Genomic DNA, 54,974 nt, shown 5'->3' on the forward strand with positions numbered 1-54,974 from the left:
GGGCACTGGCACCAGCACGGCTGGCGCAGGCGGCGCGAGCGGCGCGACCGGTGCAGGCGGTGCGGGTGGTGCAGGCGGTGGTGGCGGTGCGGCTACCAGCACCTCCGGCGGAACCCGCACGGCCGGCGCAGGCACCGGCGGTGCAGGCGGCTCGAGCACGAACGGCAGCGCCACCAATGGCAGTGCTTCCAACGGCAGCAATACCGCCGGCAATGGCGGCAACGGCGGCAACGGCGGCAATGGCACCGGCGGTACCGGCGGCGCGGGCAGCGGCGGCACCAACACGGCCTCCGGCGGCACCGGTGGCGTGGGACAGGGCGGCTCGGGCGGCGCAGGCGGGACGATCGGCGTCAATGCCGGCACGTTCAACATGTCCAACGCCATGGCGAGCGTCGGCCAGTCGGCCGCGGGCGTGATGCTGGCGAACCAGAACAGCGGCTTTGCCTCGCTGGTTCAGCAGAGCGTGAACGTCCAGGCCAACCTGACGGTCGGCGGGCCATGAGGGCGTAGCGGTGCATGCCGCACTCCGCTCCATCGGGCGGGTGCGGCTTGCATCCGCCACGACATCGGACAGCGCCAACGTGGAGGAACAACGGTGATGACAGTCCGCAAATCCCTGGCGTGCGCTTGCCTCGCTGCCGGCACGGCGGCTTTTTCGCCCGTGCTGGCCGAGACGGCAAGTCCCGGCGCCGACCTGCCCACGGCGGACGCCGCGGGCAGCGCCCTCTTCGCCCATCCGGTCGGTGCGGATAGGCTCTCCACCGTGCGGGGCGGCGCACAGGTGCACAACAGCATGACGCTGGACGGCACCACCGCCGACAACTCGGCCCGCAACGTCACCACGGGTGAAAACACCATCGGCACCGGCTCGTTCGCCAACATGAGCGGCCTGCCGATCGTGATCCAGAACTCGGGGGCCAACGTGCTGATCCAGAACGCGGTGATCCTCAACGTGCAGATGGATTGAGCATGCGCGGCTCGTTCTGTCTCGCACTGCTTGCGGCGGCGGCCACTTCGGTGGCTGCCCAGCAGGCCTACATGCCCAGCATGGGCGGTGGCGACTACACCCTGCCGCTGACCAGCCTGAAGCAGTCGCGCACGCGCACCACGCTGATCCAGAAGTACGACTTCAGCTGCGGCTCCGCGGCCATCGCCACGCTGCTGACGCACCACTACAACTACCCTGTGACCGAAGAGACGGTGTTCCAGGGCATGTACGAACACGGCGACCAGGCCAAGATCCACCGGGAGGGCTTTTCGCTGCTGGACATGAAGCGCTTCCTGGCAGCGCACGGCTTCGAGGCCGACGGCTTCCAGCTGCCGCTGGACAAGCTCAACGAAGCGCGGGTGCCGGCCATCGTGCTCATCAACGAAAGCGGCTACCACCACTTCGTCGTCGTCAAAGGCGTGCAGGACGAACGCGTGCTGCTGGGCGACCCGGCGCGCGGCACGCGCACCATGTCGAGAAAGGACTTCGAGGCGAAATGGCAGGACAGCCTGCTGTTCGTCATCCACAACCAGATGGACCGCGCCAAATTCAATGTCGCGGCCGAATGGCGCGTGACGCCGCGCGCCCCCTTGGGCAGCGGCATCGGGCGCGCGAGCATGATGGACTACACCTTGCCCAAGATGGGGCCGGGAGACTTCTGATGGCACGGCGCGCAGCGGCTGCTTCGAGGACGGCTGGCTGGCTGGCCGCCTGCCTGCTGACTTTTGGGGCAACGGCGCACGCTGACCCGTTGAAGCGCACCGAGGAAACCTGGATGGCCGTGAGCGACCAGACGCTCGATTCGCAGCGCGGCGGCTTCGACCTCGGCGCAGGCCTGCTGGTGAGTTTCGGCATCACGCGCGCGGTCTTCATCAACGGCGAGCTGGCCACGCAGACCACGCTCAATTTCGGCCAGCTCGACAAGATCACGGCCGGCCAGGCGGCGGAACTCGGCCGCCAGCTCAGCGCGCTGAACCTGGTGCAGAACGGCCCCGGCAACACCGTGGAAGCGCCCATCGGCGGCATGGGCGGCACCGTCATCCAGAACACGCTGAACGATCAGCGAATTGCCAACCACACCGTGATCAATGTGCAGACCAATGGCATGAGCCTGCTCAAGGAGCTCAATACCGCCGCCACGCTGAACGAAGGCATTGCGCGCGCCGTCGGCGGGCGCTGAACACAGGCCGGTTGCTAGGCCGGTTGCAGCGCCGCGCACAGCGCCCGCAGATCACGCACCGTCAGGTGCGGCTGCATCTCGTGCTCCCACGGCCGCTGGTCGCGCACCAGCCAGGCGGCCTGCATGCCGGCGTTGATGGCCCCCAGCACATCGAGCGATGCATCGTCGCCCACGTGCAGCACCTGCTGCGGTGCCAGCCCGATGTGGGCCGCTGCCGCGTGGAAGATCGGCGCCTGCGGCTTGCCGCTGCCGAAGGCACGGGCGCTGAAGGCGCCGCGAAACCACTGCCCTACGCCGGTGAGGTGCACGTCGGCATTGCCGTTGGAGATGGCCACCAGCGGATAGCGCTCGCTGAGCCATTGCAGCGCCGGCAGCGCATCCTCATACAGCGTCACGCGCTGGCGCTCCGCAAAGAAGGCATCGAAGGCCGGATCGGCCAGCGCCGGGTCTTCGCCGGCCCGGCGCAGCGCAGCGCGGATGGACTCGCGGCGCAGCGCGCTCAGGTCGTGGGCCAGGTCGGAGCGCTCGCGCTCGGTGGCTTCGCGCAGCTCGCGCAGCACGCCGGGCGTGACGAGCAGATCGGCGGTGCGCGGCGCCTCGCGCAGCAGCCAGCTGTGCAGCACTTCCTCGGCGCGTTCGATGGTGGGCCAGATGGGCCACAGGGTGTCGTCCAGGTCCAGCGAGATCCCGCGGATGCGCGAGACGTCCAGCTGCCCCGGCAAGGTCGGTGCTTGCTGCAAGGTCATGCGGGAGAATATCGCATGCGTTTTCGCCCCGAACCACTGGCTCCGCCCGCACCCAACACCCGCACCGCCCCCTCCACCGCCATCCTCTGGTGCAACCTGGGCTCGCCCGACGCACCGACCGCCGGCGCCGTTCGCCGCTACCTCGCCGAGTTCCTGGCCGACCCGCGCGTGGTCGAGATTCCCAGGCTGCTGTGGTGGCCCATCCTGCACGGCTTCATCCTGCGCACCCGGCCTGCCAAGTCGGCCGCGAAGTACGCCAGCATCTGGACCGAGGAAGGCTCGCCGCTGAAGGTGTGGACAGCGCGCCAGGCGGCGCTGCTGCGCAACCGCCTGGCCGAGCACGGCCACACGGTGCGCGTGCTGGACGCCATGCGCTACGGCCAGCCGTCCATCGGCGCACAGCTGGACGCGCTCAAGGCCGAAGGCATCGAACGGGTGCTGGTGCTGCCCGCCTACCCGCAATACTCGGGCACCACCACGGCCAGCGTCATCGATGCGGTCAACGCCTGGAGCCGCGACGTGCGGCGCCTGCCCGAACTGCGCTTCGTCAACGGCTACCACGCCGAGCCCGCCTACATCGAAGCCCTGGCGCGCAGCGTGCAGCGCCACTGGCAGCAGCACGGCAAGGGCGAGATGCTGCTGATGAGCTTTCATGGCGTGCCCGAACGCACCTCCTTGCTGGGCGACCCCTATGCCGCCCAGTGCCAGGAGACCGCGCGCCTGCTGGCCGAGAGCCTTCGCCTGCCGGCATCTGAGTACCGCGTGAGCTTCCAGTCGCGCTTCGGCAAGGCCAAGTGGCTGGAGCCTTCCACCGACGCCACCCTGCGCGGCTTCGGCGCCCAGGGCCTGGCGCGGGTGGATGTGATGTGCCCCGGCTTCACCAGCGACTGCCTCGAGACGCTGGAGGAAATCGCCATGGAAGGCCGCGATGCCTTCCTGCAGTCGGGCGGCCAGGCGTTCCATTACATCCCGTGCCTGAACGCGGACGCCGAGTGGATCGACGCCCTGGCGCACATCGCGCATGCCAACCTCGCGGGCTGGCCGACCATCGCTTCGAGCTAGACCGCAAGAGCGGCCCTAGAATCCGGGCCAGCCAATGCTGCCGCCCTGGCGCCGCAGCACCAGCCAACTCCCTTCAACAATGTCTTCACGACCAAGGTTGGCTGTGCGCTCGTCCTTTGCCTTCACGTTTCCCTCTCCCCGAACCGCCGGTTTCGCGCTGGCCCCGATTTCCATCGCCCTTTCGCTCGCCCTCGTCCCCGAGGCTCGCGCGCAGGAGGCCTCCAGCGGATCGCTGGACACCATCGAAGTGAATGCCGACCGGCTGGGCAGCTTCGGCTCCACCACCGTGCAGGTCGGCACCTTCAGGGACCAGAACCCGCTGGACGTGCCCCTGACCAACAACGTGATCACGCGCGAAGTGCTCGATGCGCAAGGCCAGCGCACGATCTACGGCGCGCTTCGCAACACCGCCGGCGTGACCCGCTCGCAGCTCAGCGGCTCGACCTACGACAACATCGCGATCCGCGGCATCCTGGTGGAAAACCGCGGCAACTACCGCCTCAACGGTTCGCTGCCGATCATCAACCTGGTCGACATCCCGCTGGAGAACAAGGAACGGGTCGAAGTGCTCAAGGGTGCCTCGTCGCTCTACTACGGCTTCGTGCCGCCGTCGGGCATCGTCAACCTGGTCACCGAGCGGGCCGGCGCGCAGCCGGTGACCAGCATCGCCACCTCGGTCAACCAGCACGGCGCGGTGGACATCGGCGCCGACATCGGCCGGCGCTTCGGCCCCGACGGTGCCGGCGGCATCCGCATCAACGCGGTGGCCGGCAAGGAGGACATCGGCATCGACAACTATGCCGGCAACCGCAACCTGCTTTCGGCGGCGCTGGACTACAAGGTCTCGCAGCGGGTCAACCTGCGGCTGGACGCGGAGTACTACAAGAAGAACGTGTCGGAGCAGGCCGCCATTGCGGTGCCTGCGGCCGTCAACGGCGTCATCACCCTGCCGGGCGTGCCCGACAACAGGCAGAACCTGGCCGGCGAGTGGCAGCGCTACGACGCCGACGCCACCAACCTGCTGGCCCGCGCGGACGTCGCCATCAGCGACAACTGGCTGGCCCTGTTCGAAGTGGGCAAGGCCAGCAACGACCGCGACCGCCGCTTCTCCCAGTTCGAGAACTACAACCTGCTGACCGGCGCGGGGCGCCTGCGCATCAGCCAGCAGGACGGACAGACCTTCGAGAACACCAACGTGCGCACCGAGCTGAGCGGGCGCGCCATGACCGGCTCCGTCGCGCACGAGCTGACCTTTGGCTACACGCGCAACGAACGCGAGCAGAACGCACGCAACGGCACGGCCCTGTTCTTCGCGCAGAACTTCTACACCCCGGTGCAGATTCCCTTCACGCCGGCCACCGGCCCGATGAGCGACAACAAGTCGCAGATCGTCGACAAGGGCCTGTATGCCTTCGACCGCATCCTGCTGTCCGAGCAGTGGCAGGTGATGGGCGGCGTTCGCCGCAGCGACTACCAGAGCACATCTGCCACGACCAACTACACGGCCGACGAGACCAGCCCCAGCGTCTCGCTGCTGTTCAAGCCCACGCCCGCCACCTCCGTGTACGCCAGCTACATCGAAGGCGTCGAGGAAACCGGCCAGGCCCCGGCCAACCGGGCCAACGCCGGCGAAATGCTCGCGCCGGCGGTCAACAAGCAGATCGAGCTGGGCGTGAAGGCCGAGGTGGCGCAGGGCCTGCTCGTGCAGGCGGCGTACTTCGACGTGAAGCGCCCGTCCACCACAGTGGATTCGCTCAACCGCTTCGTGCTGGCCGGCGAGTCGCGCTACAAGGGCTTCGAATTCGCAGGCAGCGGCGAGATCAACAAGCAGTGGTCGGTGGTCGGCTCGATGCTGGTGATGGACCCGCGCATCACCAGCACCACGGTGGCCGCGGAACTCGACAAGGTGCCGGAGAACGCTGCGAAGTTCACGGCCAGCATCTTCGCCGAGTACCGCCTGGCCTCGGTGCCGGGGCTGGCCTTCAACGCCGGCTACTACTACATCGGCAAGCGCGCGGTGAACAACGCCAACCAGGCCTGGATTCCGGGCGTTGGCCTGTTCTCGCTCGGCACGCGCTACCGCACCCGCATGTTCGGCACGACGGCGACGATCCAGGCCAACCTCGACAACGCCGCCGACAAGGACTACTGGAGCACGGCCGGCAACGGCCTGCTGGGCGTCGGTGCGCCGCGCACGCTGCGCGTGGCAGCCAAGTTCGACCTCTGACGCGGAGCCAGGGCCTACGCCATCCGGCCCAGGTAATCGCGCTTGCCGATGGGCACGCCCTGGTTGCGCAGCACGTCGTAGGCGGTGGTGACGTGGAAGAAGAAGTTCGGCAGGCCGAACTGCAGCAGGTATTGCTGCCCCGCGAACTTCACCACGTTGCCGCCCAGCTTCATTTCCACCTCCCGCCCGGCGGCGGTGTCGAACAGCGTGCGGTCCACGCCGTCGACAAAGGCACGCGTCTTGCCGCTGCGGGAAATCAACTGCTCCATGGTGCTTTCCTCGTCGGGAAAGCTGGGCGCCTCCACCCCGGTGATCCGGGCGATGGTGGCCTTGGCCGTGTCGCTGGCGCGCTGCACCTGGCCGGCCAGTGTCAGCATGTCGGGCGCCAGGCGGGCCTGCACATACCGGTCGGGATCGGCGTTGTTTTCCCGGGCATGGGCGATGCCCTTGGCCAGGATGTGCTCCAGCTGGCCCAGGCCGCGCAGGATCACCGGAACCGAAATCTCATACATCGAAAGCGCCATCACGTCTCCTAGTGAAAGGCGCGCATTGTCACGCCGCCGCGGATTTCTCGCTGGCTTCCATGAAGGCGGTGACGGCGTCCAGCTGGTCGGGCACGTTCAGCGCCGGGGCATGGCCGCATCCGGGCACCTCGATCACCTGCAGCAGGCCGCTGCTGCCCGGCCCGCGGCGGCGCATTTCATCCAGCGTCTCGGGCAGCACCAGGTCGGACTCGGCGCCGCGCAGGCACAGCACTGGCACGTCGATCGCGTCGTAGTGCGGCCAGATCAGGTAGTCGTCCGGATGGCTGGTGAACTGCCGCGCCATGGCCGGGTCGTAGTGCGGCGTCACGCGCCCGTCGGGCAGGCGCCGGGTCGAGGTCTCGGCCAGGCGGCGCCACTGCGCGTCGCTGAGCCAGCCGTAGGGTGCATACACCTGGCGAAAGAAGGCTTCCAGTTCGGTCACCGTGTCGAAGGCCGGCGGCTGGCCCGCGTAGTTGCGGATGCGCTCGATGGCGGCAGCCGCCAGCTGCGGCGCGTTGTCGTTGAGCGTGAGGCTGGCGATGCGGCCCTTCATGCCCGGCTCGAACAGGCCCGACGCGCAGACGGTGCCGATGGCGCCGCCCATCGAGGTGCCGACCCAGTGCACGCGCGCCAGCCCCAGCTGGTCGCACAGGTCGGCGGCCACGCGCGCATAGAAGGACAGGCGGTAGTGCGCGTCGGGCTCGCGGCTCCACTGGCTCAGGCCGCGGCCGATGGTGTCGGGGCAGATCACGCGCCAGCCGCGCCCGGCCAGGTGCGCCGCCAGCTCGTCCATGTCCCGCCCGGTGCGGGCCAGGCCGTGCCAGGCGATGGCCGTGCGGCCGTGCTGCGCGCCCCACTCCACATAGTGGATCTCATGCCCGGCGCAGCGGATGTAGTGCGATACAGGTGACATGGGCGGCTTTCGATCAATCAATCAGTTATCCACGGCGCTGCGCGCCACCCGCATCGCATGAAACCGACGCACCCCGATGCCAGGGCACCCGCGGAACCGGCTTTGCCGGCCCGCCGGGTGCGCCCCTTGAGGGGGAGTCGAGCGACACGAAGTGGGCGAGGGACGGAGTGGTTTCATTTCAGGCGTGCGCGCAGCTTGCCCACCACGCCGGTGGGGAAGAAGTAGACGGACAGCACGAACAGCACGCCCAGCCACAGCAGCCAGCGGTCGGGCGACAGCAGGGCCGCCAGCCAAGGCAAGGCGCTGGCCTGCTCGCCGGCCAGGCGCAGCAGGTCCTGCAGGTAGCTCTGCGCGATGACGAAGATGGCGGCGCCGATCACCGCGCCGTAGATGGTGCCCATGCCGCCGATGACCACGATCAGCAGCACGTCCACCATGATCTCGAACGAGAGCGAGGTGTCCGGCCCGTTGTAGCGCAGCCAGATGGCCAGCATGGCGCCCGCGGCGCAGGCGAACATGGCCGACAGCATGGACGACACGGTGCGGTACACCACCACCCGGTAGCCGATGGCCTCGGCGCGGAACTCGTTCTCGCGGATGGCCTGCAGCACGCGGCCGAAGGGCGAGTTGACGATGCGCAGCATGGCCAGCACCAGCACCACCGCGGCCACGAACAGCAGGTAGTAGCACAGCAGCCGCCCGTCGAGCGAGGCGCCGAGGAAGGGCTCCTCGGAGAACTCGAAGCTCGGAGAGATCAGCTCCGGAAGCTTGAAGGTCAGCCCGTCCTCCCCGCCGGTGAAGCCGGACAGCTGCGAGGCCAGCGTCTGGAAGGCCGACGCCACCGCCAGCGTGATCATCGCGAAGAAGATCGCCCGCACCCGCAGCGAGAAAAGGCCGATGGCCAGCGACAACAGCAGCGACAGCAGCAGCGAGGCGCCCAGGCCCACCGCGATGGCGCCCCAGGTCGGGCCGATGTTCGAGGCCGAGATGGCGATGCCGTAGGCGCCGATGCCGAAGAACATGGTGTGCGCGAAGCTCACGATGCCGGTGTAGCCCAGCAGCAGGTCGAAGCTGGCCACCAGCACGATGAACACCAGGATCTTGGCCGCCACGCTCAGCGCCTTCACGCCCGGAAAGAGGAAGGGCGCAAAAGCCAGCGCCAGCACGATGACGGCCAGGATCAGCGCCAGGAAGCGGCTGCCCGGCAGGTCGTTGGAGAGGATTCGTTTCATGAACATGTGCGCGCTCCTCTCGCTCAGCGGTTGGCCACCGGGTACACGCCCTGCGGGCGCCACAGCAGCACCGCCACCATCAGCGCGATGGTCGCGAAGGGCGCGGCCGTCGGCACCAGGAAGCCGACGTAGTTGTTCATCAGCCCCACCAGCAGCGCGCCGATGAGCGCGCCGGTGGTCGAGCCCAGGCCGCCGATGATGATCACGATGAAGATCAGCACGTTGACCTGCGCACCCATCTGCGGAATGAGGTTCTGCTGGAACAGGCCCCACATGGTGCCGCCCAGGCCCGCCAGCGCGCTGCCGGCCACGAAGATGCCGATGAACAGCAGGCCGATGCGGTAGCCCAGCGCCTCCACCATCTCGCGGTCCTGCACGCCGGCGCGGATCAGGAGGCCGATCTTGGTGCGGCCCAGCGTCCAGGCCAGCAGGCCGAACACCGCCAGGCCCACCACCACCGCCAGCAGGCGGTACTTGCTGATGGCCGCATCGGCAATGATGAGCGAACCGCGCAGCGCCTCGGGCAGCGGCAGCGGCAGCTGGCCGGGCCCCCAGATCACCTTGATGAGCTCCTCGCCGATGATCATGCCGCCCATGGTGATCAGGATCTGCTTGAGGTGCTGGCCGTACACCGGCCGCACGATGAAGCGCTCGAAGGCCAGGCCCACCGCGCCCGCCACCAGCATGGCGACCAGCATGGCCGGGAACACCGCCACCAGGTTGCGCCACAGCTGCTGCGAGCCCGTCCAGTCGCCCATCAGGCCCAGAACGGTGCTGGCGACGAAGGCGCCCAGCGCGATGAACACGCCGTGGCCGAAGTTCAGCACGTCCATGAGGCCGAACACCAGCGTCAGGCCCGAGGCGATGACGAAGATGATCATCCCCATGGCCAGACCCGCCACCGTGAGCGTGAGCCAGGTCGAGAACGAGCCGGTGAGCGGCAGCGCCGCCAGCGCCAGCACCGGTGCGAGAAGCAGGGGCTTCCAGTCCATTTCAATTTTCATAGTGCAAGCCCCAACAGGCGCTGCTGCAATTGCTCGTCCTGCGAGAACGCGGCCATGCTTCCGGCGTGCGCCACCTGGCCGTTGTCCATCACCGCCACGGTGTCGCCCAGGCGCTGCGCGAAGCTGAGGTTCTGCTCGACCAGCAGGATGGTCACGCCGCTGGCCTTGAGTTCGGCGAAGGCGTCGATCATGTTGTTGATGATGGCGGGCGCCAGGCCCTTGCTGGGCTCGTCGATGATGAGCAGCTCGCGCGGCTCCACGATGGCGCGCGACACGGCCAGCATCTGCTTCTGCCCGCCCGAGAGCTTGCCGGCCGGGTGGTTCCAGAACTTCTCCACCGCCGGAAAGAGCTTGAAGATCCAGGCCAGGCGCATGTCATCCATGTCGCCGGCGCGGCGCGCACCGCGCGCGGCCAGCAGCATGTTCTCCTTGACCGTGAGGTCGGAGAAGATGCCCATGTTCTCCGGCACATAGGCAATGCCGAGGTCGGCGATCTGCGGCGTGGAAAGCGCCGTGATGTCGGCGCCGCCGAAGCTCACCTTGCCTTGCGACGCATGCCACAGCCCCATGATCGTGCGCAGCGTCGTGGTCTTGCCGGCGCCGTTGCGGCCCAGCAGCATGGTCAGCTGCCCCTTGGGCACGGCAAGGTCGACGCCGTGCAGGATGTGATAGGCGCCGATGTGGGTGTGCACGCCGCGCAGTTCCAGCAAGTTCATGGCTGCTCCTCCTTCCCCCGCTGGGGGAAGGTTGGGATGGGGGCTTGCGCCGCTTGCAGCGATGCGGTGATGCATGAAGTGGCGCGTGCCCCCACCCCCGCCCTCCCCCAAAGGGGGAGGGAGTGAATACCGAAGCGCCTCATGCGGCCTCCTTCGCAACGCCCAGGTAGGCCTCTTGCACCACCGGCGAGGCAATCACTTCCGCAGGCTCGCCATCGGCCACCAGCGTGCCGTTGTGCAGCACGATGATGCGGTCGGCCAGCTCGCGCACCACGTCCATCTTGTGTTCCACCAGCAGGATGGTCTTGGTCCTGTCCTTCTTCAGTTCGCGGATCAGGTCGAGGATGACCGGCGCCTCGGCCGCGTTCATGCCGGCGGTGGGCTCGTCGAACATGAAGACCTTGGGTTCCAGCGCGATCAGCAGCGCCACTTCCAGCTTGCGCTGGTCGCCGTGCGGCAGGCTGGCCACCGTGTCGTGCTCGCGCGCCTTCAGCTTGACCTGGGCGAGGATCTCGTCGGCCCGCGCGCTCAGCGCCTTGTGGTCGCTCCAGATGCTCCACAGGTTCAGGCCGCGCCGGTGCGCGCCTTCGCGCGTGGCCTGCACGGCCAGCCGCACGTTCTCCAGCACCGTGAGGTTGGGAAACAGGTTGGTGAGTTGGAAGGCCCGCCCCAGCCCGGCGTGAGTTCGCGCCGAAGGCGGCAGCCCCGTCAGCAGGCGGCCGTCGAGCGACACCGTGCCGTTCGTGGCCTTGAGCTGCCCGGAGATCAGGTTGAAGTAGGTGGTCTTCCCTGCCCCGTTGGGGCCCACGATGGCCGTGAGCGTTCCTGGCGCGAAGGCGCAGGAAACGGCATTCACCGCCACATGGCCGCCGAAGCGGATGGTCAGGTCTTTGGTTTCTAGCATGGGGGGTTCACTCCCTCTCCCCGCTGGGGAGAGGGTTGGGGTGAGGGGCAAGCAGCGATGGCGAAGGCGCGCGGAACAATCGTCACGCTGGCCCTCACCCTGCCCTCTCCCAGAGGGAGAGGGGAAGAAAGATCAGCGCTTATTTTTGATCGGGATGTTCATCTCTTCGGGCTTGATCTCGTGCACCAGCTCCGGCACGCCCCACGCGAAGGCCGGGTCGGCCTTGATCTTGAAGTGGTACATGCTCTGCATGGCCTGGTGGTCTTCCTTGCGGAAGGTCATCTTGCCCTTGGGGGTGTCGAAGCTCATGCCTTCCATGGCGTTGATGAGCTTGTTGGTGTTGGTGTCGCCGCCCGTTTTCTTCAGCGCGGTCACCAGCGCCATCGCGGCGCTGAAGCCGCCGGCGGTGAAGAAGTCCGGCGGGCTCTTGAACTGCTTGTAGTGCATCGACACCAAAGCCTCGTTCACCGGATTCTTCGGAATGCCGAAGTAGTAGTACGTGGCGCCCTCCATGCCCGGGAACTGCTTGTAGCTGGCCATGGCCGGCAGGATGTTGCCGCCGGTGGCGATCTCGATGTTGTAGCGCTTGAGGTCCAGGTCGGCGATCTTGAACGGGTTGCCCGCGCCGGCCCACACGATCCAGATGATCTTGCGCCCAGGCTGGTCCTTGAGCTTGTCGATCAGGCGTTGCGCGCCGGCGGTGAAATCGGTGGTGGTGGGCGGCAGGTACTCCTCATGCACCAGCTTCGCATTCTTGAGCGCGCTCTTGAAGGCGGCCACGCCGTCCTTGCCGAAGGCCCAGTCCTGCGCCAGCGTGGCGATGGAGACGCCCGGCTTGTCGATGGCCACGGCATTGCTGATCGCGTCCTGGCTCGAATTGCGGCCGGTGCGGAAGATGTACCTGTTCCACTTGTCGCCGGTGATCGAGTCGGCCACTGCGGGCTCGACGATCAGGATCTTCTTGTATTCCTCGGCCACCGGCAGCATGGCCAGCGCCACGCCCGAGCCGGTGGTGCCGATGGCGAGGTCGGCCTTGTCGTCCGAATACGCCGCAGCCAGCAGCGACTTGCCCAGGTCGGGCTTGCCCTGGTCGTCCTTCTCGATGATCTCGATCTTCTTGCCGTTGACCATCATCGTGCCGCCGGTGGCGTAGTCCAGGCCCATCATCAGGCCGACCTGCGTCTGCTTGGCATAGGCCTCCAGCGCCCCGGTCTTGCCGTAGATGTGCGCGACCTTGATCACGTTGGACTGGGCCCAGGCGGGCATGCTGAAGGCAGCGGCCAGCGCGACAGCGGATGTGGCGGCGGCCACCAGGTTGCGACGGTTCATCTTGGAATGTCTCCTTGTTCGGTGATGGCTGAATATTGCACAGTTCGTGCCAGGCGTAACACCACGTATTTGCGGGGCTCTTTCGAGCGATTTCACTCGAAAGATGCAAACTTCAAACAGTTTGAATGACTGACTTTTAGTCATTCGTCTGCTTTTCACACAGGGTTTTCCAGACGTGCGTAGAGCGTGGCCCGCGAAATGCCCAGCAGGCGCGACGTGGCCAGCTTGTTGCCGCCGGTGGCGGCCATCGCCGCGGCAATGGCGCGCTGCTCCAGCTCCGCCACCTGCTGGTCCAGCGGACGCAGCAAGGCGGCGTTGCGTGCGGCATCGTCCATGTCGCCCGCAGTGTCGGGAGTCGGCGCGGCGGCCTGCACATGCTCCACGCCGGACTCGCGCATGATGCGCTCCAGCTGTACGGCGTCGATGCGCTGCGACTCGCTGCGCATGGTCACCTGCTCGAGCACGTTGCGCAGCTCGCGGATGTTGCCGCGCCAATGCTGCCCGGCCAGCAGCGCCAGCGCGTCGGCGGTGAGTTCGGGCGGCGCCTCGCCGCTGCGCAGCGCCATGTCCTCGCCCAGCACCTCGACCAGCGCGGGAATGTCGGCCCGCCGCTCGCGCAGCGGCGGCACGCGCAGCGGCAGCACGTTCAGGCGGTAGTACAGGTCTTCGCGAAAGCGGCCTTCCCGCACCAGCGCCGGCAGGTCGCGCGAAGTAGCCGCAATCACGCGCGCATCGAAGGGCACCAGCTTGTTGGAGCCCAGCGGCTCGATCTCGCCCTCCTGCAGCGCGCGCAGCAGCTTGGCCTGCAGCGCCTGCGGCATGTCGCCGATCTCGTCCAGGAACAGCGTGCCGCCGTCGGCCAGCTTGAACTTGCCCTGGCGGCCCTTGCGATCGGCGCCCGTGTAGGCGCCGGGCGCCACGCCGAAGAACTCTGCTTCCAGCAAGGTGTCGGGCACGGCCGCGATGTTGAGGCTGACGAAGGGGCCGTTGGCGCGCGCCGAGGCCGTGTGAATGGCATGCGCGAGCAGCTCCTTGCCGGTGCCCGTCTCGCCCAGCAGCAGCACCGGGCTGGACGACTGCGCCGCCCGCCGCGCATGCCGCTTCACGTCCACCGCGGCCGGGCTGCTGCCGACAAAACTCGCGAAGGTGTACTTGGCGCGGCGCTGGCCGTCGGGCGTTTGCCGCAGCAGCGGGTTCGCACGCTGCGCGGCCAGCTCGCGCCGCGCGTCGTCCAGGTCGCGCTGCAGCATCGCGAACTTGCTGATGAGCGGCTGCAGCGTGGTCTCCGGATGATCGAACAGCACGATGCCGATGGCACCGATGACCTCGCCCGGCCCCTCTTCGCCTTCCTTTTCTTCATGCAGCGGAATGCGGCTGACCACGAACGTGCCGGCCTTGTTGGTCAAGAGGTCGATCAGGATCGGCTTGCCGGTTTCCAGCACCTGCCGCATCTGCGTGTTGGGAATCACCTCTTCGACCATGCGGCCCATGAACTGGTCGATGGAGCCGATGCCGAGTGCCGGCAGAAAGCGCCTGTAGCCCTCGTTCACCCACACGATGCGTCCCGTGCGATCGACCAGGAACATGCCCTGGCTGATGCTGGAGAACAGGTGGAACATCGAGCGCGATGCGAGCGCGTGAATGGCGTCGGCATCGAGGGGGAGCGAAGGTGGCCTTGGCATTCGCCCGATTTTGTCCGAAGCCCGACCTGGAACTGTTCGAACGACTTGAACTATGCTCCGCGGTTTGCGCGCCAGCCGTTGCCAAGAGCCGAGCCAGGGCGTGCCGCTAACCGTGTCGGTCGTGTGCTTTTTTCACTTCGACCGAACACCCTCCGCCACGAGCGGAAGACTTGGGAACAACATGAGCAACCGACGCCCGCATGCGCTCGCCTGCCTGAGCGCCCTTTCCCTTTTTCTGACGGCCTGCGCCACGCGCCCGCCCGACAAGGTCGAAGCCCCCACGCCCGCGCAATGGCATGTTCCGCTGCCCCACAGCGGTTCGCCCACCTTGATGGCGCAATGGTGGCAGCGGCTGGACGAACCGCTGCTGGCCGAGCTGATCGAATCCGCGCAACGCGTGAGTCCCACCATCGCCAGCGCCGCGGCGCGGCTGGAGGAAGCGCGCGCCAACCGCGTGGCGGCGGGTGCGGCCCTGGCGCCCAACCTCAACGGCAACCTGCAGGCCAGCCGCGGCAACCAGCTGGCGGCCACTGCGCCCAATCAGCCGCTGATGCCCATCAACACCTTCCAGGCCGGCCTGCAGTCGAGCTGGGAAATCGATCTGTTCGGCGGCCTGCGCGCCGGCCGCGATGCCGCGCAGGCACAGCTGGACAGCGCCGATGCGCAGTGGCACGCCGCACGCATTTCGGTGGCGGCCGACACGGCCCTCAACTACTTCGACGAGCGCGCCTGCCAGCGCCAACTGGCGGTGACCGTGTCCGACCAGCAGTCGCGCGCCAACACCGCGCGCCTGACCGACCTGGCCGCCAAGGCCGGCTTCCAGGCGCCGGCGGATGCAGCGCGGGCACGCGCCAGCGCGGCCGACGCCTCCGCGCGCACCACGCAGCAGCGCTCGCAGTGCACGCTGCTGCGCAAGGCGCTGGTGGCGCTCACCGGCGTGGACGCCGCGGCGCTGGATGCCAGGCTGGATGCGGCGCCCATCGAGCCCGCGCTGCCCACGGTGAACGCGATCGAATCCGTGCCTGCCGCTGCGCTCGCGCAGCGCCCCGACGTCTACTCCGCCGAGCGCGCCGTGGCCACCGCCAGCGCGGACGTCGGCGCCGCCGAGGCGCGCCGCTACCCGCGCCTGACCCTCACCGGCTCCATCGCCAGACTTCGCTACGAGATGGGCAGCTTCGCCGAGTCCATCAACACCTGGCAGATCGGCCCGCTGGCGCTGGACATTCCCATCTACGACGGCGGCACCCGCGCCGCCAATGCGCAGGCGGCGCATGCACGCTACGACGAGGCCGCCACGCAATACCGCTCCACCGTGCGCCAGGCGGTGCGCGAAGTCGAGTCGGCACTGGTCACGCTGCAAAGCACCAACGACCGCTTCGACGACGCGACCAACGCGGTGCGCGACTTCCAGAGTTCCTTCAACGCCACCCAGGCGCGCTACGACACAGGCCTGGCCAGCCTGTTCGAGCTGGAAGACTCGCGCCGCTCGCTCTTCGTCTCGCAGCTCACCCTGGTCGGCCTGCAGCGCGAGCGCGCCGAGGCCTTCGTCACCCTGTACCGCGCCATGGGCGGCGGCTGGCAGCGGCCCGATGACGGCACCGCGCCCGCCGCCACCACCGTGTCCAGCGCCCCCACTTCAGCACCGAAATCGCCATGAACATCAAGAACATCAAACGGTCCCGTCTGCTCATCGCGCTCGCGGTGCTGGTCGTTGTCGCCATCGTCGCCTTCGTCGCGCTGCGCCCCAAGGGCGAGGAGCCCGCGAAGAAGGAAGCGGCCAAGTCCGGCATGCCGGCGCGCCCTGCCCTCACAGTGACCGTGGCCGCCCCCGAGGACACCGAGCTGGTCGTCAACCTGCCGGCCAACGGCAACATCGCCGCCTGGCAGGAAGCCAGCGTGGGCTCCGAAGCGAGCGGCCTGCGCCTGGCCGAAGTGCGCGTGAACGTCGGCGACGTGGTCAAGAAGGGCCAGGTGCTGGCGACCTTCTCCGCCGAGTCGGTGCAGGCCGACCAGGCCCAGGCCAAGGCCGCGCTGGTGGAAGCGCAGGCCACCGCCTCCGATGCCGCCGGCAACGCGGCCCGCGCGCGCACCCTGCAGGCCACCGGCGCGCTGAGCCAGCAGCAGATCAACCAGTACATCACAGCCGAGCAGACCGCCAAGGCGCGCGTCGAAGCAGCCAAGGCATCGCTGGCGGCGCAGCAGGTGCGCGTGCAGAACACCAAGGTGCTCGCACCCGACGACGGCGTGGTGTCCTCGCGCACCGCCACCGTGGGCAGCGTGGTCACCGCGGGCACCGAGCTGTTCCGCCTGATCCGCCAGGGCCGGCTGGAGTGGCGCGCCGAGGTCACGGCCTCCGAGCTGGGCCGCATCGCCGTCGGCACGCCGGCCACGGTCACCGGTGCCAGCGGCGCGCAGGTGCGCGGCAAGGTGCGCAGCATGGCACCCACGGTCGATCCGCAGACGCGCAACGCGCTGGTGTACGTGGATCTGCCCGGCGCCCTGGAAGGCGGCTCGTCCCTCAAGGCCGGCATGTTCGCCAGCGGCGATTTCGAGCTGGGCCGCAGTTCGGCCAAGACGGTGCCGCAGGCTTCCATCGTGCCGCGCGACGGCTTCAACCATGTGCTGGTGCTGCAGCCCGACCAGCGGGTGGTCGCCGTGAAGGTGGAAACCGGCCGCCGCGTGGGCGACCGCGTCGAGATCAAGGGCGAACTGCCCAAGGACGCCAAGGTGGTGGTGCAAGGCGCCGGCTTCCTCAACGACGGCGACCTGGTGCGCGTGGTGGACCCGCGCGCCGCGGGCGCCGCCAACGGCAGCGCCGCCAAGTGAACGTGAACGACAAGACCCGACAAGGAGCCGCGCCATGAACGTTTCGGCCTGGTCCATACGCAATCCCATCCCGGCGGTGATGATCTTCGTCCTGCTCACCGTGGCGGGCCTGTTCTCCTTCAGCGCGATGAAGGTGCAGAACTTTCCGGACATCGATCTGCCCACCATCACCGTCAGCGCCTCGCTGCCGGGCGCCTCGCCCTCGCAGCTGGAGAACGACGTGGCGCGCAAGATCGAGAACTCGGTGGCCACCATCCAGGGACTCAAGCACATCACCACCAAGGTGCAGGACGGCGCCGCCACGCTGATCGTGGAGTTCCGCCTGGAAAAGCCGCTGCAGGAGGCGCTTGACGAAACCCGCTCGGCCGTGCAGCGCGTGCGCGCCGACCTGCCGGCCGACCTGCGCGACCCCGTGGTCAACAAGCTCGACCTGGCGGCGCAGCCGGTGCTGGCCTACACCATCGCCTCGCCGCGCATGGACGACGAGGCGCTGTCCTGGTTCGTCGACAACGACATCCAGCGCATGCTCCTCGCCCTGCCCGGCGTGGGCGCGGTCAACCGCGTGGGCGGCGTCACGCGGCAGGTGCACATCGACCTGGACCCGCGCCGCCTGCAGGCGCTGGGCGCCACGGCGGCCGAGATCTCGCAGCAGCTGCGCCAGATCCAGGTGGAAAGCGCGGGCGGGCGCACCGACCTGGGCGGCAGCGAACAGCCCGTGCGCACGCTGGCCACGGTGGAATCGGCCGACCAGCTGGCCGACATCCAGATTCCGCTGCGCGACGGCCGCCGCATCCGCCTGGACCAGGTGGCGCGCATTTCCGACACCATCGCGCAGCCGCGCTCGGCCGCGCTGCTGGACGGCAAGCCCGTGGTCGGCTTCGAGGTAGCCCGTGCCCGCGGCGCCAGCGAGGTGGAGGTGGGCGCGGCGGTGCGCGCGCGCCTGGCGCAGCTCACCGCCGAGCGCCCCGACATCAAGCTCAACGAAGCCTTCAACTTCGTCGACCCCGCGCAGGAGGAATACGAAGGCTCCCTGCACCTGCTGTACGAAGGCGCCGCACTGGCGGTGCTGGTGGTGTGGCTGTTCCTGCGCGACTGGCGCGCCACCTTCGTCTCGGCTGTGGCGCTGCCCATGTCGGCCATTCCGGCCTTCATCGGCATGCATTACCTGGGCTTTTCCATCAACGTGGTGACGCTGCTGGCGTTGTCGCTGGTGATCGGCATCCTGGTGGACGACGCCATCGTGGAGGTGGAGAACATCGTGCGCCACCTGCGCATGGGCAAGACGCCCTACCAGGCGGCCATGGAGGCGGCCGACGAGATCGGGCTGGCGGTGATCGCCACCACCTTCACCCTCATTGCCGTGTTCCTGCCCACCGCCTTCATGAGCGGCGTGGCCGGCAAGTTCTTCAAGCAGTTCGGCTGGACGGCCTCGCTGGCGGTGTTCGCCTCGCTGGTGGTGGCGCGGATGCTCACGCCGATGATGGCCGCCTACCTGCTCAAGCCCATCGTCACGGCCGAGCACGAGCCGGGGTGGCTGCGGCGCTACATGTGGCTGGTGCAGTGGTGCATGCGGCACCGCTTCAAGACCATGGTGCTGGCCACCATCTTCTTCATCGCCTCGGTGATGATGATTCCGCTGCTGCCCACGGGCTTCGTGCCGCCGGACGACAACTCGCAGACGCAGGTGTATGTCTCGCTCGCGCCCGGCGCCACGCTGGAGCAGACACGCACGGCCGCCGAAGAAGCGCGCCGGCGCGTGATGGGCGTTGCGCACGTCAAGAGCGTCTACACCACCATCGGCGGCGGCAGCGCCGGGGGCGACCCCTTCGCCAATTTCGGCACGCCCGAAACGCGCAAGGCCACGCTCACCATTCAGCTCGACCCGCGCGGCGACCGGCCGGTGAAGCAGACCATCGAGAAGAACATCCGCAGCGCACTGTCCGACATGCCCGGCGTGCGCACCACCGTCGGCCTGGGCGGCTCGGGCGAGAAGTACATCCTGGTGCTCACCGGGGAGGACCCGCACTCGCTGAGCACTGCGGCACGCGCGGTCGAGAAAGACCTGCGCACCATTCCCGGCCTGGGCAACATCACGTCCACCGCCAGCCTGATCCGGCCCGAGATCGCGGTGCGGCCCGACTTCGCCCGCGCCGCCGACCTGGGCGTGACCAGCAGCGCCATTGCCGAAACGCTGCGCGTGGCCACGCTGGGCGACTACGACCAGAACCTGCCCAAGCTCAACCTGGCGCAGCGGCAGGTGCCCATCGTCGTCAAGCTGGAAGACTCGGCGCGCCAGGATCTGTCGCTGCTCGCGCGGCTGACGGTGCCCGGCGCCCGCGGCCCGGTCATGCTCGAGCAGGTTGCGTCGCTCGACACCTCCGGCGGCCCGGCGGTCATCGACCGCTACGACCGCTCGCGCAATGTCAACTTCGAGATCGAGCTGTCGGGCGTGGGCCTGGGCGACGCGACCGAGGCCGTGGCCAACCTGCCCTCCATCAAGAACCTGCCGCCGGGCGTGCGGCAGGCCGCGGTGGGCGACGCCGAGATGATGGGCGAGCTGTTCGCCAGCTTCGGCCTGGCCATGCTGACCGGCGTGCTGTGCATCTACATCGTACTGGTGCTGCTGTTCAAGGACTTCCTGCACCCGGTCACCATCCTGTGCGCGCTGCCGCTGGCGCTGGGCGGTGCCTTCGTGGGCCTGCTGGTGGCGCACAAGGCCTTCTCGATGCCGTCGCTCATCGGACTGATCATGCTGATGGGCATTGCCACGAAGAACTCGATCCTGCTGGTGGAGTACGCCATCGTCGCGCGCCGCGACCACGGCATGAGCCGATGGAACGCGCTGCGCGATGCCTGCCACAAGCGCGCCCGCCCCATCATCATGACCACGCTGGCCATGGGCGCCGGCATGCTGCCCATTGCCCTGGGCCTGGGCGCGGCCGACTCCAGCTTCCGCTCGCCGATGGCCGTGGCGGTGATCGGTGGCTTGATCACCTCGACGGTGCTGAGCCTCCTGGTGGTGCCGGCCGTGTTCACCTACATCGACGACATCGAGCACTGGCTGCGGCGCACCGCTCGGCGCCTGCGCGGGCAGCGCGAGGAGCCCCGGCCGAGCGAAGAGGAACTGCACCTGCCTTCGGTGGGCTGATTCCCCACTGCATCCCTGTGAAAGCCGGCCGCGCATCCGGCTACACTCCCCATCCCGCCCACGGCCCAGTGCCAGTGGGCGTTTTTTTGAACCCTAAGGAGTTTTGTTTGAACCGCGTTGAATTCGTCGAGAAGATCGTTGCCGCTCACGGCGTGTCGAAGGCCGAGGCCGGCCGCATCCTGGAAACGGTGATCGACACCATCGTCGGCGCCGTGAAGAAGGGCGACTCTGTCTCGCTGGTGGGCTTCGGCACCTTCAAGCAGGTGGCGCGCGCGGCCCGCACCGGCTTCAATCCGACTGCAGGCGAGAAGATCAAGATCGCGGCGCAGAAGGTGCCCAAGTTCGTTCCTGGCGCTGCCTTCAAGGCGGCCGTCGACCCCAAGGCCGCCAAGCGCAAGGCTGAAAAGGCCGCAGCCAAGCCGGCAAAGCCGGCCAAGAAGGCTGCCGCCAAGAGCGCCAAGAAGAAGTAAGGCGCCCTGCGCTCGCCTGCACGATGGCCCTTCGGGGCCATTGTCGTTTTCGGCAAGCGCCTGCGCGCATCCGTTGCTGACGGCCTGTAACAAGCTCGGCATTTTCCGGTCGCCCAAAGCATGCGCCGCGCGTTGAGAGATGAGGTGCTCGAGTCGAGCCTCATCATCCAAAGGACACGTTCATGCAACTTCAACGCCGAGCACGTCGGACCCGGCGAGGTCCCACGCTGCTCTCCCTTTGCGCCGCACTCGCGGCAACTGCAAGCATCGCGATGCCTCGCACCAGCGAGGCCGCCGAGATCGTGCTCTCGGGCAGCGGCACGTTCAACCCGCCCAAGGCCGAGCAACTGGCGGCCTTGCGGGCGGATCTGCCTTTCTCGAAAAGCGATCTCGCCTCGGGCAACTGGTCCTTCTCTGCACGCTACGAAGACAGCACGCCAGACGCCGAATCCGACCCGCATGCAGGACGCTATGCCGGTGCGATCCGCGGGTTCCGGCTGGTGATCGGAAGCACCACGCTCGACCTCCCCGCCGATCAGGCGGCCATCGTCATCAGCGATGGTGGAAGCGGCTTCAGCCATCGCGAATCGATCCGAGTGGAAGCCAGGGCGTCGACGCCCTCCGGGCTCTTGCGCCTGAGCTGGATCCAGGTGAATCAGCAGGCCAAGGATGCCGATCTTCGCGGCCCCGCCGGCGTGCTGCCGAGCGACGCCTTGCCGCCCGCCGCGATGGTGGCGAGCATGGCCACCGCGAGTCCTTTCGACAGGTTCCTGGAACTGCGCATCGACGCCGCGACCGGCGGCTCGCGTCCCCTGCTCTACCTCAGTTCGTCCAAGCTTTCGGTGAAAGCTGGCCCAGCCACTGCGCCCTGAGGAGCCACGCATGTCCTACTTGAACAAGATGACGCGCAGTTTTGCGCTGCGCAGCGTCGCCGCGGCGCTGGCCCTGGGCGGCCTTCTCGCTGGCTGCGGAGGGGGTGGCGGCGGCGATGTCGCTGTGGGCGTGGGCGTGGTGGTCCCCGTCGAGGAGCCTGCCATCGCCGGGCTTTCGCTGGCGCTGTCGCGCGTCGGCCCCGAAGCCGTCGAAGTGGCCTGGAGCGACGACCCCGAGGTGGCCAGCTTCCTGGTCATTCGCGACGAAGCTGCCTTGGCAACGGTCTCGACCACCACCTCCCTGGTCGACGCCTCGGTCTTCGTCGACGAAACCTACTGCTACCGCGTGGAAGGGTACGACCCGTTCGGGCACCTGGTCGCAGCCAGCAGCACGGGGTGCATCACGATCGTTCCCTGACCTCAATCCAGTGAGATGCTCGCCTTCTTCGCGAGCGCCGCGTAGCGCGCTGCCTCGCTGCGGAAGAAGCTGGCGGCTTCCTCGGGCGAGCTCGGCCTGATCACGTTGCCCTGCTTGGCCATGGCCTCGGCGACGTCGGGGCTGGCGAAGGCCTTGACGAAGGCATCGTGCACGCGCTTGACCTCGGCCGCCGGCAGCTTGGCCGGCCCCACGACGGCAAACCAGCCCTCCACGTCGTACTGGGGAAGGCCCTGCTCGGCAATGGTGGGAATGTCCGGCGCCGCGGGCGAACGCGCCGAGCCGCACAAGCCGATGGCCTTCACCGCACCACTCTTGATGTGCGCCTGGATGGCCGGCAGCGCCACCACGCCGAACTGCACCTGGCCGCTGAGCAGGTCGTTCACCATCGGGCCGGTGCCTTTGTACGGAATGTGCCTGGCCTGCACGCCGGCCTGGTCCAGGAACAGCACGCCGGCCAGGTGGATGATGGTGCCGTTGCCGGACGACGCCAGGTTGTAGTCGTCGGGCCTGGCCTTGAGCAAGGCCACCAGCTCCTTCACGTTGTTCGCGGGCAGCGACCTGGTGGCCACCAGCACCAGCGGCGTGGCACCCAACACGCTGATGGGGGTGAAGTCGTTCACCGCGTCGAAGGGCATCTTCTTGTACACCGCAGGGTTGATCACGTGGTTGTTCGAGAACAGGCCCAGCGTGCTGCCGTCGGGCGCGGCCTTGGCCACCGCTGCAGCGCCGGTGATGCCGCCGGCGCCGGGCAGGTTCTCGATGACCACCGGCTGGCCCAGCGCCTTGCCCAGGGCCGGCTGCGCCGACCGGGCGATCACATCCACGCCCGAGCCTGCGCTGATGGGAAGCACGATGCGAACCGGCTTGTCGCCCTGGGCCAGCGCCGGCAGCGCTGCGCACGCCAGCGATGCGGCGCCCAGGCCGACGAACGCACGGCGCTTGAGGGCGAATTCGGGGTGATGGTTCATGTCTCTTGTCTCCTTCTTCATGGGCTGTCTCTGAATGCCGGTATCTCGCAACGCTAGGCGGGATGCAGCTGCGGCCGCAATGCGCCCAGGACTTCTTCCGTGTGCTCGCCCACCTTGGGCAGCGGCATTCGCACGCCAGGGCGACGGCCGCCCATGAGCAGGGGCAGCAGCACCACGCGCGTGCTGGTGCCATCGTCGGTTTCCATCGGTGCCAGGCCGCCGCTTTGCGTGAGGTGCGGGTCGTCCACCAACTGCTCGGGGCGTGTGATCGGCGCGTAGGGAATGCCGGCGGCCTCGAGCTTCAGGGCCAGCTCGTCGCTTCGATGCGTTGCCAGGATGGCCCCGAGCTCAGCCAGCAGTTGCGGCCGAACGGCGACGCGGGCGGCGTTGTCGACGTACTCGGGCCGCGCCAGCAGGTCTTGCCGGTCCAGCACGCGGCACAAGGTCGCGAACTGCTTGTCGCTCACGGCCCCGATGAAGAGCTGCTCGCCCTCGGCCAGCATGAACACGTCGTACACGCTCCAGGCCGACACGCGTGCCGGCATGGGCGGCGGCGGCTCGCCGGTCATCATGTATTGCTGCATGTGCTGCGCGCTGAGGAACACGCAGTTCTCGAACAGCGCGCTCTGCACTTCCTGGCCGCGCCCGGTGCGTTCGCGCTCGCGCAGCGCCGCCAGCACGCCGATGGCGCCGAACATGCCGCCCATGATGTCGTTGACCGACGTGCCGGCTCGCAGCGGCCGGCCCACCGGCCCCGTCATGTACGACAGGCCGCCCATCATCTGCACCACTTCGTCCAGGGCTAGGCGCTTCTCGTAGGGGCCGGGCAGGAAGCCCTTGTGGCTCACATAAATCAGGTGCGCGAAGCGCCTGCAGAGCGTCTCGTAGTCCAGGCCCAGTTCGCGCATGAGGCCGGGCCGGAAGTTCTCCAGCACCACGTCGCACTGGCCCGCCAGCTCGGCCGCCGTGGCACGGCCTTCTTCACTGGTGATGTCCAGCACCACGCTCTTCTTGTTGCGGTTGAAGCTGCGGAAGAAGCCGATGCCCAGTCCGGGCAGCCTGCGCGTCTTGTCGCCGCCGGGCGGCTCGACCTTGATGACCTCCGCGCCGAGGTCGGCCAGGATCATTCCGCAGGTCGGCCCCATCACCATGTGGGTGAATTCGAGGACGCGCACGCCCGCGAGCGGCAGGTTGGATTCGTTGCTTTGCATATGAAGATCAGGGGTTCAGGCGAGGGCCGCGGCCATCGTCCTGGGCAGGCCGGCGCGCCACAGCGTGCCGTGCAGGGTCTCGCCTTGCAGCCACTGCGCGACCTTGGCGCGCAGCGCCAGCAGGCGCGGGATGTCCAGGCCGGTCTCCACGCCCATGGTGGCGAGCATGAAGGCGAGGTCTTCGGTGGAAGCATTGCCGCTCGCGCCGGGCGCGTGCGGGCAGCCGCCGATGCCGGCCAGCGTGGCGTCGAAGCGGGCCACGCCGGTTTCCAGCGCGGCGTACACATTGGCCAGTGCCAGGCCGCGCGTGTCATGGAAGTGCCCGCACCACAGACGCTCGCCGGCAATGCGGCGGGCCTTCTCGAACAGCTGGCGCACCTCGCCCGGTCCGCCGTAGCCCACGGTGTCGGCAATGCTCACCCGGTCGGCACCGGCATCGAGCAGCGCCTGCATGCAGCGCAGCACTTCGGCCGGCTCCACGCGGCCCTGCAGCGTGCAGCCGAAGGCCGTGCCGATGCCGCCTTCGATCAGCATCCGCGAGCCGGCAGCATCACGCGCGGCGCGCATCTTCGCGACCTCCGCCACCACTTCATCGGGCGTCTTGCGCAGGTTGGCCAGGCTGTGGGCATGGCTGGCCGACAGCGGCACCAGCATCAGGTCCGCACCGGATTCGATAGCGCGCTCGGCACCCCGGAGGTTGGGCACCAGCACCGAGACGAACAACCCCGGCAGGGTCTTGGCAAAGGCCACGAGTTCGGCGGTGTCGGCCAGCTGCGGCAGCAGGCGGGCCGGCACGAAGGAGCCCACCTCGATCTCGCGCTGGCCGGCTTCGTAGGCCGCGCGGATCCACTCGGTCTTGCGTTCGGTCGGCAGAAGCGTCTGGATGCTCTGCAGGCCGTCGCGCAGGCCGACTTCGCGGATCACGGCATGGGTGGGCAGTTGCGGCAGGGTCGTCATCGAATCGGGTCCGTCATGTCTCTCTCGGCCCGGACTTTAGGATGTCCTTTCCGGAATATGAAGCGATAAGATTTCGTCTCTGCATTTCCATTTCGGAATGTCTCATCGGCCATGCGCGACCTGGACCTGACCACCCTTCGCCTCTTCGTCGCCGCCTGCGAGCTGCGCAACATTGCCCGCGCCGGCGAGCAGGAGCACATCGGCGCCTCGGCCATCAGCAAGCGCTTCGCGCAGCTCGAGGCGCAGGTGCATGCGCCGCTGTTCGAGCGCCACCGGCGCGGTGTGGTGCCCACCGCCGCCGGCGAGATCCTGCTGGAACACGCCCGCGCCATGCTGGCCGGCGCCGACCGGGTGGCGCGCGACATGGCCGCCTACCGGCACGGCATCAAGGGCCAGGTGCGGGTGCTGGCCTCGCTCTCGTCCATCACCGAATCCCTGCCTGACGACATCGCCTCCTTCCTGCAGGCGCCCGAGCATGCGCAGATCCGCGTCGACATCGAGGAAATGACCAGCTCGGTGCTGGTTCGCGCCATCCGCGAAGGCCTCGCGCCGGTCGGCATTTGCTGGGACGCGGCAGACCTGGAAGGGCTGACGGCCCTGCCCTACCGCCACGACCACCTGGCCGTGGTGGCGCATCCGGACCATCCGCTGGCCAAGCGAAAGCGCTGCAGTTTCGAGGAGACGCTGGCGCACGAGCACGTCGGGCTGCCCTCCTCCACCGCCGTGCACACCATGTTCGCCCGCGCGGCCGCCATCGTCGGCCAGCCCTTGCACTACCGCGCGGTGGTCTCCACCTTCGATGCGGCGCTGCGCTGCGTGCGCGCGGGCCTGGGCATTGCCGTGGTGCCGCGCGAAATCGCCCAGCCCTTCGCACTTGGCAACGCACTGCGCGTGATCGCGCTCACGGATCCCTGGGCCCGGCGCCGCTTCGCGATCTGCTTTCGCGACGAAAACCATCTGTCGCCGGCCGCGCGGCTGCTGGTCGGGCACCTGTCGAGCGTGCGGGAAGCGGACTGAACCCGGTACTGTTACCCAGCCTGCGTGCACACCGGCCGCCTTCGCCCTAGACTCCACGCCACGTCGCGCCCACTCGTTTCACGCAACAGCCAGCCGATGGTGAAGGCAACGCTCCATGGCCGAGTCCCGCTCCCGCCGCCCGCCGACCCGCACGCCACGCGAGGGTGCGCGGGTGCATGGCGCCCAGGGCCATCTGCTGCTCGATTCCGGCCTGCGATTGCTCGAGGCTCGCAGCGAGAGCGCGCTGTGCGAAGCCCTTGTCGGTGAAGCGGCGCGGCTGACCGGCGCGCAGCGCGTGCTGCTGGCGCTGCACGCCGGCCAGGAACTGCACGCCGCCGGCTGCGTGCTGCCGCGCGGCGAGAGCGAATCGGAGCTGCTGCAAGCCATCGGGCCCTGGCTCGCCGAAGCCGGCCGCAGCCGCAGGGCCAGCCTGAGGCATGGGCCTGTAGGGGCTCCCGCACTCAGGCAGCGCTCCTGCCTCGTCGCGCCGCTCGTCGCGCACGATGAACTGCTCGGCCATCTCTATGCCGATATCGAGGGGCACCTGGGCCGCTTCGACGCCAACCATCGCGACGCCCTGGCGGTCTTGGCCAGGCACGGCGCCGCGGGGTTGGCCAGCGCACGCATCGCCGCGCAGAACGCCCGCCTCGCTGGCGAAGCGCAGGCGGCACTGCGGCAGCTGGAAGAGCGCGGCATGGAACTGACCGAATCGCTCGAATACCAGACCGCCGTGAGCGACGTGCTGCGCGCCATCAGCGAATCGCAGACCAGCGTCATGCCCGTCTTCGAGGCCATTTTGGACTGCACCATGTGGCTGTTCGAAGGGCCCGCTTCCGCCATCTTTCTCTTCGACGGCGAACTGGTGCGGCTGGCGGCCACGCGCAACTGGACGCCCGAGGCGCTGGAGGCCGCACGCACCGTGTGGCCGGCGCCGCCCGATGCGCGCCAGATCAACGGCCGCGCCATCCTCACGCGCCAGACGCAGAGTTCGGAAGATGCCTGGGCCGACCCGAACTACGACCGGCGCCTGGCCAACTCGGGCGACCGCCGCCGCGTGATCGGCGCGCCCATGCTCAAGGACGGCGTGCCCATCGGCGCCATCACCACCGCCTGGCCCAACCCGGGCAAGACGCCGCAGCGGCAGATCGACCTGCTCAAGGTGTTTGCCGACCAGGCGGTGCTGGCCATCGAGAACGTGCGCCTGGTCAACGAGAACAAGGAGGCGCGCGCGGCCGCCGAGGCCACCAACGAGGCCAAGAGCGCCTTCCTGGCCACCATGAGCCATGAGATCCGCACGCCCATGAACGCGGTCATTGGCATGAGCGGCCTCTTGCTGGACACGCAGCTCGATGCCGAGCAGCAGGACTACGTGGCCACCATCCGCGATTCGGGGGATGCGCTGCTCACGCTCATCAACGACATCCTCGACTATTCCAAGATCGAGGCCGGGCGCATGGACCTGGAGTCGCACCCCTTCGACCTGCGCGAATGCGTGGAGTCGGCGCTGGACCTGGTGGGCATCCGCGCCATCGAGAAGCACCTGGAAATCGCCTACGTGTTCGAGGGCGACGTGCCCGCCGGGGTGAGCGGCGACCTGGCCCGCGTGCGGCAGATCCTGCTGAACCTGCTGAGCAATGCGGTGAAGTTCACCGAGGCCGGCGAAGTGGTGCTGACGGTGCGCGGCGAGCCGGGCGCGCCGGGCCGCGCGGCGCTGAGCTTTTGCGTGCGCGACACCGGCATCGGCCTGTCGCCGCTGGGCATCAGCCGGCTGTTCCAGTCCTTCTCGCAGGCCGACTCCAGCATCACGCGCAAGTTCGGCGGCACCGGCCTGGGCCTGGCGATCAGCAAGCGCCTGGCCGAGCTGATGGGCGGCACCATCCGCGTGGAAAGCCAGGGCCCCGGCACCGGCTCGACCTTCATCTTCACGGTGGACCTGCCGGTGGCCGACGCACCGCCGCGCAAGCGCCCGCCGATCACCGGTGTTCAGCTCGAGCTGCAGGGCAAGCGCCTGCTGGTGGCCGATGCCAATGCGACCAATCGCCGTGTGCTGGCACTGCAGGCCGGCAAGTGGGGCATGCAGTCGCGCGAGGCTGCGTCGCCCGCCGAAACCCTGCAATGGCTGGCCGAACCCGGCGAGCATTTCGACCTGGCCGTGCTCGACCTGCACATGCCGGAGATGGACGCCGTCGAGCTGGCCAGGCGCATTCGGGCGACCCACCCCGCCTTGCCCCTGGTGCTGTTCAGCTCGCTCGGCCGGCGCGAGGCGGGCAAGGTCGAGTCGCTCTTCAGCGCCTTCCTGGCCAAGCCGCTGCACCAGTCGCAGCTGTTCGATACCCTGGTGGGCCTGCTCGCGCGCGAAACCAGCGAGAGCGCCGGCCGGCCGGCCCCGGCCAGCGCCGCACGCCCGCAGGTCGACCCGGCCATGGCGCAACGGCATCCGCTGCGCATCCTCCTGGCCGAGGACAACGCGGTGAACCAGAAACTGGCCATGCGGCTGCTGCAGCAGATGGGCTACCAGGCCGACCTGGCCAACAACGGCATCGAGGCGGTGGCCTCGGTGCAGCGCCAGCCCTACGACGTGGTGCTCATGGATGTGCAGATGCCCGGCCTCGACGGGCTGGGCGCCACGCGCCAGATCTGCAGCCTGCTGCCCGCCGCGCAGCGCCCGCGCATCGTGGCCATGACGGCCAACGCCATGCAGGGCGACCGCGAGATGTGCCTGGAGGCCGGCATGGACGACTACCTGACCAAGCCGATCCAGGTGCTGCGCCTGGTCGAGGCCCTGAACAATGTCCCCAAACGTGGGGACGAACCGTTTGTCGACGCCGCTTTTAATTGAGCGTATGCTAGAAAAAGGTGCTACTTCCCGGTAGTCAAACCGGTTCCAGCACCCCCATCGACTTCGACTTGCGGACGGAGGCCACACATGGACCTGCGAAGCGAGCAACTGGCTGAAGGCGTCGAGAAAATCAGCCTGGTTGGACGCATGGACAGCCTTGGCGGGCATGACATCGACACGCGCTTCTCGGCGCTGGTCGCGGCCCGCAAGCTGCTGGCGGTGGTCGATCTGTCCGAAGTCTCCTTCCTCGCATCCATCGGCATTCGCACGCTGGTCATCAATGCGCGCGCGCAGTTGCAGCGCGGCGGCAGCATCGCGCTGGCCAGCCCGCAGCCCCACGTGGCGGAGGTACTGAAGATGGCAGGCATCGACACGATCATTCCGGTGTACCCCGACGTCGATTCGGCCTTCAGTGCGCTGACCGCCTCATCCCCTCACGAAGGTCGATGACATGTCCACCCACGGCGGGGAGCAAGGCGCCTCCCTGATCGTCGACAGCCAGCTGCGCGAGCTTGCCCGCGTCAACGCCTGGGTGCACGACTGGGCGCAGCGCCAGCACCTGCCGCCCAAGGTCGTGCACCGGCTCGACCTGTGCTCCACCGAGGTCGTCACCAACATCGTGACCCATGCCGACAGCCAGGGCGCGCGGCACATCTCGCTGCACCTGGGCTGGCAGGGCGAAGCCGTGGCGCTGGACGTGGAAGACGACGGCGCGTGCTTCGACCCGCGCACGCACCCGCCGCCCCGGCCCGCCACCAGCCTGCAGGACGCGCGTGTCGGCGGCTGGGGCATTCCGATGGTCCGGCACTTCTCCGACGGACTTCGATGGCGCCACGAAGACGGGCGCAACCACCTGACCTTGCTGTTTCGTGCAAAGACGCCGGCCTGGCCGGCAACAACCCCAACACCTTCCACAACCGAGGAGTGAGTCAAATGGCATCCACCGCCAAGCCCATGCAGATCGACACCCAGGCCGCCCTGGCCGCACAGGCGGCATTGGCCGCCGGCGTCAACGCCAAGCCCAACGGAGGCGTCGAAACCTCCGGCGTCGACAAGATGCGCGAGCTCTTGTTCGGCAACCAGATGCAGGACTACGACAAGCGCTTTTCCGTGATGGAAGAGCGCTTCCAGCAAAGGCTGCGCGACCTCGAAGGCGAATCCACGCGCGGCCTGAGCACGCTCGAATCCACCATCAAGAAGCAGCTCGAATCGGTGGCCGGCCAGTTCCGCGAAGAAAAAGACCTGCGTGCCGATGCCGACAAGGAGCTGGAGCGCAGCCTGCGCGACCACACGCAGACCCTGGAAAAGCGGCTGGCCCAGCTGTCCGACCAGCTGGCCCGGCAGGAGCGCGATTTCACCGACCGGCTGGCCCACGAGGTGCAGAGCCTTCGCGAGGAGATCCGCCGCCGCCAGGACGACAGCCGCGCCACCATGGAGCGCATGTTCTCCGAGCTCTCCAACGTCAAGACCGACCGCAACCTGCTCGCCGGCCTGTTCGTCGAGATCGCCAAGTGCCTGAACCAGGACGTGGCGCCCAAGGCGGGTACGCCCGAGCGCGGCTGAGCCGTCCATCATGAACGCGCGCCTGTCGCTGGCCTCATCCAACGCGGCCAGCTCAGCAGCGCAGGAAGACCAGAACACCCGGCTGGCCGGGCTGCTGCTGGAGTTGGCGCGCTGCGTCAACCCGGAGCTGGCCCGCGAAGTGCCGAGCCGCCTGGAGGCGGACCCGCGCCTGGATGCCATGCGCGGCGTGCTGATCGAGCGCGAGCGCGTGGCGCTGGAGCGGCTGCAACGCAAGTTCGACGACCCGAACGAGTTTGCCGATGCGGTGAGCGCGGTGCTGCCCGCCGCCTTCACGCTGGCATCGCAGGACGAGCGGCTGGGCCAGGCGGTGGCCCCGGCGGTGGAGCGTGCCACCCAGGCCTCGATCCGCAAGAACCCGCGCACCATGGTCGACATCCTCTACCCGGTGATGGGCCCGGCCATCCGCAAGGCCATTGCCGAGACGCTGGACGACACGCTGCAGTCGCTCAACCAGGCGATCAAGTACAGCCTGTCGTGGCGCGGCCTGAAGTGGCGCATCGAAGCCTGGCGCACCGGCAGCACCTTTGCCGACGTGGTGCTGCGCCACACGGCCGTCTACCAGGTCGACCACGTCTTTCTCATCCATCGCAAGACGGGCCTGCTGCTCTCGCACGTGGCACGCGAGGACGCCACCACGCAAGACCCGCAGATGGTGTCGGCCATGCTGTCGGCCATCCAGGACTTCGTGCGCGATTCCTTCGAGGAGAAAGCCGCCTCCGAGGGCCATGGCATCGACAGCCTGCGGCTGGGCGAGCTGCTGCTGTGGTGCGAGGAAGGGCCGTCCGCCTTCCTGGCCGCCGTGATCCACGGCAACCCGCCGCCTGCCGTGCGCACCCGCCTGATGGAAACGCTGTCGAGCGTGCACGACCAGTGGCGCGTGCCGCTGGATGATTTCAATGGCGACACCGATGCCCTTGCAGCGGTCGACGAGCGGCTGCGGCCCTGCCTCATGTCGCAAAGCGCCGAGGCGCGCCGCAAGTATTCGCCGCTGCTGTGGCTCGTTCCCCTGGCCCTGCTCGCCGCGCTGGGCTGGTGGATCGGCCAGCGGGTGGTGGAGCACCGGCGCGTCAACAATTACCTGGCGGCGCTGCAGGAGCAGCCGGGCATCGTGGTGACGGCCGCCGACCGGCGCGACGGCCGGTGGGTGATCTCCGGCCTGCGCGACCCCCTGGCGGTGCAACCCGAGGCGCTACTGTCACGCACGAAGATCGACCCATCGCAGGTCACCGGGCGCTGGGAGCCCTACCAGGCGCTGCACCCGGCCATCCTGCTCAAGCGCCTGCAGGCCACGCTCAACCCGCCGCCCACGGTCATCCTCACGCAGGAATCCAATGGGGTGCGCGCGACCGGCACCGCCACGCAGTACTGGATGGACAAGGCCCGCGCCTACCTGCTGACGCTGCCCGCGGGCGCGCCGCAGGTCGACCTGAGCGCGCTGCAGGATGTGCAGGACCCGGAATACCTGCGCCTGCACGACGCCATCCAGGCGCGGCTGATCTACTTCGAGAACAACGTCGCGCGGCCCGGCGCCAGCCAGGAGCCGGTGCTGGATGCCGTGGCGGGCGAGATGCGCGAGCTGATCCAGGTCTCGCGCACGCTGGGCTTCCCGGTGAAGGTGACCATCGTCGGCCACGCCGATGCCACCGGCAAGGAGAACTCCAACCTGGCGCTGAGCGTGGGCCGCGCCGAGGTCGTGCGCTCCATGCTGCGCGCGCGCGGGGTCGATCCCAGCATGCTCGCGGTGCGCGGCGCCGGCCCGCTGGAGCCGCTCAAGCCCGGCGCGTCCGAGGCCGAGCTGCAGGCGAACCGGCGCGTTTCCTTTGTGGTCACCACTGGCGAATAGGACCCCGATGCTGCAAAAGAAGATCTGTCTGCTGGGCGCCTTCGGCGTGGGAAAGACCAGCCTCGTGCGGCGCTATGTCGACACCATCTTCTCCGACACCTACCTCACCACGGTGGGCGTGAAGATCGACAAGAAGGTCGCGAACGTCGATGGCGAAGAGGTCGCGCTCATCATCTGGGACATCGCCGGCGAAGACGCGGTGGCCGCCGTGCGCGTGAGCTACCTGCGCGGCGCCGCGGCCTACCTGCTGGTGGTGGACGGCACGCGGCCCGAAACGCTGGAAACGGCCGCCTCCATCCAGAACCGCATCACCGCCGAGATCGGCGCGGTGCCCTTCATCGCCCTGCTCAACAAGGCTGACCTGGTGGACGACTGGGCCCTGGCGCCCGAGCGCCTGCAGCAACTGGAATCCGAAGGCTGGCACTTCCGCCGCACCAGCGCCAAGACGGGCGATGCGGTGGACGAGAGCTTTGCGCAGCTGGCGGCACTCGTCGTCGCGAAGTGAGCCATGCTCGACCTGCCTGCGCGCATCTCCGATTCGCTGCTGCTGCTGATCGAGGCGCAGCGCGCGGTGGCGCACCTGGTCATCGACGACGCGCAGGCGCTGGTGCAGGCCGGCGGGCATCTCGATCACTACGGCCTGTGCAACCTCGAATTCGGCGGCCCAGCCTCCGACCAGATGCCGCTGCTGGAAGGCCTGCTGCCGCTGGCGGAGACGCCCTTCCTCATCCGCTCCATGGCCATGCCCAGCGGCCGCATCGCCGACGTGCATTTCTTCGGCGACGACGACGGCACGGTGTGGGTGCTCCTGCTGGACGTGACGGCCGAGCACGACGAAGCACAGCTGGTGCAGCAGAAGGCCTACGACATGACCTTGCTGAGCCAGCGCGAGGCGCGGCTCATTGCCCAGCTGGAAGCGGCCAACGACGAGCTGCAGCGGGCGCACCGCGAGCTGGCGGCCTCGCAAGCGGCCCTGCAGCTCACGCACGACCGGCTGCAGGCCGAGCTGCGCGATGCGGAACGCTATGTGCGCGCCGTGCTGCCCGAGCCGATGTCGCAACCCTTTGCCGTCGACTGGCGCTTCGTGCCATCCACCGAGCTGGGCGGCGATTCCTTCGGCTACCACTGGGTGGACGACGCGCATTTCGCCATCTACCTCATCGACGTGTGCGGCCACGGCGTGGGCTCGGCATTGCTGACGGTGGCGGTGGCCAACACGCTGCGCTCCGAAGCATTGCCCCGCACGGACTTCCGCCAGCCGGCGCAGGTGCTCGCCGCGCTCAACGAGGCCTACCCCATGGAGCGGCATGGCGAACTGTTCAGCACGGTCTGGTACGGGGTCTACCAGCCGCGCGAAGGGCTGCTGCGCTACGCGACCGCGGGGCACCCCTCGCCCATCCTGCTGAGCGGCCCCGCGGACGCGACGTGCGAGGCGCGGGCGCTGGAAGGCAGCGGCCCGTGCATCGGCATCGTGCCGATGGCGCGCTATGCGCAGGCCGAGTGGACCATCCGCTCGCCGGCCCGGCTCTTCGTCTTCAGCGACGGCGCCTACGAGATCGCCCGGCCGGACGGCTCCATGCTGGAGCTGGCCGATCTTATGCAGATGCTGGCGCAGCCGATGCCGCCCGGGCAGTCCGAGCTCGACCACGTCCTCCAGGCGGCGCGCGCGTTGCACGGCCCCGGCGCGCTGGAGGATGACTTCACCATGCTCAAGCTGAGCCTGTGACGCAGCGACCAGGCCCGATGCCGCTGCAAGAGTTGGGAAATTGTTCTGCCAGCGCCTGTTTTCGCACCCTGAGTATCGCGGCGGGGCAGCCTCCTGCCACCCAAAATGGCAGCTCGATTGACATCAGGGTGGATTTCATAGATCATGGCTGGAAAGAGCAAGGCGAGCCCGAAATCCCAGGAAATCTACGCGCCAGCGGATGTACGGATTCCGCGCCGTTTCGGTGGCGGCGTACTCAAGGAGCGGGTGATTCGAGAGTTGCCCTCGAAGCGGATCATTCAGTACGCGCTGGCCTATATCAACCCGCTGATCTTCAGCGGTGACAACGGGCGAGTGCTGGGCTACGACAACGCGCACGGCTTTTCACACAGGCACTTCATGGGCCAGATGACGCCGGAGCCCTTCACAGGTTACGAAGCGCTGTACGACCGATTCGACGCAGAGTGGAAAGAGATCGCCATGGCCTTCGTGAACGGATGCGAGAAATGACGACGACCACGACGAAAAAAATCACCCTGAAGGATTTCGCGAAAAACCGCGCGCTGTCCGAGCACGCACGCAAGAGCAAGGAGGTCGCGCGTGCGCTGGACGCGAAGGCCGATGCCCTGCCTCATGCCCGCAGCTTCACCAGCGTCCAGTTCGAGGAGTTCGTGACGCAGCTGACGCCCAAGCGCTTCGAATTGCTGCGGCTGGCGTTCAAGCGGCGGCGCTCCATCGTCGAACTGGCCATCGCTTCCCACCGTGACCAGAGCGCGGTGTCGCGAGACGTGGCCAAGCTGCAGGAGCTCGGGCTTGTCACGGTGGAACTCGTGGCCAATCCGGGTCACGGGCAGATGAAGATCGTCACGCCCGTGGCTGCGCGCATCGCCATCGACGCGCAGCTCGAGCCGGCCTGAGCAGCCAGCAGGTACAGCTTCCCGCTTACACCTGAATCTCCAGGCCCTCCTTGACCTTCTCCATCACCACATAGCTGTGCGACTGCGCCGGCACCGGCAGCTTCTTGAGGATGTCGCCCAGCAGGTTGCGGTATTCGTCCATGCCGGCCAGGCGAGCCTTCACCAGGTAGTCGAAGCTGCCCGAGACCAGGTGGCACTCCTGCACCTGCGGCATCAGCTGCAGCTCGGTGCGGACCTTGTCGAACACCTCGGCCGACTTGGACGAGAGCGTGATCTCCACGAACACCAGCAGCTCGCGCCCCACCGCCGCCGGGTCCACCCGGGCGTGGTAGCCGGTGATGACGCCGCCGCGCTCCAGGCGCTTGACGCGCTCCGAGCAGGGCGACATCGACAGGCCGATGCGCTGCGCCAGCTCGGTGTTGGAGATGCGGCCTTCGGCTTGCAGAACAGCCAGGATCTTGCGGTCGATGCGGTCGAGTTCGAGCATTTGCGGGCAAGGTGCCCGCCGGGGCACCCAGGTCAGTAGATTTCACTTCGATACAGCTTATTTTCGGTGATGTTTTCTGCTGGCAAGCCCATAAATTACCCGAATACACCAGCAACTCGGCGGAGCACCGGAAATGAAGGTTCTTGTTCTTGGCGGCGGCGTGATCGGCACCACCACGGCCTACTACCTGGCGCGCGCCGGCGCGGAGGTCACCGTGCTCGACCGGCAGGACGGCGTGGCCCGCGAGACCAGCTTCGGCAATGCCGGCCAGGTGTCGCCCGGCTATTCCACGCCCTGGGCGGCGCCCGGCATTCCGCTCAAGGCGCTGAAATGGATGCTCAGCCCCAGGCACGCGCCCCTGGCCATCCGCCCCGACGGCACCCTGTTCCAGCTGCGCTGGATGGCGCAGATGCTGCGCAACTGCTCGCCCGAGCGCTACGCCGTCAACAAGGAACGCATGATGCGCGTGGCCGAGTACAGCCGCCGCTGCCTGCAGCAACTGCGCGCCGACACCGGCATCGCTTATGAAGAGCGCACCGGCGGCACGCTGCAGCTGTTCCGCAAGCAAGCGCAGGTCGATGCGGCCCAGCGCGACATCGCCGTGCTGGAGGAATGCGGCGTGCCTTATGAACTGCTCACGGCCGACCAGCTGGCCGGCGCGGAGCCTGCGCTGGCGCAGGCCAAGGACCGCCTGGCCGGCGGCCTGCGCCTGCCCAAGGACGAAACCGGCGACTGCCACCTGTTCACCAACGCGCTGGCCAAGCTGGCGGCCGAACTGGGAGTGACCTACCGCTTCGGCGATTCGGTGCAGGCGCTGATGTTCGAAGGCGATCGCATCAGCGGCGTGCGCCTCGCAACCGGCGAAGTGCTCAAGGCCGACCGCTACGTGCTGGCCTTCGGCAGCTACTCGCGCCAGGCGCTGTCGGCGCTGGGCCTGGACATACCGGTGTACCCGGTCAAGGGCTACTCGCTCACCGTGCCGCTGGTCGATGCCGACCTGGCGCCCCGCTCCACCGTGCTCGACGAAACCTACAAGATCGCCGTGACCCGCTTCGACGACCGCATCCGCGTGGGCGGCATGGCCGAGCTGGCCGGCTTCGACACGCGCCTGGACCCGCGCCGGCGCGACACCCTCGAGATGGTGGTGCAAGACCTCTTCCCCGGCGGCGACGTGAAGCGCGCCAGCTTCTGGACCGGCCTGCGTCCCATGACGCCGGACGGCACCCCCATCGTCGGCGCCACGCCCTACGCCAACCTGTTCCTCAACACCGGCCACGGCACGCTCGGCTGGACCATGGCCTGCGGCAGCGGCAAGCTGGTGGCCGACCTGATGACCGGGCACCACCCCGAGATCAGCATCGAAGGCCTGGCCATGAGCCGCTACGCCAAGGCACCCGGCCAGCGCGTGTCGCCTCGGCCCGCCGCCGGACACGCCTGATTTCCACAAGGCTGAGGAGGCCGGCTGTCTGAAAGACGACAGACGGACGGGTTCGTTACAGAATGCGCCCCATGAACCTCCTCCGCAACGCGCCTCTCACCTCCGCCCTGGGTGCCGCGATCGCGGCATGCAGCCTGGCCGCCGCCGCCCAGGCGCCGGCGCAGCTCACGCCGCAGCAGCGCTACGAGCGCCAGATCGCCTACTGCAACAGCGGCAAGCTGCCCGATCCGCAGCGCAACGCCTGCGTGCGCGACGCGGGCCTGCTGCTCGACCAGAGCGTGGGCGGCCCGCCCCGCAACACCCAGAGCACCTCGGAAGATGGCCGCGCCACCATCATCGGCCCCTCGGGCCTGCCGGTGCCGGACAGCGGCTCCAGCGCCATCACCTCGCCGGATGGCCGCTCCACCATCGTGGTGCCGGCCTACCAGGAACCGCCCAAGCAATAGAAAACCGCCGGGCTTGCGCACCGGCGGCTTGGCTGGTCGGACCCGGCCCGCCCTGGGGCCGGATGAACCTCAGGCCATCTGCAACTGCTTGCGCGCCGCCATCCGCTTGGCCACGCGCGGCAGCACCAGCACGCCCACGATGATGACGATCAGCACGATGGACATCGGCCGCTGCACGAACACGCCCATGCTGCCCTCGCCGATGGACATGGCATTGCGCAGCTGCGCTTCGGCCAACGGCCCCAGGATCATGCCCACCACCACCGGCGCCGTGGGGAAGTCGAACCGGCGCATCAGCACGCCCAGCAGGCCAATGCCGTACAGCAGGTACAGGTCGAACGCGCTCTGGCGCATGCCGTAGGCACCCACCGTGGCAAAGATCAGGATGCCGGCATAGAGCTGCGGCTTCGGGATCTTCAACAGCTTCACCCACAGCCCAACCATCGGCAGGTTGAGCACCAGCAGCATCACGTTGCCGATGTACAGCGACGCGATCAGCGCCCACACCAGCGCGGCCGAAGTGGTGAACAGCTGCGGCCCGGGCTGGATGCCGTAGTTCTGGAAGGCGCCCAGCAGGATGGCGGTGGTGTTGGACGTGGGAATGCCCAGCGTCAAGAGCGGAATCAGCGCCGCGGTCACCGTGGCGTTGTTGGCCGCCTCGGGGCCCGCCACGCCCTCGATGGCGCCGGTGGTGCCGAACTCGGCCTTGATCTCCGGGTCCTTGGCCGCCTTCTTTTCAGACGCGTAGCTCAGGAAGGTCGGGATCTCGGTGCCGCCGGCCGGAATGCAACCGAAGGGAATGCCCAACGCGGTGCCGCGCAGCCACGCCGGAATGGAGCGACGCCAGTCGCGCGCCGACATGTGCACGCGGCTGAGCTTGTTCTGCGACTCCTCCACGCGGCCTTCGTACAGCACGGCGTAGATCACCTCGGCCACCGCAAACAGGCCCACGGCCACCAGCACGATCTCGACGCCGTCGAGCAGTTCGGGGATGCCGCCGGTGTAGCGGCCCTGGCCCGAGATCTGGTCCAGGCCGATGCAGCCCAGGGCCAGGCCGGCGAACAGCGCCGTCATGCCGCGCAGCGTGCTCTTGCCCAGCACCGCGCTCACGGTGGTGAAGGCCAGCAGCATCAAGAGGAAGTATTCGGGCGGGCCCAGCTTGACCGCAAAGTCCGCCACGTAGGGCGCGAACAGCGTGACCACCGCCGTGGCGATGGTGCCCGCCACGAACGAGCCGATGGCCGCCGTGGCCAGCGCCGCGCCGGCGCGCCCGCTCTTGGCCATCTTGTTGCCTTCCATGGCCGTCACCATGGAGGCCGTCTCGCCCGGCGTGTTCAGCAAAATTGACGTGGTCGAGCCGCCGTACATGGCGCCGTAGTAGATGCCCGAGAAGAAGATCATCGAGGCGGTGACGTCCACCTTGCCGGTGATGGGCAGCAGCATGGCCACGGCCACCGCCGGGCCGATGCCCGGCAGCACGCCCACGGCCGTGCCCAGGGCGCAGCCCACCAGGCACCACAGCAGGTTGGCGGGGGTGATGGCGGCCGCGAAGCCCGCCAGGAGTGCGTTGAAGATTTCCATGTTCTGGCTCTCCCCTGTCTGTCAGATCCAGCCCGAGGCGGTCAGGCCCGGGAGGTTGATGGCCAGGAACTGGGTGAACATCCAGAACACCGGGGCCGAGATGAGCAAGCCGGTGACGATGTCCCACATCCAGGTGACGGGGTTGTTCACGCCTGCCTGCCCCGATGCACGGCGCAGGCCCTGCACGGCCAGCAGGTAGCACAGCGTGCAGCTGAGCACGAAGCCCAGCGTGTTGATGAGCGCGGCATTGAGCAGCAGCCCGGCCGACACCCAGACGAAGCCGGCCCAGTAGCCGTGCCGGGCGCCCGAGGGCTCTTCCATCTGGCGGAAACCGCCCGTCTTCACTTCCCAGAGGATCCAGGCGCCGCAGAGCATGAGCACCACCGACACCAGCCAGGGCAGGAAGTTGGGGCCGACGCCGCTGTAGCCAGCCTGCGACGAGATGCCGATGGCGCCCACGGCCAGCGCCGCGCCGGTGAGCAGCACGCCGAGGCCCACCAGCGCCTGCGGCCACAGGGCCTGGGTTGGCGGCGTCTCCAGCGCCGTGGGTGCGGATGTGTTGGACATGGTTCTGTGCCCCCTCTTCCTTTGGTGATTGCTGAAAAAAAGGGCACGCCCAGCCGGCCGTGCCCTTGGTGCTCCGCGCCGTCGGATCAGACCATGCCGGACTTCACCATGGTGGCGCGCAGGCTGGCGAACTCGTCATCGACGAACTTGCTGAAGGCATCGCCCGCCAGCACGGCCGGCGTCCAGTCGTTTTTCTTCATGGCTTCGTTCCACGAAGGCGTCTTGAGCGCGGCCAGCACCATGTCGATCAGCGCCTTGCGCTGTTCGGCGCTGATGCCGGGGGCGCCGTACACGCCGCGCCAGTTGCCGATCTCGACGTTGATGCCCTGCTCCTTGAGCGTGGGCACGCTGCTGCCTTCCAGGCGGGCGCCGGAGGTGACGGCAATCGGCTTCATCTTGCCGGCCTTGATGTACTCGGCGAACTCGCTGAAGCCCGAGCCGCCCACCGTGACGTTGCCGCCCAGGATGGCCGCGGTGGCCTCGCCGCCTCCGCGGAAAGCCACGTAGTTGATCTTGGCCGGGTCCACGCCCACTTCACGGGCGATCATGGCCGCGGCGATATGCTCGGTGGAGCCGCGCGAGCCGCCGCCCCACTTGACGCTGCCCGGGTCCTTCTTGAGCTGGGCCACCACGTCGGCCATGCTCTTGAAGGGCGAGTTGGCCGGCAGCACGAACACGTTGTATTCGCTGGTCAGGCGCGCCAGCGGCGTGGCCTGGTGCAGGTCCACCGGCGGCTTGCCGGTGATGATGCCGCCCACCATCACGGCGCCCATCACCATCAGTGCGTTGGGGTCGCCCTTGGAGCCGTTCACGAACTGGGCCAGGCCCAGTGCGCCAGCAGCACCGCCCTTGTTGTCGTAAGTGACCGTGTCGGCCTTCTTGGACTCGATGAGCGCCTTGCCCAGTGCGCGGCCCGTGGTGTCCCAGCCGCCGCCCGGGTTAGCGGGAATCATCATCTTCACGTTGGTGGCGGCCCAGGCCGACATCGGGAGCGCGCCCGTGGCCGCCAGGGCAGCCATGGATTTCAGGAAGGTGTCGCGACGCATGCTGTCTCCTCTTTTTTCGGATGCAGTTGAAAGGTCATTGCAAGCCAATGAACGTGGCTATCATGCGCGCCCCGGCTGTCAATTGGCTGTCCGGCAACCTGGGGAAAACACCAAAACCCCGCCACTGACATGAAACTGCTGCTCGTCGAAGACGACCCCACCATGCAGGCGACCCTGCAGCGCACGCTGGGCCGGCGCATGATCGACGTGCGCGTGTGCGGCGACGGCGCGCTGGCGCTGGAGCAGTGGCGCACGCTGCAGCCCGACGTGGTGGCGCTCGACCTGAGCCTGCCCAACCTGGACGGCCTGCAGGTGCTCGGCCAGGCGCGCGCCGCGGGCCTGACCACGCCGGTGCTGCTGCTCACCGCGCGCGGCACGGTGGGCGACCGCATCCTGGGGCTGAACGCGGGCGCGGACGACTACCTGCCCAAGCCCTTCGACCTGGACGAGCTGGAAGCGCGCATCCGTGCGCTGCGCCGGCGCCACCAGAAGAGCGAGCCTGAATCGGACGCGGCCCGCCTGCCCGACGTGGGCGGCCTGCATGCCGACCCGGCCAGCGGCGCGATCTACCACCGCGGCGAGGTGTTCGACCTCACGCCGCGCGAAGCCGCCCTGCTCAAGGCGCTGATGGTCAAGCCCGGCCACGCCGTGACCAAGGAGCGCCTGTTCGAGCTGGTCTTTCCCGGCGAGACCAACGTGCAGTACGAAGCCGTGGAAGTGGTGGTGTACCGCCTTCGCAAGAAGCTGGCCGGCACCGGCGCCACCCTCATGACCCTGCGCGGCCTGGGCTACCTGCTTCGTGAAGAAAGCTAGGCTCTCGCGCAACACCAGCCTGCGGCGCACGCTGCTGATCGGCATCCTGGCGCCGATCGCGCTGTTCATCGTCATCAACAGCGTGAGCCTGTACCGCCAGAGCCTGGTGGCCGCCACCACCGCCTACGACCGCACGCTGCTGGCCTCGGCCAAGACCATCGGCGAGGAGCTGGACGTGCGCGGCTACGACGAGCACGCCCAGCTGCGCGCCACCGTGCCCTATGCCGCGCTCGAAGCCTTCGAGGCCGACACGCAAAGCCGCATGTACTACCGCGTCTCCACGCAGGACGGCAAGCTCATCTCCGGCTTCGACGAGCTCGTGCCCTGGCACGGACAGATCCCGCCGCGCCCGCCCTATGCCGCGCTGGTCGACTTCTACGACGGTGAATTCCGCGGCCAGCCGGTGCGCGTGGCCGTGCTGCTCCAACCCGTGGCCAGCGCCGAGGGCCGCGGCATGGCGGTGGTGCAGGTGGCCGAGACGCTGGAGCTGCGCGAAACCCTGGCGCGCAAGCTGCTGCTGGACATGCTGTGGCGCCAGCTGCTGCTGATGGCGGTGGTGGCCGCCGTCACCGTGCTGGTGGTGCAGCGGGCCACCGCGCCGGTGCGCGCGCTGGGCGAGGCCATCGAGGGGCGCGAGGCCGACGACCTCTCCCCCATCGACGCGCCCGACGCGCCGCGCGAACTGCGCCCGCTCATCGATGCCACCACCGCCGTGATGAGCCGCCTGCAAGGGCTGCTGAATCACCAGAAGCGCTTCGTGCGCGACAGCGCCCACCAGCTGCGCACGCCTTTGGCGGTGCTCAAGGCGCAGGTGCAGTCGGCCCGGCGCGGCGACGTGCCGCCCGAGCAGGCGCTGGAAGAAATCAACCTCACGGTCGACCGCGCCACGCAGCTGGCCAACCAGATGCTCTCGCTGGCCAAGGTGGAGCAGCTGCGCCAGCAGCCCGAATCGGCCACGCTCGACCTGGCGCAGGTGGTGCGCGGCATCGCACTCGACCTGTCGCCGCTCATGGCCGACAATGCGCTGGACGTGGGGCTGGACACCGAGCCCGCGCCGGTGCATGCCCACCAGTGGATGCTGGCCGAGCTCTCGCGCAACCTGTTGCACAACGCCATCAAGCACAGCCCGCCCGGCGGCCAGCTCGCCATCGAAGTGCGTCCACACGGCGGCATGGCGGTGCTGACGGTGCGCGACGACGGGCCGGGCATTTCGGCCGAACTGCGCCAGCGCCTGTTCGCGCCCTTTGCGGCCGGCGACGTGGCCAAGGGCTCGGGCCTGGGCCTGGCCATCTGCAAGGAAATCGTGATGGCGCTGGGCGGCAGCCTGACGCTGGACAATCGCCCTGGTGGCGGCCTCGATGCCACTGCCCGCCTGCCGCTGGAAGGGCAACAATAGACCCCATGGAGAGACTGCGCATCGACAAGTGGCTGTGGGCCGCGCGCTTCTACAAGACCCGCACGCTCGCCGCCGACGAGATCGGCAAGCACCGGGTGCAGGTGAACGCCGAGGTGGCCAAGGCCTCGCGCGAGGTGAAGGTGGGCGACCTGGTCACGCTGCGCCAGGGGCCGGTGCAAAGAACGGTGGTGGTGCGCGGCCTCTCGGGCATGCGCGGGCCGGCGCCGGTGGCGCAGCAGCTGTACGAGGAAACACCCGAAAGCCTGGCGGCGCAGGCGGCGGCACGCGAACAGCGCCGCCTGGCCAGCGAACCGGCCCTGGCCATCGAGCAGGGACGGCCGACCAAGCGCGAGCGGCGCAAGCTGGACGAAGCCTCGCCGCGCGGCTGGGGCAAGCGCTGGAGTGCGAGCGTGGATGACGAGGAAGGCGGCGGGGGCTGAGATGGGCAGCGGCGCGCGTGCCCTCACCCAACCCTCTCCCAGAGGGAGAGGGCCTCTAGGCGCTTGAGATCCGCGCGCCCGGCGCGATGGTGGGCGGCGCGGCGTTGAGCGTCTCGATGGCGAAACCGGCGGCCGCCTTGTAGCGCGCCATGAATGCATCGCGCTCGTCGCGCGGGATGACCGCGTCGATGTCGTCGAACACGCCGCCGCACCGCTCGTCCACCAGCCCCAGGATGCCGAACGGGCCCGCGCCCCGGTTGCGCAGCACGAGTGCCGAGATGTCGGCGCACAGCTTGTCGTCGTAGGCGCGCAGCGCGGCCGAGGTCACACCGTGCTGCAGCAGCGAGGCGCCCAGCACCCGCGCATCGACGATCGCCTGGCTCGCGCCGTTGGAGCCCACCGGGTACATCACGTGGGCCGCGTCGCCCAGCAGCGCCACGTTTGCGTCGACCCAGGTCGGCACCGGGTCGCGGTCGATCATGGGGTATTCGAAGACTTCCCTCGCACCGCGAAGCATGGCGGGCACGTCCAGCCATCCGTAGTTCCAGCCCTCGAAGTGGTGGATGAACTCGTCCACCGACACGCGCCGGTTCCAGTCGCCCAGCGTCCAGCCCTTCGAGTTGTCCACGGTGATCTCGGCGATCCAGTTGATGGTGGCCAGGCCCGTCGCCGGGTCCGGCGGCGAGATCGGATAGAGCACCACGCGATGGCGCAGCGAGCCGACGCCCACGAAGGAGGCACCGCTGCGGATCGGCACGCCCGGCGTGGTGCCGCGCCACAGGATCGCGCCGCCCCACTGGATGGGCGGCTGGCCGGGGTGCATCTGCGCGCGCACGGCCGAGTGCAGCCCGTCCGCGGCGATCAGCAGCCGGCCCTCGATTTCGGACTGCCGGCCGTCCCGCGTCTCGACGAGCGCGGTCACGCCCGCCTCGTGGTTGCGGTAGCCGGTCACCCGGTGGCCCAGCCGCACGGCGTCCTCACCCAGCCGCTCGAGCACGGTACGGTACAGCAGCATCTGCAACCGCCCGCGATGGACCGAGTACTGCGGCCAGCGGTACCCCGCGAGCAGGCCGCGCGGCTCGGCATAGATGTCGCTGCCGTTTCGCCCCACCAGCGCCCACTCGCGGGCCTGGATGCCGATGGTGTCGAGGATGCGGTCGTCGATGCCCAGGTCGTACAGCTCGCGCACCGCATTGGGCTGCAGGTTGATGCCCACGCCCAGCGGCTGGAGACTGGCCACGGCCTCCAGGACGATGCAGGGCACGCCGATCTGCTGCAGCGTGAGTGCCAGGCTCATGCCCCCAATGCCGCCGCCCGCAATGAGTACCGGACGCGTATCTACCGTTTGAATCATGCGGGCAAATGTACCCAGTCTTCTAGACTCGCCATCTCATCCACTCCCCGAAGGCGAGACAGAGCATGGCCAGCTTCAAGCCCTACCGCGTCCCCTCCAAAGACTCCGGCAAGTTCAGGCTGGCCAGGCTCGACCCCGGCGCCACGCCCTTTGCCCAGGGCAGCGAAACCCAACAGCGCGAGGAGCTGGACGATCTGGCCCAGGAGCTGGACAAGCTGCAGAACCGCCTGCATGCCGAGGGCCGGCGCAAGCTGCTGCTGGTGCTGCAGGGCATGGACACCAGCGGCAAGGACGGGACCATCCGCTGGGTGTTTTCGCGCACCTCGCCGCTGGGCGTGCGCGTGATGCCCTTCAAGGCGCCCAGCGAGCTCGAGCGCGCGCACGACTACCTCTGGCGCTGCCACGCCGTGGTGCCTGCGGCCGGCCAGATCATGATCTGGAACCGCAGCCACTACGAGGACGTGCTGGTGCCGGTGGTGAACGGGCTGATCGACAAGAAGGAAACCCAGCGCCGCTACCGCCACATCAACGACTTCGAGCGCCTGCTGACCGACACCGGCACCACGGTCATCAAGTGCATGCTGCACATCAGCAAGGAAGAGCAGCGCACCCGCCTGCAGGAACGCATCGACACGCCGGCCAAGCAATGGAAGTTCCAGCGCACCGACCTGGACGTGCGCGTGAAGTGGGACGCCTACCAGGCCGCTTACGAAAAGGCACTCGCGGCCACCTCGACGGCGCGCGCGCCGTGGCACGTGATTCCGGCCGACAGCAAGACGCACCGCAACCTGATGATCGCCCGCCTGCTCATCAAGACGCTGCAGGACATGGACCCGCAGACACCGCCGCCGGATCCGGCGCTCAAGGGGCTGGTCGTCAGCTGAACGGACTACTTTTCTCCTACCGTTTCAAGATGTATAACCAAAGTATTCTTGAAGCTGGAGGCAGGAAAAATGACGACGGCAACCCGACGCATGGTCATCACGGTGGAGCGGCCGCAGGACGGCAGCTATTTCTGGGTCATTCACGAGGACGTCCAATGCGACGGACGCTACGAAATGCTGGAGCGGGCACCGCGCGCCTGTTCGAGCTACGCCCTGGCGCTGGCCGAGGGCTACTGCATGCTGCAACGCATCAACGGAAGCAAGTCGGGGCTCGAGGAAATGCGCATCGCCAGGACGGCGTGAAGCCTTTGGTCCTGACCGCCCTGCTCGTGTAAGGTCGGCCGTCTGGGCCCGAGCGGCCGCGTCGAGAAAAGCGAGGCAGGCATGGCGGACCATTACGAACTTCATTACTGGACCGGCATCCAGGGCCGCGGCGAATTCGTGCGGCTGGCGCTGGAAGCCGCCGGCGCAGACTATGTCGACGTGGCCCGTGGCCCCGAAGCCCAGGGCGGCGGCGACGGTGCCCTGATGCGGCGGCTGCGCCAGGCCGCCAACCCCACCCCCTCGTTCGCGCCGCCCTTCCTGGTGCACGGCGACTTCGTCATCGGCCAGACCGCCGCCATCCTGATCTACCTGGGCCCGCGCCTGGGCCTGGTGGGCAAGACCGAGCGCGAGGTGCTCTGGACGCACCAGCTGCAGCTCACCATTGCCGACATGGTGGGCGAGGCGCACGACACGCACCATCCGGTGTCGGTGTCGCTCTACTACGAAGACCAGAAGGAAGCGGCGCTGCAGAAGTCGCGCGACTTCCGCACCCACCGCATTCCGAAGTTCCTCACCTGGTTCGAGCAGGTGCTCGAACGCAACACGGCGCCGGGCACGCACCTGGTGGGCAGCCGGCTGAGCTATGCCGACCTGTCGCTGTTCCAGCTGGTCGAGGGCCTGCGCTACGCCTTTCCCGCGGCCACGACACGCGCGCTGGCCGACAAGCCGCTGGTGGCGCGGCTGCACGACAACGTGCGCGCGCTGCCGCGCATCCGCGACTACCTGCAGAGCAGCCGTCGACTGGACTTCAACGAGCAGGGGATCTTCCGGCGCTATCCGGAGCTGGATGCGGATTGACTAGCTGAACCTGGCGGCAATCGCCTCGCGCATGTCCGCCGGCACCTCGATCGCCTGGTGCGTCTGCAGCGAGGTGCACACCAGCACCTGCCGCATCTGCATGCGCAGCTCGCCGTCTTCCAGGCCGGTGCAGCGCGAGTTCAGCGTGATGGAGCGGCTGCCCAGGCGCTCCACACTCAGGGCCAGTTCGACCCGGTCGCCCATCTTGCTCACGGCGCGAAAGTCGGCCTCCAGCCGCACGGTGGGCAGGCCGGTCTGGCGTTCGATCACCAGGCGCCGGAAGCCGATGCCCAGGCCCTCGTCGACCCAGTCTTCCACCAGGCCGTTGAACATCACGAAGTACTGCGGATAGAAGACGATGCCCGCCGGGTCGCAGTCGGAAAAGCGGATCAGCCGCTCGCGCTTGAAGGAAGGCGCCTGCATCACATCACCTCCCCGCCCGAGACCGAGATCGATTGCCCGTTGATCGAGCCTGCCGCCGCGCCGCACAGCCAGCGCACCGCATCGGCCACTTCCTCGGGCTGCACGATGCGCTGCTGCGGATTGCCGGCGGCGAACTCGGCCAGGGCCTCTTCCTCGCTGCGCCCGGTCTTGGCCACCACGTTGGCGATGCTCTCGCGCAGGATGTCCGTCTCGGTGTAGCCGGGGCACACGGCATTGACCGTGACGCCCTTCTTCGCCACCTCCAGCGCCAGCGCGCGCGTGAGCCCCACCACGCCGTGCTTGGCCGCCACATAGGCGCTGACGTACGGATAGCCCTTCTGCCCCGCAGTGCTGGCGATGTTGATGATGCGGCCCCATCGGGCCTGCAGCATGTCGGGCAGCGCCGCCTGCGCGCACAGGAAGCTGCCGGTCAGGTTCACGCCCAGCATCTGCTGCCACAGCGCCAGCGACGTCTTGAGAAAAGGCGCGCTCTCGGCCTGGCCCGCGTTGTTCACCAGGATGGCGATGGGGCCCAGCGCGGCCCGGGCCTGCGCGAAGGCCGCGTTCACCGATCCGGCGTCGGCCACGTCGGCCACCACCACGGCATGGCGGCCGGGCAAGGTGTCGGCCAGCTGCTGCAGGGCCTCGCGCCGGCGGCCCATCAGGCTCAGGCTGGCGCCTTCGGCCACGAGGCTGCGCGCAATGGCGGCGCCGATGCCGCGTGCCGCGCCGGTCACCACCACGTGCCGACCCTGGAGGGAGTTGTTGTTTGTCTCGCTCATGGCTTGCAGTCTCCTAGGCTGCGCGGGCGCCCGGCTTACGGGCGGCACCGCCGGGGGTGCGGTCCCAGGTGGTCGGCGTCACGCCTTGCTCGCGCAGCTTGAATTTCTGGATCTTTCCGTTCTCGGTGCGCGGCAGTTCTTGCACCACATCGATGTAGCGCGGAATGGCGAAGTACGGAAGCCGCGCCTCGCAATAGGCCGCGAGTTCGCCCGGATCGAGCTGTGCGTCCGGCCGCGCGATGAGTGAGGCCATCACCTCGTCTTCCGCCAATTCCGACTGCACCGGGTACACCGCCACCGTGGCCACCGCGGGGTGGCTCAGCAGCACCTGCTCCACCTCGTACGAGGAAATGTTCTCGCCGCGCCGGCGGATCGCGTCCTTCATGCGGTCGATGAAGCGGAAGGCGCCGTCGGCCTCGCGCACCACGCGGTCGCCGGTATGGAACCAGCCGTTGGCCCAGGCTTCCTGCGTCTTGTCCGGCATGTTGAAGTAGCCGCTGGCAAAGACATGCGGCTCGCTCGCGCGCAGCAGCAGCTCGCCCGCCTCGCCGTCTGGCAATGCGATATCGCCCGGGCCGCCCACGCGCGCCTCGAAGCCCGGCTGCAGCCAGCCCATGACGCCGCCGCGCGGTGCATCGGGCCGGCTGGCGATGACGAAGTTGGTCTCGGTGGAGCCGTAGCCCTCCAGCAGCTGCACGCCGCAGCGCGCGCGAAAGGCCGCGCCCGCATGGGCCGGCACGCCGGGGCCCAGGCCCAGGCGCACGCGGTGCGCGCGCTCCTGCGGGCCTTCGGGCTGCGCGAGCAGGATGGGCACCATGGCGCCCAGCAGGTAGACCACCGTCGCGCCGCAGGCCTGCATGGCCGGCCAGAAGCCCGAGGCCGAGAAGCGCGGCAGGTACACCACCTCGGCCCCCGTGAGGGCCGCCTGCGCGTAGGTGTTGAGCGCGTTGATGTGGAACAGCGGCAAGGTGGTGGCCAGCACATCGCCCGGCCCCACGCCGAGGATGCGCGCGGTGTGCGCGCCCCACCAGTAGAACTGCGCATGCGGGCAGGTCACGCCCTTCGACGGGCCGGTGGTGCCGGAGGTGTAGAGGATGGCCAGCAGGTCGCCCGGGCCGAGGTCGGCCGGCTCGGCCGGCACTGCGTCGGCGGCATCGGGGAAGGCCGTGGACTCGACACCCTCGAGGGCATGCGCTTCGCCGCCGACGACCCAGAGGGTCTGGAGGCCGCACTGCGACAGGTCGGCCGTCTGCAGCCGCTCCACGAAGGGCGCTTCCATGACCAGCAGCCGCGCCCCGCTGTTGGCCAGGAAGTACTGGATCTGCGGCCCCATGGCCGCGGTGTTGACGGGCACCGCCACCGCGCCCATCCAGCCACAGGCCAGGAAGGTCTCGAGGCACTCGATGCGGTTGCCGCACATCAGGGCCACGCGGTCGCCGCGACGCACGCCGGCACGCGCCAGCATGGCGGCGCGCCGGGCCACGTTCTGCGCTGCCTGCGCATGCGTCCAGCGCACGTCGCCGATGGTCAGCACGGCATGTTCGCCGAAGACGGCCGCCTGGCGCTGCAGCATGCGCGGCAGCGTGCGCTCGCCGGCCGGCAGCACGTCGTAGCGGTTGCTGGCGGCTTCAGTCATCGTCGTGCGTGGCCCCGCCGAGGTAGGTGGCCTGCACGCGCGGGTCGCTGGCGAGCGATTCCGACCGGCCATGCAGCGCGATCTCGCCGGTTTCCAGCACGTAGCCTTCGTCGGAGCTTTCGAGGGCGGCGCGCGCGTTCTGCTCCACCAGCAAGATGGACACGCCGTCGTCGCGCAGCTTGCGCACGATGGTGAGGATGTCGCGCACGATCAGCGGCGCCAGGCCCAGGCTGGGCTCGTCCAGCATCAAAAGGCGCGGCTGCGACATGAGCGCACGGCCCACCGCCAGCATCTGGCGCTCGCCGCCCGAGAGCGTGTTGGCGCGCTGCGAACGGCGCTCGGCCAGGCGCGGAAAGCGCTCGTACACCCAGTCCAGGCGCTGGCGAAGCGCCGCGCCGGACAGGCGCTTCGAATACGCACCCAGCTGCAGGTTGTCGAGCACCGTCAGCTCGCCGAAGAGCTCACGCTTTTCCGGCACCAGGCACAGGCCGCGCTCCACGCGGGACTCCACGTCCAGGCCGTGCAGGTCTTCACCCTCGAAGCGCAGCACGCCCTTGGAAGGCAGCAGGCCCATGGCGGCGGCCAGCAGCGTGGTCTTGCCCGCGCCGTTGGGGCCGATCACCGAGATGATCTGGCCTGCATTGAGCGACAGCGACACGCCGCGCACCGCATCCACCTGGCCGTACGACACATGCAGGTCGCCGATCTCCAGCATCGGCGTGCTCTTTCTATCCGACTGACTCATGCCACGCTCCCCAGGTAAGCCGCCTGCACACGTTCATCCGCGCGCACCGCGGCAGGCACGCCTTCCACCAGCTTGGAGCCGAAGTTCATCACCACCAGGCGATCCACCAGCTTCATGACGAAGTCCATGTCGTGCTCGACGATGAGGATGGTCACGCCTTCCTCGCGCAGCTTGCGCAGCAGGTCGCCGAGCGCCATCTTTTCCTTGCGGCGCAGGCCGGCGGCGGGCTCGTCCAGCACCAGCAGCACCGGGTCGGCCGCGAGCGCGCGGGCAATCTCGAGAATGCGCTGCGTGCCCAGCGGCAGGCTGCCGGCCAGCTCGTGCGCGCGGTCGGCCAGGCCGATGCGCTCGAGCTGCTTCATGGCCTCGTGCAGGATCTGGCGCTCTTCCTCGCGGTCCAGCCGCAGGCCGGCCTTGACCATGCCACTCTTGGTGCGCGAGTGCGCGCCCAGCGCCACGTTGTCCAGCAAGCTCATGTGCGGGCGCAGCTTCACATGCTGGAAGGTGCGCGCCAGGCCCAGGCGCGCCACTTCGCGCTGCGGCATGCCGGCAATGTCGCGGTCCAAAAAGCGCACCTTGCCCGAGGTCATGGGCAGCGTGCAGGTCAGCAGGTTGAACATGGTTGACTTGCCCGCGCCGTTGGGGCCGATGAGCCCGACGATCTCGCCGGCGTTCACCTCGAAGCTCACGTCGTTCACCGCCACCAGGCCGCCGAAGCGCTTGACCGCGCCCTGCACCGACAGGATGGGCGTGCCGCGTGCGGGCAGCTCGCGGTGCGGCAGGGGCGCCGCCGGTGCGGCCAGCTTGTCGGCCGACTGCGGCGCACGCAGCCTGCCCTTGGTGATGCGGCGCAGGAAGCCCATCAGGCCGCCGCGCGCAAAGTGCAGCAGCAGGATGAACAGCGCCGCGAAGGTGATCGCCTCCAGCTGGCCGGCGCGCTGCGTGAGCAGCGGCAGCACATCCTGCAGCGCGTTCTTGGCCACCAGCACCAGCGCCGCGCCCACCACCGCACCCGCCAGCTGGCCGAGGCCGCCGGCCACCGCCATCAAGAGGTACTCGATGCTGGCGCGCACGTCGAAGGGCGCCGGGCTCACGAAGCGGTTCATGTGCGCATACAGCCAGCCGGCGAGGCCCGCGAAGATGGCGGCCAGCACGAACAGCGCAAGCCGCACCTTGTATGCATCCGCACCCACGCTGGCCAGCAGGATCGATCCGCCGCGCAGGCTGCGGATGGCCCGCCCCGGCCGCGAGGCCAGCAGGTTGTAGCTGAACAGGAAGGCCAGCCCCACGATGCCCCAGATCAGGTAGTAGATGGCCCGCGCATCCGCCAGCGAGAACCCGCCGATGGAAAGCGGCGGAATGTTCGACAGGCCGGTATGCCGCCCCAGCCCATCCACGTTGCCGAACAGCATGGCAATGGACAGGCCCCATGCAATGGTCGACAGCGGCAGGAAGTGCCCGCCCAGGCGCAGCGTGAGCATGCCGATGGCCAGCGCCGACAGGCCGGTGAGCGCCAGCGCGAAAGCCAGCCCCAGCCAGGGCGAAAGCCCCTGCGTGGTGGTGAGCCAGGCGGTGGAATAGGCGGCAATGCCGACGAACGCCGCCTGCCCGAACGAGGTGGCCCCGCCCACGCCGGTGAGCAGCACCAGGCCCAGCGCCACCAGGGTGCCGATGCCGATGTCGTTGAGCAGCGAGACGCTGAAGTTGCCCAGCACCAGCGGTGCCAGCGCGATGGCGGCCACGAGCAGTGCGATCAGCAGGCGGAAACGCGAGATGCGGTTCATCTTGACTTCTGCCTTTTCCACGGCTTGCACGGGAGGTTGCACGGCACTCATGACATGCCCCCCACGCTCGTCACTTCGTGTACTTCGCTGCCCCCCATGGGAGCCTTCGCCGCTTCGGGCGGCCGTGCGCGGCTCATTGATCCACCTCCTCTTCATCTTCATCCGCATGCGGAGTCAGGAACGATCGCAGCATGAGCACGGGAATCAGCAGGCTGAACACGATCACGTCCTTCAGCGCCCCGCTCCAGAACGATGCGAAGCTTTCCACCAGGCCCACGGCAATGGCGCCGATGGCCGTCATGGGGTAGCTCACCAGGCCGCCGATGATGGCCGCCACGAAAGCCTTCAGGCCGATGATGAAGCCCGAGTCGTAGTACATGGTGGTGACCGGTGCGATCAGCACGCCGATCAGGCCCGCCAGCAGCGAGGCGCAGCCGTAGGCCAGCATGGCCGTGCGCGCCGGGCGGATGCCCACCAGCCGCGCGCCCACCCGGTTCACCGCCGTGGCGCGCAGCGCCTTGCCGGCCACCGTGCGCTCGAACACCAGGAAGAACAGGCCCGAGAGCACGATGGCCGAAGCCACCATCAGCACCACCTGCCCGCTCACCGTGAAGCCCTCGGCCAGCTCGAACATGCCGCTGGCCAATGGCGCCGTGCGCGAGCCTTCCGGCCCGAAGAAGAGCAGACCCAGGCCCGACAGCAGAAAGTGCAGCGCCAGCGAGACGATCAGCAGCACCAGCACCGACGCATCGGCAATGGGCTGGTAGACCACGCGTGCCAAGAGCGGCGAGATCGGCACCACCAGCAGCACGCTGGCGATGATCTGCAGCGAGGCCGGCACGCCCGAGCGCGCGGCCAGCCAGGCCAGCACGCACGGCACCGCCGGCAGCACGCCCCACATCAGCAGCGCCTTCGGAATGCGGGCGGCTTCACCGCGGCGCAGCAGCGAGCCCACCTCGGTGAGCAGCGCCAGCGCGGCCAGCGTGAGCACCAGGCCGATGGTGGGCGGCATGCGATTGGTCTCGAAGGCCGCGAGCGTCAGCGCCGCAAAGGCGGCCACATCGCCGAAGGGCACGAAGACCACGCGCGTGACCGAAAAGATCAGCACCAGGCCGAGCCCGGCCAGCAGATAAACGGCACCGTTCGCCAGGCCATCGATGCCCAGGATGAGTGCCACGTCCCATGTCATTGAGTCGTCCTCTCGAATTCAGATTCGTCGTGTTGATCGGCGCGGCTTCAGGGCGCGAGCTTCCACTGGCCGTTGTCCAGCTTGACGATCACGCGGGCGCGCTCGTCCACGCCATGCAGGTCGCCGGGCTTGAAGGTGTAGACGCCGTGCGTGCCCACCACCTCCTTGGTGCTGAAGATCGCGTCGCGCAGCGAGGCGCGGAACTCCGCCGTGCCCGGCTCGCCCTTGGCGCGCGCAGCCGCGTCGGCGAAGACCATCCAGCCGTCGAAGGAGTAGGCCGAGAAGGCATCCGAGGTGGGTGCGTTGTTCACCTTCTGGTAGGCGGTGCGGAAGTCCAGGCCGATCTTCTTGGTCGGGTAGTCGGCCGGCAGTTGCTCGGCCACGATGATCGGGCCGGTGGGCATCAGCGCGCCCTGCCCCGAGGCACCGGCCACGCGCACGAAGTCGGGGTTGATCAGGCCGTGCTGGCCGTAGATCTGGCCCTTGTAGCCGCGCTCCTGCAACGCCAGGAAAGGCAGCGCGCCGGGCGTGCCGGCCCCGCCGGTCATCACCGCATCGGGCTTGAGCGCCACGATCTTGAGCACCTGGCCGGTGACGGACGCATCGGCGCGCGCATAGCGCTCGTTGCTCACCACCTTGATGTCGGCCTTGGCCGCGGCCTTGTTCAGCGCCTCCCACACCAGGTCGCCCCAGGCGTCGGTAAAGCCGATGTAGCCCACCGTCTTGACGTTGTTGCGCTTCATGCGCTCCACCACCGCATCCACCATCAGTTGCGTGGGCTGCGCCACCGTCACCACCCAGGGGTTGTCGGCCGGGTTCAGCGCGATGGGCGTGAGGCCGATCAGCGGCGTCTTGCTTTCCTTGGCCACCTGCGCCATGGCGATGGCCGCGGGCACGCCGGAGGTGCCCATGAGCACGTCCACCTTGTCTTCCTCGACCAGCTTGCGGGCATTGCGGCCGGCGGTGGTCGGGTCGCTGCCGTCGTCCAGCACGATGAGCTGCACCTTGCGGCCGTTGATCTCGCCCTTGTAGGCCTGCGCGGCCGCCATGCCCTTGGAGTAAGGCACGCCCAGCGAGGAGTTAGGCCCGGAGAGCGAGACGCTCAGCCCCACCTTCAGGTCCGCGGCCAATGCGGCCGAGGCGGTGGCGGCCACCACGGCCAGGGCGACCGCACAGCGGGTCAGGGTCTTGTGCATCAGGCTCTTCATCACAGGGCTCCTCGATGGGTTGGGTTAGATGAACAGTTGGACCGCGGGCAGCGCACGCTCGGCACCCAGCAGGTCGACGCGCTTTTGCTGCATGCGCAGGCCGGCGGGCGTTCGCACCAGCAGGTGGCGATAGCTGCCGGCCAGCATCAGTTGCTCCTCGCCGCGCGCCTCGATGTAGAGGAAGGGTGTGCGCAGCACCGCGGTGCCGGCGTCTTCGTCCACATGCTCGACGCGCGAGATCTGCAGCACATGCTGGCAGCGGCTGGGCGGATGCTGCGAATGGGCGCGGGAATCGCGCAGGCGCTGGATGCGCAGCTGCAGCAGCAGCCG

General features: G+C 68.5%; 54 protein-coding genes and 1 pseudogene (1 of these 55 running past the window's edge). 30 read left to right on the plus strand and 25 right to left on the minus strand.

The features are described 5' to 3' along the window. The 4 genes and pseudogenes from VSO01S_RS27505 to VSO01S_RS08470 form a co-directional block, all read left to right on the plus strand. A pseudogene (locus VSO01S_RS27505) lies at nt 1-502 on the plus strand (hypothetical protein); the annotation flags it as partial. 96 nt (nt 503-598) lie between these two features. Next, a complete protein-coding gene (locus VSO01S_RS08460) occupies nt 599-967 on the plus strand; it encodes a hypothetical protein (protein WP_068641370.1) in 369 nt (122 codons plus the stop codon). A gap of 2 nt (nt 968-969) precedes the next feature. Continuing rightward, nucleotides 970-1,650, plus strand: coding sequence for a C39 family peptidase (locus VSO01S_RS08465; protein ID WP_068641371.1), 681 nt, complete (start codon nt 970-972; stop codon nt 1,648-1,650). 89 nt (nt 1,651-1,739) lie between these two features. Then, nucleotides 1,740-2,168, plus strand: coding sequence for a hypothetical protein (locus VSO01S_RS08470; RefSeq protein WP_153305179.1), 429 nt, complete (start codon nt 1,740-1,742; stop codon nt 2,166-2,168). Nucleotides 2,169-2,182: 14 nt separating this feature from the next. Here VSO01S_RS08470 and VSO01S_RS08475 read toward each other — a convergent pair whose 3' ends face one another. Beyond that, nucleotides 2,183-2,914 carry an HAD family hydrolase gene (locus tag VSO01S_RS08475; RefSeq protein WP_068641373.1) on the minus strand — a complete coding sequence of 244 codons (732 nt, stop codon included), beginning with the start codon at nt 2,912-2,914 and terminating at the stop codon, nt 2,183-2,185. Nucleotides 2,915-2,929: 15 nt separating this feature from the next. On the opposite strand from VSO01S_RS08475, the gene hemH reads away from it, so the two are divergent. Further along, nucleotides 2,930-3,976 carry a ferrochelatase gene (gene hemH / locus VSO01S_RS08480; protein WP_068641374.1) on the plus strand — a complete coding sequence of 349 codons (1,047 nt, stop codon included), beginning with the start codon at nt 2,930-2,932 and terminating at the stop codon, nt 3,974-3,976. A 79-nt stretch (nt 3,977-4,055) separates the two neighbouring features. Further along, the gene (locus tag VSO01S_RS08485) at nt 4,056-6,203 is read left to right on the plus strand and encodes a TonB-dependent siderophore receptor (RefSeq protein WP_084241757.1); all 2,148 of its coding nucleotides are present in this window, start codon (nt 4,056-4,058) and stop codon (nt 6,201-6,203) included. Nucleotides 6,204-6,217: 14 nt separating this feature from the next. Here the strand turns inward: VSO01S_RS08485 and VSO01S_RS08490 are convergent, their stop codons facing one another. The 8 genes from VSO01S_RS08490 to VSO01S_RS08525 all read right to left on the minus strand — a co-directional run bounded on the left by VSO01S_RS08490 (nt 6,218) and on the right by VSO01S_RS08525 (nt 14,507). Beyond that, complete coding sequence (locus tag VSO01S_RS08490) at nt 6,218-6,727, minus strand: DUF1993 domain-containing protein (RefSeq protein WP_068641376.1); 510 nt, start codon at nt 6,725-6,727, stop codon at nt 6,218-6,220. Between the two features lie 28 nt (nt 6,728-6,755). Further along, entirely contained in the window at nt 6,756-7,640 is an 885-nt protein-coding gene (locus tag VSO01S_RS08495) for an alpha/beta fold hydrolase (protein ID WP_068641377.1), read from the minus strand. Nucleotides 7,641-7,813: 173 nt separating this feature from the next. After that, a complete protein-coding gene (locus VSO01S_RS08500) occupies nt 7,814-8,878 on the minus strand; it encodes a branched-chain amino acid ABC transporter permease (protein ID WP_068641378.1) in 1,065 nt (354 codons plus the stop codon). 17 nt (nt 8,879-8,895) lie between these two features. Continuing rightward, a complete protein-coding gene (locus VSO01S_RS08505) occupies nt 8,896-9,876 on the minus strand; it encodes a branched-chain amino acid ABC transporter permease (RefSeq protein ID WP_068641379.1) in 981 nt (326 codons plus the stop codon). Further along, nucleotides 9,873-10,592, minus strand: a complete 720-nt coding sequence (locus tag VSO01S_RS08510; protein ID WP_068641380.1) for an ABC transporter ATP-binding protein — start codon at nt 10,590-10,592, stop codon at nt 9,873-9,875. Before VSO01S_RS08510 ends, VSO01S_RS08505 begins: the two co-directional genes overlap by 4 nt. 139 nt (nt 10,593-10,731) lie before the next feature. Beyond that, complete coding sequence (locus VSO01S_RS08515; protein WP_068641381.1) at nt 10,732-11,496, minus strand: ABC transporter ATP-binding protein; 765 nt, start codon at nt 11,494-11,496, stop codon at nt 10,732-10,734. Between the two features lie 132 nt (nt 11,497-11,628). Then, entirely contained in the window at nt 11,629-12,825 is a 1,197-nt protein-coding gene (locus tag VSO01S_RS08520) for a substrate-binding domain-containing protein (RefSeq protein ID WP_068641382.1), read from the minus strand. Nucleotides 12,826-12,980: 155 nt separating this feature from the next. After that, nucleotides 12,981-14,507, minus strand: a complete 1,527-nt coding sequence (locus tag VSO01S_RS08525; RefSeq protein ID WP_068641383.1) for a sigma-54 interaction domain-containing protein — start codon at nt 14,505-14,507, stop codon at nt 12,981-12,983. 181 nt (nt 14,508-14,688) lie between these two features. Here VSO01S_RS08525 and VSO01S_RS08530 point away from each other — a divergent pair, with 181 nt between their 5' ends. The 6 genes from VSO01S_RS08530 (at nt 14,689) to VSO01S_RS08555 (ending at nt 22,241) form a co-directional block, all read left to right on the plus strand. Continuing rightward, nucleotides 14,689-16,164 carry an efflux transporter outer membrane subunit gene (locus VSO01S_RS08530; protein WP_068641384.1) on the plus strand — a complete coding sequence of 492 codons (1,476 nt, stop codon included), beginning with the start codon at nt 14,689-14,691 and terminating at the stop codon, nt 16,162-16,164. Beyond that, the gene (locus VSO01S_RS08535) at nt 16,161-17,333 is read left to right on the plus strand and encodes an efflux RND transporter periplasmic adaptor subunit (protein WP_084241758.1); all 1,173 of its coding nucleotides are present in this window, start codon (nt 16,161-16,163) and stop codon (nt 17,331-17,333) included. Before VSO01S_RS08530 ends, VSO01S_RS08535 begins: the two co-directional genes overlap by 4 nt. A 34-nt stretch (nt 17,334-17,367) precedes the next feature. Beyond that, nucleotides 17,368-20,481 (plus strand): efflux RND transporter permease subunit, encoded by a 3,114-nt coding sequence (locus tag VSO01S_RS08540; protein ID WP_068641385.1) that lies wholly within the window; start codon nt 17,368-17,370, stop codon nt 20,479-20,481. 107 nt (nt 20,482-20,588) lie between these two features. Continuing rightward, a complete protein-coding gene (locus tag VSO01S_RS08545) occupies nt 20,589-20,951 on the plus strand; it encodes an HU family DNA-binding protein (RefSeq protein WP_068641386.1) in 363 nt (120 codons plus the stop codon). A 182-nt stretch (nt 20,952-21,133) separates the two neighbouring features. Continuing rightward, nucleotides 21,134-21,823, plus strand: coding sequence for a hypothetical protein (locus tag VSO01S_RS08550; protein WP_153305180.1), 690 nt, complete (start codon nt 21,134-21,136; stop codon nt 21,821-21,823). Nucleotides 21,824-21,833: 10 nt separating this feature from the next. Next, on the plus strand, nt 21,834-22,241 hold the full coding sequence (locus VSO01S_RS08555; protein ID WP_068641388.1) for a hypothetical protein: 408 nt from the start codon (nt 21,834-21,836) through the stop codon (nt 22,239-22,241). Nucleotides 22,242-22,243: 2 nt separating this feature from the next. On the opposite strand, the gene VSO01S_RS08560 is transcribed toward VSO01S_RS08555, so the two are convergent. Genes VSO01S_RS08560 through VSO01S_RS08570 form a run of 3 tightly spaced genes read right to left on the minus strand, consistent with a single transcriptional unit; the run spans nt 22,244 to nt 25,398 of the window. Next, a complete protein-coding gene (locus tag VSO01S_RS08560) occupies nt 22,244-23,230 on the minus strand; it encodes a tripartite tricarboxylate transporter substrate binding protein (protein WP_068641389.1) in 987 nt (328 codons plus the stop codon). 53 nt (nt 23,231-23,283) lie between these two features. After that, a complete protein-coding gene (locus VSO01S_RS08565) occupies nt 23,284-24,441 on the minus strand; it encodes a CaiB/BaiF CoA transferase family protein (RefSeq protein WP_068641390.1) in 1,158 nt (385 codons plus the stop codon). A 15-nt stretch (nt 24,442-24,456) separates the two neighbouring features. Continuing rightward, nucleotides 24,457-25,398, minus strand: a complete 942-nt coding sequence (locus VSO01S_RS08570) for a hydroxymethylglutaryl-CoA lyase (RefSeq protein ID WP_068641391.1) — start codon at nt 25,396-25,398, stop codon at nt 24,457-24,459. 111 nt (nt 25,399-25,509) lie between these two features. On the opposite strand from VSO01S_RS08570, the gene VSO01S_RS08575 reads away from it, so the two are divergent. The 10 genes from VSO01S_RS08575 to VSO01S_RS08620 all read left to right on the plus strand — a co-directional run bounded on the left by VSO01S_RS08575 (nt 25,510) and on the right by VSO01S_RS08620 (nt 35,303). Further along, complete coding sequence (locus VSO01S_RS08575; RefSeq protein WP_068641392.1) at nt 25,510-26,415, plus strand: LysR family transcriptional regulator; 906 nt, start codon at nt 25,510-25,512, stop codon at nt 26,413-26,415. A gap of 115 nt (nt 26,416-26,530) precedes the next feature. Continuing rightward, nucleotides 26,531-29,254, plus strand: coding sequence for a hybrid sensor histidine kinase/response regulator (locus VSO01S_RS08580; RefSeq protein WP_068641393.1), 2,724 nt, complete (start codon nt 26,531-26,533; stop codon nt 29,252-29,254). 87 nt (nt 29,255-29,341) lie between these two features. Further along, a complete protein-coding gene (locus tag VSO01S_RS08585) occupies nt 29,342-29,704 on the plus strand; it encodes an STAS domain-containing protein (protein WP_068641394.1) in 363 nt (120 codons plus the stop codon). Between the two features lies 1 nt (nt 29,705). After that, a complete protein-coding gene (locus VSO01S_RS08590) occupies nt 29,706-30,182 on the plus strand; it encodes an ATP-binding protein (protein WP_068641395.1) in 477 nt (158 codons plus the stop codon). 5 nt (nt 30,183-30,187) lie between these two features. After that, nucleotides 30,188-30,817 carry a hypothetical protein gene (locus tag VSO01S_RS08595; RefSeq protein WP_218002328.1) on the plus strand — a complete coding sequence of 210 codons (630 nt, stop codon included), beginning with the start codon at nt 30,188-30,190 and terminating at the stop codon, nt 30,815-30,817. Between the two features lie 10 nt (nt 30,818-30,827). Beyond that, the gene (locus VSO01S_RS08600; protein ID WP_068641396.1) at nt 30,828-32,681 is read left to right on the plus strand and encodes an OmpA family protein; all 1,854 of its coding nucleotides are present in this window, start codon (nt 30,828-30,830) and stop codon (nt 32,679-32,681) included. Nucleotides 32,682-32,688: 7 nt separating this feature from the next. Continuing rightward, nucleotides 32,689-33,186, plus strand: a complete 498-nt coding sequence (locus VSO01S_RS08605) for a Rab family GTPase (RefSeq protein WP_068641397.1) — start codon at nt 32,689-32,691, stop codon at nt 33,184-33,186. Nucleotides 33,187-33,189: 3 nt separating this feature from the next. Further along, nucleotides 33,190-34,407, plus strand: coding sequence for a PP2C family protein-serine/threonine phosphatase (locus VSO01S_RS08610; protein ID WP_068641398.1), 1,218 nt, complete (start codon nt 33,190-33,192; stop codon nt 34,405-34,407). A 144-nt stretch (nt 34,408-34,551) separates the two neighbouring features. After that, entirely contained in the window at nt 34,552-34,896 is a 345-nt protein-coding gene (locus VSO01S_RS08615) for a toxin-antitoxin system TumE family protein (protein ID WP_084241759.1), read from the plus strand. Next, complete coding sequence (locus VSO01S_RS08620; RefSeq protein ID WP_068641400.1) at nt 34,893-35,303, plus strand: HVO_A0114 family putative DNA-binding protein; 411 nt, start codon at nt 34,893-34,895, stop codon at nt 35,301-35,303. Before VSO01S_RS08615 ends, VSO01S_RS08620 begins: the two co-directional genes overlap by 4 nt. 25 nt (nt 35,304-35,328) lie before the next feature. Here VSO01S_RS08620 and VSO01S_RS08625 read toward each other — a convergent pair whose 3' ends face one another. After that, the gene (locus VSO01S_RS08625) at nt 35,329-35,790 is read right to left on the minus strand and encodes an Lrp/AsnC ligand binding domain-containing protein (protein ID WP_068641401.1); all 462 of its coding nucleotides are present in this window, start codon (nt 35,788-35,790) and stop codon (nt 35,329-35,331) included. A 103-nt stretch (nt 35,791-35,893) separates the two neighbouring features. Here VSO01S_RS08625 and VSO01S_RS08630 point away from each other — a divergent pair, with 103 nt between their 5' ends. Next, a complete protein-coding gene (locus tag VSO01S_RS08630; RefSeq protein ID WP_281179820.1) occupies nt 35,894-37,228 on the plus strand; it encodes a D-amino acid dehydrogenase in 1,335 nt (444 codons plus the stop codon). A 71-nt stretch (nt 37,229-37,299) separates the two neighbouring features. After that, nucleotides 37,300-37,674: a hypothetical protein gene (locus VSO01S_RS08635; RefSeq protein ID WP_153305181.1), complete on the plus strand. Its 375-nt coding sequence runs from the start codon at nt 37,300-37,302 to the stop codon at nt 37,672-37,674. Nucleotides 37,675-37,743: 69 nt separating this feature from the next. Here VSO01S_RS08635 and VSO01S_RS08640 read toward each other — a convergent pair whose 3' ends face one another. From VSO01S_RS08640 to VSO01S_RS08650, 3 genes are all read right to left on the minus strand, one after another. Next, a complete protein-coding gene (locus VSO01S_RS08640; protein ID WP_068641404.1) occupies nt 37,744-39,255 on the minus strand; it encodes a tripartite tricarboxylate transporter permease in 1,512 nt (503 codons plus the stop codon). 21 nt (nt 39,256-39,276) lie between these two features. Beyond that, entirely contained in the window at nt 39,277-39,822 is a 546-nt protein-coding gene (locus VSO01S_RS08645) for a tripartite tricarboxylate transporter TctB family protein (protein WP_068641405.1), read from the minus strand. A gap of 86 nt (nt 39,823-39,908) precedes the next feature. Beyond that, on the minus strand, nt 39,909-40,868 hold the full coding sequence (locus tag VSO01S_RS08650; RefSeq protein WP_068641406.1) for a Bug family tripartite tricarboxylate transporter substrate binding protein: 960 nt from the start codon (nt 40,866-40,868) through the stop codon (nt 39,909-39,911). Nucleotides 40,869-40,997: 129 nt separating this feature from the next. Between VSO01S_RS08650 and VSO01S_RS08655 the strand changes: the two genes are divergently transcribed. The 3 genes from VSO01S_RS08655 to VSO01S_RS08665 are packed head-to-tail and all read left to right on the plus strand — an operon-like array spanning nt 40,998 to nt 43,517. Further along, complete coding sequence (locus VSO01S_RS08655; RefSeq protein ID WP_068641407.1) at nt 40,998-41,681, plus strand: response regulator transcription factor; 684 nt, start codon at nt 40,998-41,000, stop codon at nt 41,679-41,681. Beyond that, nucleotides 41,668-43,077, plus strand: coding sequence for a sensor histidine kinase (locus VSO01S_RS08660; protein WP_068641408.1), 1,410 nt, complete (start codon nt 41,668-41,670; stop codon nt 43,075-43,077). The genes VSO01S_RS08655 and VSO01S_RS08660 overlap by 14 nt, the downstream gene beginning before the upstream one ends. A 5-nt stretch (nt 43,078-43,082) precedes the next feature. Further along, nucleotides 43,083-43,517, plus strand: a complete 435-nt coding sequence (locus tag VSO01S_RS08665; protein WP_084241760.1) for an RNA-binding S4 domain-containing protein — start codon at nt 43,083-43,085, stop codon at nt 43,515-43,517. Nucleotides 43,518-43,572: 55 nt separating this feature from the next. Here the strand turns inward: VSO01S_RS08665 and VSO01S_RS08670 are convergent, their stop codons facing one another. After that, on the minus strand, nt 43,573-44,871 hold the full coding sequence (locus VSO01S_RS08670; RefSeq protein ID WP_068641409.1) for a flavin-dependent oxidoreductase: 1,299 nt from the start codon (nt 44,869-44,871) through the stop codon (nt 43,573-43,575). Nucleotides 44,872-44,936: 65 nt separating this feature from the next. On the opposite strand from VSO01S_RS08670, the gene VSO01S_RS08675 reads away from it, so the two are divergent. The 3 genes from VSO01S_RS08675 (at nt 44,937) to VSO01S_RS08685 (ending at nt 46,877) form a co-directional block, all read left to right on the plus strand. Further along, nucleotides 44,937-45,755 (plus strand): PPK2 family polyphosphate kinase, encoded by an 819-nt coding sequence (locus VSO01S_RS08675; RefSeq protein WP_068641410.1) that lies wholly within the window; start codon nt 44,937-44,939, stop codon nt 45,753-45,755. A 69-nt stretch (nt 45,756-45,824) separates the two neighbouring features. Then, nucleotides 45,825-46,058 carry a hypothetical protein gene (locus tag VSO01S_RS08680; protein WP_153305182.1) on the plus strand — a complete coding sequence of 78 codons (234 nt, stop codon included), beginning with the start codon at nt 45,825-45,827 and terminating at the stop codon, nt 46,056-46,058. A gap of 81 nt (nt 46,059-46,139) precedes the next feature. After that, the gene (locus tag VSO01S_RS08685; RefSeq protein ID WP_068641412.1) at nt 46,140-46,877 is read left to right on the plus strand and encodes a glutathione S-transferase; all 738 of its coding nucleotides are present in this window, start codon (nt 46,140-46,142) and stop codon (nt 46,875-46,877) included. On the opposite strand, the gene VSO01S_RS08690 is transcribed toward VSO01S_RS08685, so the two are convergent. The 8 genes from VSO01S_RS08690 to VSO01S_RS08725 all read right to left on the minus strand — a co-directional run. Then, nucleotides 46,878-47,300: an acyl-CoA thioesterase gene (locus tag VSO01S_RS08690; protein WP_068641413.1), complete on the minus strand. Its 423-nt coding sequence runs from the start codon at nt 47,298-47,300 to the stop codon at nt 46,878-46,880. Next, nucleotides 47,300-48,082, minus strand: a complete 783-nt coding sequence (locus tag VSO01S_RS08695; RefSeq protein WP_068641414.1) for an SDR family NAD(P)-dependent oxidoreductase — start codon at nt 48,080-48,082, stop codon at nt 47,300-47,302. Before VSO01S_RS08695 ends, VSO01S_RS08690 begins: the two co-directional genes overlap by 1 nt. A 13-nt stretch (nt 48,083-48,095) precedes the next feature. Next, entirely contained in the window at nt 48,096-49,718 is a 1,623-nt protein-coding gene (locus VSO01S_RS08700) for an ATP-dependent acyl-CoA ligase (protein ID WP_068641416.1), read from the minus strand. Next, a complete protein-coding gene (locus tag VSO01S_RS08705) occupies nt 49,711-50,463 on the minus strand; it encodes an ABC transporter ATP-binding protein (protein ID WP_068641417.1) in 753 nt (250 codons plus the stop codon). The genes VSO01S_RS08700 and VSO01S_RS08705 overlap by 8 nt, the downstream gene beginning before the upstream one ends. Continuing rightward, nucleotides 50,460-52,247 carry a branched-chain amino acid ABC transporter ATP-binding protein/permease gene (locus VSO01S_RS08710; RefSeq protein ID WP_084241761.1) on the minus strand — a complete coding sequence of 596 codons (1,788 nt, stop codon included), beginning with the start codon at nt 52,245-52,247 and terminating at the stop codon, nt 50,460-50,462. The genes VSO01S_RS08705 and VSO01S_RS08710 overlap by 4 nt, the downstream gene beginning before the upstream one ends. 133 nt (nt 52,248-52,380) lie before the next feature. Next, entirely contained in the window at nt 52,381-53,436 is a 1,056-nt protein-coding gene (locus tag VSO01S_RS08715; protein WP_068641421.1) for a branched-chain amino acid ABC transporter permease, read from the minus strand. A gap of 47 nt (nt 53,437-53,483) precedes the next feature. Continuing rightward, nucleotides 53,484-54,644 (minus strand): ABC transporter substrate-binding protein, encoded by a 1,161-nt coding sequence (locus tag VSO01S_RS08720; protein ID WP_068641423.1) that lies wholly within the window; start codon nt 54,642-54,644, stop codon nt 53,484-53,486. Between the two features lie 24 nt (nt 54,645-54,668). Beyond that, on the minus strand, nt 54,669-54,974 hold the 3' portion of the coding sequence (locus VSO01S_RS08725) for an aromatic-ring-hydroxylating dioxygenase subunit beta (protein WP_068641425.1). 204 nt of this gene lie beyond the right edge of the window; only the last 306 of its 510 coding nucleotides appear in the window; its start codon lies beyond the right edge, outside the window — the gene reads right to left on this strand; it ends in the stop codon at nt 54,669-54,671.

This window comes from Variovorax soli NBRC 106424, assembly GCF_001591385.1.
GTDB lineage: Bacteria > Pseudomonadota > Gammaproteobacteria > Burkholderiales > Burkholderiaceae_C > Variovorax > Variovorax soli.

What these genes read in the sequence shown, in the direction of transcription:
- VSO01S_RS08460 (WP_068641370.1), top strand. Translation starts at nt 599, where the DNA reads ATGACAGTCCGCAAATCCCTGGCGTGCGCTTGCCTCGCTGCCGGCACG.
- VSO01S_RS08465 (WP_068641371.1), top strand. Translation starts at nt 970, where the DNA reads ATGCGCGGCTCGTTCTGTCTCGCACTGCTTGCGGCGGCGGCCACTTCG.
- VSO01S_RS08475 (WP_068641373.1), bottom strand. Translation starts at nt 2,914, where the DNA reads ATGACCTTGCAGCAAGCACCGACCTTGCCGGGGCAGCTGGACGTCTCG.
- hemH (WP_068641374.1), top strand. Translation starts at nt 2,930, where the DNA reads ATGCGTTTTCGCCCCGAACCACTGGCTCCGCCCGCACCCAACACCCGC.
- VSO01S_RS08485 (WP_084241757.1), top strand. Translation starts at nt 4,056, where the DNA reads ATGTCTTCACGACCAAGGTTGGCTGTGCGCTCGTCCTTTGCCTTCACG.
- VSO01S_RS08490 (WP_068641376.1), bottom strand. Translation starts at nt 6,727, where the DNA reads ATGGCGCTTTCGATGTATGAGATTTCGGTTCCGGTGATCCTGCGCGGC.
- VSO01S_RS08495 (WP_068641377.1), bottom strand. Translation starts at nt 7,640, where the DNA reads ATGTCACCTGTATCGCACTACATCCGCTGCGCCGGGCATGAGATCCAC.
- VSO01S_RS08500 (WP_068641378.1), bottom strand. Translation starts at nt 8,878, where the DNA reads ATGTTCATGAAACGAATCCTCTCCAACGACCTGCCGGGCAGCCGCTTC.
- VSO01S_RS08505 (WP_068641379.1), bottom strand. Translation starts at nt 9,876, where the DNA reads ATGAAAATTGAAATGGACTGGAAGCCCCTGCTTCTCGCACCGGTGCTG.
- VSO01S_RS08510 (WP_068641380.1), bottom strand. Translation starts at nt 10,592, where the DNA reads ATGAACTTGCTGGAACTGCGCGGCGTGCACACCCACATCGGCGCCTAT.
- VSO01S_RS08515 (WP_068641381.1), bottom strand. Translation starts at nt 11,496, where the DNA reads ATGCTAGAAACCAAAGACCTGACCATCCGCTTCGGCGGCCATGTGGCG.
- VSO01S_RS08520 (WP_068641382.1), bottom strand. Translation starts at nt 12,825, where the DNA reads ATGAACCGTCGCAACCTGGTGGCCGCCGCCACATCCGCTGTCGCGCTG.
- VSO01S_RS08525 (WP_068641383.1), bottom strand. Translation starts at nt 14,507, where the DNA reads ATGCCAAGGCCACCTTCGCTCCCCCTCGATGCCGACGCCATTCACGCG.
- VSO01S_RS08530 (WP_068641384.1), top strand. Translation starts at nt 14,689, where the DNA reads ATGAGCAACCGACGCCCGCATGCGCTCGCCTGCCTGAGCGCCCTTTCC.
- VSO01S_RS08535 (WP_084241758.1), top strand. Translation starts at nt 16,161, where the DNA reads ATGAACATCAAGAACATCAAACGGTCCCGTCTGCTCATCGCGCTCGCG.
- VSO01S_RS08540 (WP_068641385.1), top strand. Translation starts at nt 17,368, where the DNA reads ATGAACGTTTCGGCCTGGTCCATACGCAATCCCATCCCGGCGGTGATG.
- VSO01S_RS08550 (WP_153305180.1), top strand. Translation starts at nt 21,134, where the DNA reads ATGCAACTTCAACGCCGAGCACGTCGGACCCGGCGAGGTCCCACGCTG.
- VSO01S_RS08555 (WP_068641388.1), top strand. Translation starts at nt 21,834, where the DNA reads ATGTCCTACTTGAACAAGATGACGCGCAGTTTTGCGCTGCGCAGCGTC.
- VSO01S_RS08560 (WP_068641389.1), bottom strand. Translation starts at nt 23,230, where the DNA reads ATGAACCATCACCCCGAATTCGCCCTCAAGCGCCGTGCGTTCGTCGGC.
- VSO01S_RS08565 (WP_068641390.1), bottom strand. Translation starts at nt 24,441, where the DNA reads ATGCAAAGCAACGAATCCAACCTGCCGCTCGCGGGCGTGCGCGTCCTC.
- VSO01S_RS08570 (WP_068641391.1), bottom strand. Translation starts at nt 25,398, where the DNA reads ATGACGACCCTGCCGCAACTGCCCACCCATGCCGTGATCCGCGAAGTC.
- VSO01S_RS08575 (WP_068641392.1), top strand. Translation starts at nt 25,510, where the DNA reads ATGCGCGACCTGGACCTGACCACCCTTCGCCTCTTCGTCGCCGCCTGC.
- VSO01S_RS08580 (WP_068641393.1), top strand. Translation starts at nt 26,531, where the DNA reads ATGGCCGAGTCCCGCTCCCGCCGCCCGCCGACCCGCACGCCACGCGAG.
- VSO01S_RS08585 (WP_068641394.1), top strand. Translation starts at nt 29,342, where the DNA reads ATGGACCTGCGAAGCGAGCAACTGGCTGAAGGCGTCGAGAAAATCAGC.
- VSO01S_RS08590 (WP_068641395.1), top strand. Translation starts at nt 29,706, where the DNA reads ATGTCCACCCACGGCGGGGAGCAAGGCGCCTCCCTGATCGTCGACAGC.
- VSO01S_RS08595 (WP_218002328.1), top strand. Translation starts at nt 30,188, where the DNA reads ATGGCATCCACCGCCAAGCCCATGCAGATCGACACCCAGGCCGCCCTG.
- VSO01S_RS08600 (WP_068641396.1), top strand. Translation starts at nt 30,828, where the DNA reads ATGAACGCGCGCCTGTCGCTGGCCTCATCCAACGCGGCCAGCTCAGCA.
- VSO01S_RS08605 (WP_068641397.1), top strand. Translation starts at nt 32,689, where the DNA reads ATGCTGCAAAAGAAGATCTGTCTGCTGGGCGCCTTCGGCGTGGGAAAG.
- VSO01S_RS08610 (WP_068641398.1), top strand. Translation starts at nt 33,190, where the DNA reads ATGCTCGACCTGCCTGCGCGCATCTCCGATTCGCTGCTGCTGCTGATC.
- VSO01S_RS08615 (WP_084241759.1), top strand. Translation starts at nt 34,552, where the DNA reads ATGGCTGGAAAGAGCAAGGCGAGCCCGAAATCCCAGGAAATCTACGCG.
- VSO01S_RS08620 (WP_068641400.1), top strand. Translation starts at nt 34,893, where the DNA reads ATGACGACGACCACGACGAAAAAAATCACCCTGAAGGATTTCGCGAAA.
- VSO01S_RS08625 (WP_068641401.1), bottom strand. Translation starts at nt 35,790, where the DNA reads ATGCTCGAACTCGACCGCATCGACCGCAAGATCCTGGCTGTTCTGCAA.
- VSO01S_RS08635 (WP_153305181.1), top strand. Translation starts at nt 37,300, where the DNA reads ATGAACCTCCTCCGCAACGCGCCTCTCACCTCCGCCCTGGGTGCCGCG.
- VSO01S_RS08640 (WP_068641404.1), bottom strand. Translation starts at nt 39,255, where the DNA reads ATGGAAATCTTCAACGCACTCCTGGCGGGCTTCGCGGCCGCCATCACC.
- VSO01S_RS08645 (WP_068641405.1), bottom strand. Translation starts at nt 39,822, where the DNA reads ATGTCCAACACATCCGCACCCACGGCGCTGGAGACGCCGCCAACCCAG.
- VSO01S_RS08650 (WP_068641406.1), bottom strand. Translation starts at nt 40,868, where the DNA reads ATGCGTCGCGACACCTTCCTGAAATCCATGGCTGCCCTGGCGGCCACG.
- VSO01S_RS08655 (WP_068641407.1), top strand. Translation starts at nt 40,998, where the DNA reads ATGAAACTGCTGCTCGTCGAAGACGACCCCACCATGCAGGCGACCCTG.
- VSO01S_RS08665 (WP_084241760.1), top strand. Translation starts at nt 43,083, where the DNA reads ATGGAGAGACTGCGCATCGACAAGTGGCTGTGGGCCGCGCGCTTCTAC.
- VSO01S_RS08670 (WP_068641409.1), bottom strand. Translation starts at nt 44,871, where the DNA reads ATGATTCAAACGGTAGATACGCGTCCGGTACTCATTGCGGGCGGCGGC.
- VSO01S_RS08675 (WP_068641410.1), top strand. Translation starts at nt 44,937, where the DNA reads ATGGCCAGCTTCAAGCCCTACCGCGTCCCCTCCAAAGACTCCGGCAAG.
- VSO01S_RS08680 (WP_153305182.1), top strand. Translation starts at nt 45,825, where the DNA reads ATGACGACGGCAACCCGACGCATGGTCATCACGGTGGAGCGGCCGCAG.
- VSO01S_RS08685 (WP_068641412.1), top strand. Translation starts at nt 46,140, where the DNA reads ATGGCGGACCATTACGAACTTCATTACTGGACCGGCATCCAGGGCCGC.
- VSO01S_RS08690 (WP_068641413.1), bottom strand. Translation starts at nt 47,300, where the DNA reads ATGCAGGCGCCTTCCTTCAAGCGCGAGCGGCTGATCCGCTTTTCCGAC.
- VSO01S_RS08695 (WP_068641414.1), bottom strand. Translation starts at nt 48,082, where the DNA reads ATGAGCGAGACAAACAACAACTCCCTCCAGGGTCGGCACGTGGTGGTG.
- VSO01S_RS08700 (WP_068641416.1), bottom strand. Translation starts at nt 49,718, where the DNA reads ATGACTGAAGCCGCCAGCAACCGCTACGACGTGCTGCCGGCCGGCGAG.
- VSO01S_RS08705 (WP_068641417.1), bottom strand. Translation starts at nt 50,463, where the DNA reads ATGAGTCAGTCGGATAGAAAGAGCACGCCGATGCTGGAGATCGGCGAC.
- VSO01S_RS08710 (WP_084241761.1), bottom strand. Translation starts at nt 52,247, where the DNA reads ATGAACCGCATCTCGCGTTTCCGCCTGCTGATCGCACTGCTCGTGGCC.
- VSO01S_RS08715 (WP_068641421.1), bottom strand. Translation starts at nt 53,436, where the DNA reads ATGACATGGGACGTGGCACTCATCCTGGGCATCGATGGCCTGGCGAAC.
- VSO01S_RS08720 (WP_068641423.1), bottom strand. Translation starts at nt 54,644, where the DNA reads ATGAAGAGCCTGATGCACAAGACCCTGACCCGCTGTGCGGTCGCCCTG.